This is a genomic window from Mesorhizobium sp. M6A.T.Ce.TU.002.03.1.1 (assembly GCF_003997275.1).
In the GTDB taxonomy this organism is placed as follows: Bacteria; Pseudomonadota; Alphaproteobacteria; order Rhizobiales; family Rhizobiaceae; genus Mesorhizobium; species Mesorhizobium mediterraneum.
Genome location: NZ_RZTI01000005.1, coordinates 1 through 55,743 on the forward strand (window position 1 = coordinate 1; position 55,743 = coordinate 55,743).

Annotated in this window: 58 protein-coding genes, 1 tRNA gene and 2 pseudogenes (1 of these 61 only partly in view); 39 read left to right on the forward strand and 22 right to left on the reverse strand. The window is 62.0% G+C overall.

Annotated features, from left to right (window positions below; all coding sequences use genetic code 11):
• The 5 genes and pseudogenes from EOC93_RS02750 to EOC93_RS02770 form a co-directional block, all read left to right on the forward strand.
• Window positions 1-161 (forward strand): annotated as a pseudogene (locus EOC93_RS02750) (3-hydroxyacyl-CoA dehydrogenase); the annotation flags it as partial.
• Window positions 162-167: 6 nt separating this feature from the next.
• Complete coding sequence (locus EOC93_RS02755) at window positions 168-1,340, forward strand: CaiB/BaiF CoA-transferase family protein (RefSeq protein WP_127203785.1); 1,173 nt, start codon at window positions 168-170, stop codon at window positions 1,338-1,340.
• 39 nt (window positions 1,341-1,379) lie between these two features.
• Window positions 1,380-2,159 carry a HugZ family protein gene (locus tag EOC93_RS02760; RefSeq protein WP_127203786.1) on the forward strand — a complete coding sequence of 260 codons (780 nt, stop codon included), beginning with the start codon at window positions 1,380-1,382 and terminating at the stop codon, window positions 2,157-2,159.
• 155 nt (window positions 2,160-2,314) lie between these two features.
• Window positions 2,315-2,653 (forward strand): metalloregulator ArsR/SmtB family transcription factor, encoded by a 339-nt coding sequence (locus tag EOC93_RS02765; RefSeq protein WP_123149342.1) that lies wholly within the window; start codon window positions 2,315-2,317, stop codon window positions 2,651-2,653.
• Window positions 2,654-2,710: 57 nt separating this feature from the next.
• Entirely contained in the window at window positions 2,711-3,514 is an 804-nt protein-coding gene (locus tag EOC93_RS02770) for an RNA methyltransferase (RefSeq protein ID WP_127203787.1), read from the forward strand.
• Window positions 3,515-3,543: 29 nt separating this feature from the next.
• Here EOC93_RS02770 and EOC93_RS02775 read toward each other — a convergent pair whose 3' ends face one another.
• Together EOC93_RS02775 and EOC93_RS02780 are read right to left on the reverse strand one after the other, a co-directional pair.
• Window positions 3,544-4,713, reverse strand: coding sequence for a hypothetical protein (locus EOC93_RS02775; RefSeq protein WP_127203788.1), 1,170 nt, complete (start codon window positions 4,711-4,713; stop codon window positions 3,544-3,546).
• A 148-nt stretch (window positions 4,714-4,861) separates the two neighbouring features.
• Window positions 4,862-5,443 (reverse strand): EipA family protein, encoded by a 582-nt coding sequence (locus EOC93_RS02780; RefSeq protein ID WP_095484161.1) that lies wholly within the window; start codon window positions 5,441-5,443, stop codon window positions 4,862-4,864.
• A gap of 356 nt (window positions 5,444-5,799) precedes the next feature.
• Between EOC93_RS02780 and EOC93_RS02785 the strand changes: the two genes are divergently transcribed.
• Together EOC93_RS02785 and EOC93_RS02790 are read left to right on the forward strand one after the other, a co-directional pair.
• On the forward strand, window positions 5,800-6,429 hold the full coding sequence (locus EOC93_RS02785) for a histidine phosphotransferase family protein (protein ID WP_095484160.1): 630 nt from the start codon (window positions 5,800-5,802) through the stop codon (window positions 6,427-6,429).
• A 246-nt stretch (window positions 6,430-6,675) separates the two neighbouring features.
• A complete protein-coding gene (locus EOC93_RS02790; protein ID WP_095484254.1) occupies window positions 6,676-7,044 on the forward strand; it encodes a response regulator in 369 nt (122 codons plus the stop codon).
• Between the two features lie 120 nt (window positions 7,045-7,164).
• Here the strand turns inward: EOC93_RS02790 and ctrA are convergent, their stop codons facing one another.
• Window positions 7,165-7,860, reverse strand: a complete 696-nt coding sequence (ctrA, locus tag EOC93_RS02795) for a cell cycle two-component system response regulator CtrA (protein WP_006203583.1) — start codon at window positions 7,858-7,860, stop codon at window positions 7,165-7,167.
• A gap of 451 nt (window positions 7,861-8,311) precedes the next feature.
• Between ctrA and EOC93_RS02800 the strand changes: the two genes are divergently transcribed.
• On the forward strand, window positions 8,312-8,689 hold the full coding sequence (locus tag EOC93_RS02800) for a flagellar export protein FliJ (protein ID WP_029349790.1): 378 nt from the start codon (window positions 8,312-8,314) through the stop codon (window positions 8,687-8,689).
• Between the two features lie 88 nt (window positions 8,690-8,777).
• Here EOC93_RS02800 and EOC93_RS02805 read toward each other — a convergent pair whose 3' ends face one another.
• Window positions 8,778-9,176: a helix-turn-helix domain-containing protein gene (locus EOC93_RS02805; RefSeq protein WP_095484159.1), complete on the reverse strand. Its 399-nt coding sequence runs from the start codon at window positions 9,174-9,176 to the stop codon at window positions 8,778-8,780.
• 92 nt (window positions 9,177-9,268) lie between these two features.
• Between EOC93_RS02805 and EOC93_RS02810 the strand changes: the two genes are divergently transcribed.
• The gene (locus tag EOC93_RS02810; protein ID WP_127203789.1) at window positions 9,269-10,195 is read left to right on the forward strand and encodes an NADP-dependent oxidoreductase; all 927 of its coding nucleotides are present in this window, start codon (window positions 9,269-9,271) and stop codon (window positions 10,193-10,195) included.
• A gap of 71 nt (window positions 10,196-10,266) precedes the next feature.
• On the opposite strand, the gene EOC93_RS02815 is transcribed toward EOC93_RS02810, so the two are convergent.
• Both EOC93_RS02815 and EOC93_RS33965 read right to left on the reverse strand, forming a co-directional pair.
• Entirely contained in the window at window positions 10,267-10,542 is a 276-nt protein-coding gene (locus EOC93_RS02815) for a DUF1153 domain-containing protein (RefSeq protein WP_006203587.1), read from the reverse strand.
• An 85-nt stretch (window positions 10,543-10,627) separates the two neighbouring features.
• Window positions 10,628-10,777, reverse strand: coding sequence for a hypothetical protein (locus tag EOC93_RS33965; RefSeq protein ID WP_158302530.1), 150 nt, complete (start codon window positions 10,775-10,777; stop codon window positions 10,628-10,630).
• Between the two features lie 36 nt (window positions 10,778-10,813).
• On the opposite strand from EOC93_RS33965, the gene mnmA reads away from it, so the two are divergent.
• A complete protein-coding gene (mnmA, locus tag EOC93_RS02820; RefSeq protein ID WP_127203790.1) occupies window positions 10,814-12,004 on the forward strand; it encodes a tRNA 2-thiouridine(34) synthase MnmA in 1,191 nt (396 codons plus the stop codon).
• Between the two features lie 15 nt (window positions 12,005-12,019).
• Here the strand turns inward: mnmA and EOC93_RS02825 are convergent, their stop codons facing one another.
• A complete protein-coding gene (locus tag EOC93_RS02825; RefSeq protein WP_127203791.1) occupies window positions 12,020-13,027 on the reverse strand; it encodes a Gfo/Idh/MocA family oxidoreductase in 1,008 nt (335 codons plus the stop codon).
• A 342-nt stretch (window positions 13,028-13,369) separates the two neighbouring features.
• On the opposite strand from EOC93_RS02825, the gene EOC93_RS02830 reads away from it, so the two are divergent.
• A tRNA-Met gene (locus EOC93_RS02830) sits at window positions 13,370-13,446 on the forward strand.
• 333 nt (window positions 13,447-13,779) lie between these two features.
• Here EOC93_RS02830 and EOC93_RS02835 read toward each other — a convergent pair.
• The 4 genes from EOC93_RS02835 to EOC93_RS02850 form a co-directional block, all read right to left on the reverse strand.
• Window positions 13,780-14,565, reverse strand: coding sequence for an SDR family oxidoreductase (locus EOC93_RS02835; protein ID WP_095484155.1), 786 nt, complete (start codon window positions 14,563-14,565; stop codon window positions 13,780-13,782).
• Between the two features lie 63 nt (window positions 14,566-14,628).
• A complete protein-coding gene (locus EOC93_RS02840; RefSeq protein WP_095484154.1) occupies window positions 14,629-14,964 on the reverse strand; it encodes a hypothetical protein in 336 nt (111 codons plus the stop codon).
• Entirely contained in the window at window positions 14,964-15,830 is an 867-nt protein-coding gene (locus EOC93_RS02845) for a DUF6772 family protein (protein ID WP_095484252.1), read from the reverse strand. The genes EOC93_RS02840 and EOC93_RS02845 overlap by 1 nt, the downstream gene beginning before the upstream one ends.
• A 58-nt stretch (window positions 15,831-15,888) precedes the next feature.
• On the reverse strand, window positions 15,889-17,043 hold the full coding sequence (locus EOC93_RS02850; RefSeq protein WP_095484251.1) for a mandelate racemase/muconate lactonizing enzyme family protein: 1,155 nt from the start codon (window positions 17,041-17,043) through the stop codon (window positions 15,889-15,891).
• A 112-nt stretch (window positions 17,044-17,155) separates the two neighbouring features.
• Here EOC93_RS02850 and EOC93_RS02855 point away from each other — a divergent pair, with 112 nt between their 5' ends.
• The 6 genes from EOC93_RS02855 to EOC93_RS02880 all read left to right on the forward strand — a co-directional run bounded on the left by EOC93_RS02855 (window position 17,156) and on the right by EOC93_RS02880 (window position 22,846).
• Entirely contained in the window at window positions 17,156-17,914 is a 759-nt protein-coding gene (locus EOC93_RS02855) for an FCD domain-containing protein (protein WP_095484153.1), read from the forward strand.
• Window positions 17,911-18,702, forward strand: coding sequence for an SDR family oxidoreductase (locus EOC93_RS02860; protein WP_127203792.1), 792 nt, complete (start codon window positions 17,911-17,913; stop codon window positions 18,700-18,702). The genes EOC93_RS02855 and EOC93_RS02860 overlap by 4 nt, the downstream gene beginning before the upstream one ends.
• Window positions 18,703-18,780: 78 nt before the next feature.
• On the forward strand, window positions 18,781-20,025 hold the full coding sequence (locus EOC93_RS02865) for a sugar ABC transporter substrate-binding protein (RefSeq protein WP_095484250.1): 1,245 nt from the start codon (window positions 18,781-18,783) through the stop codon (window positions 20,023-20,025).
• A gap of 41 nt (window positions 20,026-20,066) precedes the next feature.
• Window positions 20,067-20,969 (forward strand): sugar ABC transporter permease, encoded by a 903-nt coding sequence (locus EOC93_RS02870; protein ID WP_095484249.1) that lies wholly within the window; start codon window positions 20,067-20,069, stop codon window positions 20,967-20,969.
• Window positions 20,966-21,808: a carbohydrate ABC transporter permease gene (locus EOC93_RS02875; protein WP_095484151.1), complete on the forward strand. Its 843-nt coding sequence runs from the start codon at window positions 20,966-20,968 to the stop codon at window positions 21,806-21,808. Before EOC93_RS02870 ends, EOC93_RS02875 begins: the two co-directional genes overlap by 4 nt.
• Before the next feature lie 12 nt (window positions 21,809-21,820).
• On the forward strand, window positions 21,821-22,846 hold the full coding sequence (locus tag EOC93_RS02880; protein WP_127203793.1) for an ABC transporter ATP-binding protein: 1,026 nt from the start codon (window positions 21,821-21,823) through the stop codon (window positions 22,844-22,846).
• Between the two features lie 205 nt (window positions 22,847-23,051).
• Here EOC93_RS02880 and EOC93_RS02885 read toward each other — a convergent pair whose 3' ends face one another.
• Both EOC93_RS02885 and EOC93_RS02890 read right to left on the reverse strand, forming a co-directional pair.
• Window positions 23,052-23,282: a hypothetical protein gene (locus tag EOC93_RS02885; protein WP_206072930.1), complete on the reverse strand. Its 231-nt coding sequence runs from the start codon at window positions 23,280-23,282 to the stop codon at window positions 23,052-23,054.
• A gap of 11 nt (window positions 23,283-23,293) precedes the next feature.
• Entirely contained in the window at window positions 23,294-23,944 is a 651-nt protein-coding gene (locus tag EOC93_RS02890; protein WP_095484149.1) for a hydrolase, read from the reverse strand.
• Between the two features lie 154 nt (window positions 23,945-24,098).
• On the opposite strand from EOC93_RS02890, the gene EOC93_RS02900 reads away from it, so the two are divergent.
• From EOC93_RS02900 to EOC93_RS02915, 4 genes and pseudogenes are all read left to right on the forward strand, one after another.
• Complete coding sequence (locus EOC93_RS02900; RefSeq protein WP_095484148.1) at window positions 24,099-24,992, forward strand: LysR family transcriptional regulator; 894 nt, start codon at window positions 24,099-24,101, stop codon at window positions 24,990-24,992.
• Window positions 24,993-25,264: 272 nt separating this feature from the next.
• On the forward strand, window positions 25,265-26,200 hold the full coding sequence (locus EOC93_RS02905; RefSeq protein WP_095484147.1) for a pirin family protein: 936 nt from the start codon (window positions 25,265-25,267) through the stop codon (window positions 26,198-26,200).
• A 101-nt stretch (window positions 26,201-26,301) separates the two neighbouring features.
• Window positions 26,302-26,464: pseudogene (locus EOC93_RS34580) on the forward strand (DUF5996 family protein); the annotation flags it as partial.
• A 122-nt stretch (window positions 26,465-26,586) separates the two neighbouring features.
• Window positions 26,587-26,937, forward strand: coding sequence for an ethanolamine utilization protein (locus tag EOC93_RS02915; RefSeq protein ID WP_095484146.1), 351 nt, complete (start codon window positions 26,587-26,589; stop codon window positions 26,935-26,937).
• 308 nt (window positions 26,938-27,245) lie between these two features.
• Here the strand turns inward: EOC93_RS02915 and EOC93_RS34585 are convergent, their stop codons facing one another.
• A complete protein-coding gene (locus EOC93_RS34585; RefSeq protein WP_245329794.1) occupies window positions 27,246-27,476 on the reverse strand; it encodes a hypothetical protein in 231 nt (76 codons plus the stop codon).
• Between the two features lie 217 nt (window positions 27,477-27,693).
• Between EOC93_RS34585 and EOC93_RS02925 the strand changes: the two genes are divergently transcribed.
• From EOC93_RS02925 to EOC93_RS02950, 6 genes are all read left to right on the forward strand, one after another.
• The gene (locus EOC93_RS02925; RefSeq protein ID WP_095484145.1) at window positions 27,694-28,914 is read left to right on the forward strand and encodes a sedoheptulose 7-phosphate cyclase; all 1,221 of its coding nucleotides are present in this window, start codon (window positions 27,694-27,696) and stop codon (window positions 28,912-28,914) included.
• Between the two features lie 157 nt (window positions 28,915-29,071).
• On the forward strand, window positions 29,072-30,301 hold the full coding sequence (locus tag EOC93_RS02930; RefSeq protein ID WP_095484144.1) for a 6-phospho-beta-glucosidase: 1,230 nt from the start codon (window positions 29,072-29,074) through the stop codon (window positions 30,299-30,301).
• Complete coding sequence (locus EOC93_RS02935) at window positions 30,298-31,374, forward strand: ROK family protein (RefSeq protein ID WP_095484143.1); 1,077 nt, start codon at window positions 30,298-30,300, stop codon at window positions 31,372-31,374. The genes EOC93_RS02930 and EOC93_RS02935 overlap by 4 nt, the downstream gene beginning before the upstream one ends.
• Entirely contained in the window at window positions 31,316-32,425 is a 1,110-nt protein-coding gene (locus tag EOC93_RS02940) for an alcohol dehydrogenase catalytic domain-containing protein (RefSeq protein WP_245329793.1), read from the forward strand. The genes EOC93_RS02935 and EOC93_RS02940 overlap by 59 nt, the downstream gene beginning before the upstream one ends.
• A 12-nt stretch (window positions 32,426-32,437) precedes the next feature.
• Window positions 32,438-33,334 carry a TIM barrel protein gene (locus EOC93_RS02945; protein ID WP_095484141.1) on the forward strand — a complete coding sequence of 299 codons (897 nt, stop codon included), beginning with the start codon at window positions 32,438-32,440 and terminating at the stop codon, window positions 33,332-33,334.
• A gap of 15 nt (window positions 33,335-33,349) precedes the next feature.
• Complete coding sequence (locus EOC93_RS02950; protein ID WP_245329792.1) at window positions 33,350-34,258, forward strand: hypothetical protein; 909 nt, start codon at window positions 33,350-33,352, stop codon at window positions 34,256-34,258.
• A gap of 29 nt (window positions 34,259-34,287) precedes the next feature.
• On the opposite strand, the gene EOC93_RS02955 is transcribed toward EOC93_RS02950, so the two are convergent.
• The 5 genes from EOC93_RS02955 to EOC93_RS02975 are packed head-to-tail and all read right to left on the reverse strand — an operon-like array spanning window position 34,288 to window position 39,128.
• Window positions 34,288-35,286: an NAD(P)-dependent oxidoreductase gene (locus EOC93_RS02955; RefSeq protein ID WP_095484139.1), complete on the reverse strand. Its 999-nt coding sequence runs from the start codon at window positions 35,284-35,286 to the stop codon at window positions 34,288-34,290.
• Complete coding sequence (locus tag EOC93_RS02960) at window positions 35,283-36,161, reverse strand: NAD-dependent epimerase/dehydratase family protein (RefSeq protein WP_127203795.1); 879 nt, start codon at window positions 36,159-36,161, stop codon at window positions 35,283-35,285. The genes EOC93_RS02955 and EOC93_RS02960 overlap by 4 nt, the downstream gene beginning before the upstream one ends.
• Window positions 36,158-37,075, reverse strand: a complete 918-nt coding sequence (locus EOC93_RS02965) for a sugar phosphate nucleotidyltransferase (protein WP_095484137.1) — start codon at window positions 37,073-37,075, stop codon at window positions 36,158-36,160. Before EOC93_RS02965 ends, EOC93_RS02960 begins: the two co-directional genes overlap by 4 nt.
• A complete protein-coding gene (locus EOC93_RS02970) occupies window positions 37,072-38,265 on the reverse strand; it encodes a glycosyltransferase (protein ID WP_095484136.1) in 1,194 nt (397 codons plus the stop codon). The genes EOC93_RS02965 and EOC93_RS02970 overlap by 4 nt, the downstream gene beginning before the upstream one ends.
• Window positions 38,265-39,128 (reverse strand): class I SAM-dependent methyltransferase, encoded by an 864-nt coding sequence (locus tag EOC93_RS02975; RefSeq protein ID WP_245329791.1) that lies wholly within the window; start codon window positions 39,126-39,128, stop codon window positions 38,265-38,267. Before EOC93_RS02975 ends, EOC93_RS02970 begins: the two co-directional genes overlap by 1 nt.
• Window positions 39,129-39,732: 604 nt before the next feature.
• On the opposite strand from EOC93_RS02975, the gene EOC93_RS02980 reads away from it, so the two are divergent.
• Window positions 39,733-40,692, forward strand: coding sequence for a DMT family transporter (locus EOC93_RS02980; RefSeq protein WP_127203796.1), 960 nt, complete (start codon window positions 39,733-39,735; stop codon window positions 40,690-40,692).
• 115 nt (window positions 40,693-40,807) lie between these two features.
• On the opposite strand, the gene EOC93_RS02985 is transcribed toward EOC93_RS02980, so the two are convergent.
• Window positions 40,808-42,046: an ROK family transcriptional regulator gene (locus EOC93_RS02985; protein ID WP_127203797.1), complete on the reverse strand. Its 1,239-nt coding sequence runs from the start codon at window positions 42,044-42,046 to the stop codon at window positions 40,808-40,810.
• A 100-nt stretch (window positions 42,047-42,146) separates the two neighbouring features.
• Between EOC93_RS02985 and EOC93_RS02990 the strand changes: the two genes are divergently transcribed.
• The 11 genes from EOC93_RS02990 to EOC93_RS03040 all read left to right on the forward strand — a co-directional run bounded on the left by EOC93_RS02990 (window position 42,147) and on the right by EOC93_RS03040 (window position 54,996).
• Window positions 42,147-43,412: an ABC transporter substrate-binding protein gene (locus EOC93_RS02990; RefSeq protein WP_127203798.1), complete on the forward strand. Its 1,266-nt coding sequence runs from the start codon at window positions 42,147-42,149 to the stop codon at window positions 43,410-43,412.
• A gap of 61 nt (window positions 43,413-43,473) precedes the next feature.
• The gene (locus tag EOC93_RS02995) at window positions 43,474-44,409 is read left to right on the forward strand and encodes a sugar ABC transporter permease (RefSeq protein WP_127203799.1); all 936 of its coding nucleotides are present in this window, start codon (window positions 43,474-43,476) and stop codon (window positions 44,407-44,409) included.
• Window positions 44,402-45,304, forward strand: a complete 903-nt coding sequence (locus EOC93_RS03000) for a carbohydrate ABC transporter permease (RefSeq protein ID WP_127203800.1) — start codon at window positions 44,402-44,404, stop codon at window positions 45,302-45,304. The genes EOC93_RS02995 and EOC93_RS03000 overlap by 8 nt, the downstream gene beginning before the upstream one ends.
• A 10-nt stretch (window positions 45,305-45,314) precedes the next feature.
• Window positions 45,315-46,412: a sn-glycerol-3-phosphate ABC transporter ATP-binding protein UgpC gene (gene ugpC / locus EOC93_RS03005; RefSeq protein WP_127203801.1), complete on the forward strand. Its 1,098-nt coding sequence runs from the start codon at window positions 45,315-45,317 to the stop codon at window positions 46,410-46,412.
• Between the two features lie 10 nt (window positions 46,413-46,422).
• Entirely contained in the window at window positions 46,423-47,190 is a 768-nt protein-coding gene (locus EOC93_RS03010) for an SDR family oxidoreductase (protein WP_127203802.1), read from the forward strand.
• 40 nt (window positions 47,191-47,230) lie between these two features.
• Complete coding sequence (locus tag EOC93_RS03015; protein ID WP_095484247.1) at window positions 47,231-48,232, forward strand: sugar phosphate isomerase/epimerase family protein; 1,002 nt, start codon at window positions 47,231-47,233, stop codon at window positions 48,230-48,232.
• Complete coding sequence (locus tag EOC93_RS03020; protein ID WP_095484126.1) at window positions 48,229-49,041, forward strand: SDR family oxidoreductase; 813 nt, start codon at window positions 48,229-48,231, stop codon at window positions 49,039-49,041. Before EOC93_RS03015 ends, EOC93_RS03020 begins: the two co-directional genes overlap by 4 nt.
• Before the next feature lie 338 nt (window positions 49,042-49,379).
• The gene (locus tag EOC93_RS03025; protein WP_127203803.1) at window positions 49,380-50,567 is read left to right on the forward strand and encodes a magnesium transporter; all 1,188 of its coding nucleotides are present in this window, start codon (window positions 49,380-49,382) and stop codon (window positions 50,565-50,567) included.
• Window positions 50,568-50,995: 428 nt separating this feature from the next.
• Window positions 50,996-52,252, forward strand: coding sequence for a tetratricopeptide repeat protein (locus EOC93_RS03030; RefSeq protein WP_127203804.1), 1,257 nt, complete (start codon window positions 50,996-50,998; stop codon window positions 52,250-52,252).
• A gap of 95 nt (window positions 52,253-52,347) precedes the next feature.
• A complete protein-coding gene (locus tag EOC93_RS03035) occupies window positions 52,348-53,058 on the forward strand; it encodes a FecR domain-containing protein (RefSeq protein WP_164547127.1) in 711 nt (236 codons plus the stop codon).
• A gap of 15 nt (window positions 53,059-53,073) precedes the next feature.
• Window positions 53,074-54,996, forward strand: coding sequence for an adenylate/guanylate cyclase domain-containing protein (locus EOC93_RS03040; protein ID WP_127203805.1), 1,923 nt, complete (start codon window positions 53,074-53,076; stop codon window positions 54,994-54,996).
• A gap of 165 nt (window positions 54,997-55,161) precedes the next feature.
• Here EOC93_RS03040 and EOC93_RS03050 read toward each other — a convergent pair whose 3' ends face one another.
• Window positions 55,162-55,359 (reverse strand): hypothetical protein, encoded by a 198-nt coding sequence (locus EOC93_RS03050; protein ID WP_245461347.1) that lies wholly within the window; start codon window positions 55,357-55,359, stop codon window positions 55,162-55,164.
• Window positions 55,360-55,556: 197 nt separating this feature from the next.
• A protein-coding gene (locus EOC93_RS03055; RefSeq protein WP_127203806.1) for a superoxide dismutase family protein crosses the window boundary here: on the reverse strand, window positions 55,557-55,743 show its final stretch. 323 nt of this gene lie beyond the right edge of the window; 187 of the gene's 510 nt are visible here — the last part of the coding sequence; its start codon lies beyond the right edge, outside the window; it ends in the stop codon at window positions 55,557-55,559.

Here is a 55,743-nt window from a genome sequence, read left to right on the forward strand (position 1 = left end):
CGCAAGAGGTGCAGGATTCGCTGGGCGCCGCGGTGCCCTTCCCGTCCCGTCTCGGCGAGCCTTCCGAATATGCAGCCCTTGTGCTGCACATCATCGAAAACCAGATGCTCAACGGCGAGACCATCCGCCTCGATGGCGCCATCCGCATGGCGCCGAAGTAGCCGACCATGAGTGCCGAAGTCTCCCCGCTGGCGAAGACCGGCCCGCTCGCCGGTCTGACGGTGATCGAGATGGCCGGGATTGGACCGGTGCCGCTGGCCGGCCTGATGCTGTCGGAGATGGGAGCCGAGGTGCTGCGCATCGAGCGGGCTGGATCAACCCAGCCGTTTCTGTCGCTACCGGACGAATATGACATCGACCGTCACGGCCGCTCTATGCTGCGGATTGACCTGAAGCGCCAGGAGGGTGTCGAACTGGTGCTGCGCCTCGCCGAAAAGGCCGACATGCTGATCGAAGGGTTTCGTCCTGATGTCATGGAGCGGCTTGGTCTCGGGCCCGATGCCGCAGTGGCGCGCAACCCGGCGCTGATCTACGGCCGCATGACGGGGTTCGGCCAGAACGGACCGCTATCTGGTCGTGCCGGTCACGACATCACCTGTCTCGCCTATTCGGGTGTGCTGCACGCTATCGGCCAGGAAGGAAGCCGGCCAGTCCCACCGCTCAACCTCGTCGCCGACTATGGCGGCGGCGCCATGATGCTGATTGCCGGCGCGCTGGCTGCGCTGTTTGAGCGTTCGCGCTCCGGCAAGGGCCAGGTGATCGACGCCGCGATGACCGAGGGCGCTTCGATGCTGACGACACCTATGCACGCCTTGATGGCGGCGGGCCTGTGGAGTGACAGGCGCGGCGCGAACCTGCTCGATTCCGGCGCGCCCTTTTACGACACCTATGAGACGGCGGACGCACGGCACGTCGCCGTCGGCTGCCTTGAACCCCGGTTCTTCGCCGAATTCGCAAGACTGCTGCCGCTCGACGAGCGTTTTGTAGGCGGCCAATACGACAGAACTTTGTGGCCAGAGATGCGTGCCGCGATTGTCGATCGGGTCCGGCAGAAGACACGGGACGACTGGGACCGGCTCTTTGCTGCGACCGATGCTTGCGTTGCGCCGGTTCTGTCGCTGAGGGAAGCCAGGGATCATCCGCACAATCGCGCTCGCAACGCCTTTGTGACGTCGGGTGCGCTTGAGCGCCCCGCCCCAGCGCCGCGCTTTTCGCGCTCCCGGCCGACGCTTGCCGCCATGCCGGCCGATCACGATCGTCAGGCGGCGACCGTGCTGGCACGCTTCGGCCTTTCGGCAAGCGAGACTGAGGCCCTTGTCAAATCCGGTGTGATAGGTTGATAACTGGAGAGCAAAAATCAGCTTAAGACGGTGAGCATTTTGGGCGACCGAAAAAAGGACGTGATTCGCGAGACCGACGCCGAAGCGATCAGGCTGGCGAAGACGCTGATCCGCAGTGCCCGTTTCGGCGCGCTGGCGGTGATCGAGCCTGGGACCGGTTCGCCGCTGGCCAGCAGGGTCGGTGTCGCCACCGATATCGACGGCACGCCGCTGATCCTTGTATCGATGCTGTCCGCCCACACCGGCGCGATCCTTGCAGACCCGCGCTGTTCCCTGCTTGTCGGCGAGCCCGGCAAGGGCGACCCGCTGGCGCACCCGCGGTTGACGCTCGTCTGTCGGGCAGCACGACTTGAGCGCGGATCCGACGAGCACGCCCGCGCCGAACGGCGTTATCTCAACCGTAACCCCAAGGCGAAGCTCTATGCCGGACTTGGCGACTTCTCGGTCTTCCGCCTCGAGCCGGAGCGCGCCAGTCTCAATGGCGGCTTTGGCAAGGCCTACTTGCTAGAGCGCACCGATCTGGTCATGACCGCGCCGATCGTCGAAGAGCTTGCCGCTGGCGAACAATCCGCCCTCGACCACATGAATGCCGACCATGGCGATGCAATTGCCGTCTACGCCCGCCATTTCGCCGAGGCCGCAGGCGACGGCTGGATCATCACCGGCTTCGACGCCGACGGCATGGACCTGGCGTTGGGCGACGATGTCTGCCGGGTCTTTTTCTCCGAGCCACTGAGGACGGCGCGTGAGCTCAGGCATGTTCTGGTCGACATGGCAAAGACCGGCCGAGTGGCAGACGAAACACAGTCCGACAGTTAATCGCGTCGGGTCGAAAGCAAGTCTTGAGGTTTGAGTGAAATGTTCTACCCTTTCCCGGTAGCGTTGAATCGTCAGCGCACATTCGCGAGTGAGTCTATGGAATCAGACGCTATTGCCCCCATAGCGCCGGATGAGCAGGAAGGTATGGGGGATCAATGGTCTCGAAAAAGCTAATCGCCAACGCCGAATCAGCGGCTGCGTTTCTGACGCTGATGGGCAACGAGAAACGACTGTTGATCATGAACTATCTGGCCGATGGTGAAATGTCGGTCGGCGCTATCGCCGAGAAGGTTCTGCTCAGCCAATCCGCCCTGTCACAGCATCTGGCCAAACTGCGGGCGCTCGATCTCGTCGAGACCCGGCGCGACCGGCAGATGATCTACTATTCCTGTAAATCCGATGCCGTGCGCGAACTTCTCAACACGCTGGACGGGATTTTCGGCGAGGGTGAGCTGTCGCAGATGGCGTACCGCCTGCGTCGCTCCGGGACTTGACCGGCCGGCCCAAGTTCGCCTTCCCTCGCTGACCCTATTTCGTCTGCCGAGGAACGCATGCGTCCCATTCATATCGACGACCCGCAAGACCCGCGCGTCTCCGCCTATCTCGATATCCGCGAGCGCGATCTTGCCGGCCGGCAAGGCCGCTTCATTGCCGAAGGCAAGGTGGTGCTCGAAATGCTATTCGCCGTCGAACGCTTCACGGCCGAATCGGTGCTCATACTCGAAAACCGGCTGGCCGGCCTCGATGCAACCCTGCGCCGGGCGCCCGCGGACCTTCCGATCTATGTGGCGACCAGCGAGGTCATGGACAGGATTGCCGGTTTTCACATGCATCGCGGCATATTGGCGATCGGCCGCAAGGGTGCGGCGCAGCCTGCCGAGGCCTTGCTGGACACCCTGCCCGCCCGTGCGTTGATCGTCGTGCTGGTCGGCATCGCCAACCATGACAATATGGGCTCGATCTTTCGCAATGCCGCTGCTTTCGGCGCCGATGCGGTGTTTCTGGACACGACCTGCTGCGATCCGCTGTACCGCAAGGCGATCCGCGTCTCGGTCGGCGCCGCGCTGAAAGTTCCCTTCGCCTCCTTCACTGAGACCGGCGGCTTCACCGCAGCGCTCGACCGGCTGGGCTTCGGCCAGTTCGCTTTGTCGCCACGCGGGCGAACCGAGATCCGTAATGCGAAAAGGACCGAACGGCTGGCGCTCTATCTCGGCACCGAAGGCGAAGGCCTGCCTGAGAGCCTGCTCGCCCGCCTGCGGACGGTGCGGATCGATATGGCAGAAGGCTTCGACAGCCTGAATGTCGCCGCCGCGTCAGCCATCGCCTTGCATCATTTTTCGGCAGGCAGGACCTGAGCCGCAGAGGTCAGCATCACTGCCTGGGTTCAATGCGCCGACTCGGCCTTCTGCAGCGCCCGCACGCGATCGGCAAGGCTGCGTTCACCGCTTCCCGATTGCTTGGGTGCCGCAAGAACCTTTGCGATCGGCGAATCCGGCCCGTCGAGCTTCGCCGTCAGGGCGACGACCTGCGCCGCCAGGTCGCTCATCTGCTCGCGCAACGCAGCGCTGGCGCGGCGCGCATCGCTGCCGCCTTCCGATTTGGACGCCTCGAAGGCGGCAATATCCGTTTTCAGTTTCTTGTTCTCGCGGGCCAGTTCCGTCAGCCTCGCCTCCAACCGCTCCCGGTCGCTGTCGAGCTTGGCGATGGCTTTTTCGATGTCTTGGTCGCCCTTGACGGCCGCATCGACCTGACTGCCTTGCACTCCGACGAGACGCACCGCCGACGCGTTTTCCACGCTTTCGCCTTTCGACTTTTCGCGAAGCCGCGCGATTTCCTTTTCGCGGCGGTCAAGCTTGTCCTCGCGATCGGCAAGCGTGGCGAGCAGGCGCTCGACCTTCTTGACCAGTTCGCCGGTCCTTTTCTTTTCGGCCTTCAACGCGTCTCGCACGGCCTTGCTCTCGGCCGCGATCTCCTGTTGGCGCCTGTCGGCTTCCTTGCGTTGGCCGCGCAGCACCGAAATGTCGTCGGCCAGCTTTTGCAGCTCGGATTCGCGTGCCACAAGTTCGATCTGGCGGCTGCTGGAAGAAAAGCTGGCGTCGTCATACATGTGCTCCAGCTTTTTCAGCTCGAGCACACGCCTTTCCAGGGCATGCTCGGCTTGAGCGAGCCGATCCGACAAAAGCTGCAACTGGTCTTGGCGCTGCCGAAATTCTTTGCCCTTGGCCTCGAGTTCGGAAAGGGCCTGTTCCTTGTCCTTCCGCTCGACCGCCAGTTCCTTCAGTGCCTCGCGGCCGCGGCCGATCTCTACAAGCTGTTCGGCCGATTTCTCGCGCAGCGATTTGACGGTCATCTCAAGCCGGCGCGTCGACATGGCGAACTCGGCGCGGATGCGATCCTTCTCCGCTTGGATCTCGGCCAGTGTCAGCGGCATCGAGCCCTCGACGCGTTTGCGCGTCAGCATCACGGCCCGCCGCCAGATGGCCGGGGCAATCATCAGCGCCAGAAAGCCGGCGCAGAGAAAGCCGAGGACAAAGAACAGGACCGACTGAACCAAGGTGACTATCCGTTATGGACGGCAAACAACCGTTATGGACTGTGCCACGTTCGCATGACGGAATTCCAGTGCTGCGGCAAGGGTCTGCCGCAGCAATGTCCAGATCGTCAACCCTGGAACCAATCGAGATCGCGAGGCAACCGCTTGCTCAGAACGGATTCCAGGTGGCGCGCTGGGTAAGCTTGAGATAGCCGAGATTGACACCAAGCCGGGCGCCGACGCCGGTACGGATCGGCACCAGCAGCACATTGTTGTTTTTCATCACGTTGAAGCCGACGCCAGCCACGATATAGGCCGAGCCGGCAACGCCGCCGAAACGATTGTAGAGGCTGTTCACATCATCGAGATTATAGACCAGCATCATCACCCGCGAGCCTTCGCCGCCAAAATCCCAGCCAAGCGACGGGCCCTGCCAGAACACTTTGTGATCACCGGCATTCTTGGTGTAGAGCGTGCCTTCGCCATAGGTCAGGCCACCGATCAGCGCGCCCGAGCCCTCTTCGCCAAGCAAATAGCCATTGGGCAGGCCGTAGGAGGCGAAAATCTTCTCGACGACGGTAGCGAGCCCGCCCGACGTCGCGCCGAAGAATTTATGACCGGAATCGACGATCTCCTGAGAGGTATATTCCTGGGCCCGCGAAGCCGAGGTTGAAAAGACGACAAGGCCCACGAGAGCGATCGCCATTGAGATGACACGGAAAAGGCTCCGGTCGTAGTATCGGGAATACATGCTTCCAATCTCCGTCAGGGAGCACCTTCGCCGACGCCTCGCATCCGTGCGGCTCTTTGGCGGCCGTTAAGGATGGCTGTTATGGGCAAACTATGCCGTAATCCTTTTTCAACCATTAAGCTTTCACATGAAGATGGCGGTTAGAAGGCTGGTTCGAGCCGGTTTCGCGTCGCCCGCGCAGTATCCGCACCCTGCGTGAACACACCATTTTCGATAACGACAATTCCGGATTTGTTGCTGCACGCTCAGGCGCTGTGTATTCAGTAGGCCTTGGGAGAGAGCGTGATTCGTGTGGGCAGGCGTGATCATCGATCGCCCGGCCATTTTTTAGTGAAATTTTGCAGGGACTTTCGCCGATGGCCGAGCTTTTCACCCTTTCCGCACCCGATCTCGCAGCGCTTTTGTGCAGCCGGGTCTGCCACGACATCATTTCGCCAGTCGGCGCCATAAACAACGGGCTCGAGCTGCTCGATGAAGGCGGCGCCGACGAAGACGCCATGAAGTTGATTCGCCAGAGCGCCAGAAACGCTTCGGCCCGCCTGCAATTCGCCCGCATCGCCTTCGGCGCGGCCGGCTCTGCCGGCATGATGATCGACACGGGAGACGCCGAGGCCGTAGCGATCGCCTTCCTGAAGAACGAGAAGCCGGAACTGGTCTGGAACGGAACCCGCGCACTGCTGCCCAAGAACAAGGTCAAGCTGCTGCTTAATCTCATTCTCGTCGCCAACGCCGCCATCCCGCGTGGTGGCAAGCTTACGGTCACGCTTGAAAACCTCGACACCGAACCACGCTTTGCGCTTGCCGCGAGCGGTCCGATGCTGCGCGTGCCGCCCAAATTCCTGGAACTTCATTCCGGCAACAAGCCTGAGGAGCCGATCGACGCGCATTCGGTGCAGCCCTATTACACACTGCTTCTGGCGCGCGAGGCCAATATGACGATATCGATCCACGCGACCGCGGAAGAAATCGTGCTTTCGGTTGCCTGAGGCAGCCAAGCTGGCCGAAAAGGACAGATAAGTATTTTTCTAGACAATATTTACTACTCCACCACAGTCGAACGAAATGAGTCTTCCCACCTAGATCGGATGAAGCATCGACCAAGTAGTTTCTGTATAAGCCGTTCTTGCAAAAATTTTACCTAATGGCTTTTCGGCTTCTTTACCGGATTGACCTACAGTGCCCTTCAGTACCGCGACGCTGCCGGATTGCCGCATGGCAAAGAGGGCCCGGAAATGAAACGCTGCATGTTCATCGACGATTCGAGCGTCATCAGGAAGGTTGCAAAGCGCATCCTGGGTGGGTCCGACATGCTGGTCATCGAAGCCGCCAGCGGATTTGATGCGGTCGAGATGTGCACTGCCGACATGCCGGACATCATCGTCATCGACGGCGCGTTGCCGGACATGCAGGCGGTGGACGTCATCCGCCGCGTGCGCGCCATGGAAAGCCCGGTTCAGCCCCAGATCCTGATTTCGCTGGTTGAGGTCGACGTCGCTTCGATCATGCGGGCAAAGCGCGCCGGCGCTCAAGGCTATCTGCTGAAGCCGTTCAATCGGCCGCAACTTCTCGAGCGCTTCCGCACCTTGACCGTTGCAGCCTGATTCGCCGAACCCCTCGCGCATGATCCGGGAAATCGGCGCTCTAATATCTGCGACATGAACGCAAAATCCGGCCGAAGCCGGATTTTTGTCGGAAAAATCGATCGGATCGGCGTTGTCGGCTCAGGCGCTGACGCGGATATCTTCCGGCTCGCGCAGCACATAGCCGCGACCCCAAACCGTCTCGATGTAATTCTGGCCGCCGGAAGCAGCGTCGAGCTTCTTGCGCAGCTTGCAGATGAAGACGTCGATGATCTTCAGCTCCGGTTCGTCCATGCCGCCGTAAAGGTGGTTGAGGAACATTTCCTTGGTAAGCGTGGTGCCCTTGCGCAGCGAGAGCAGCTCCAGCATCTGATATTCCTTGCCGGTCAGATGCACGCGCTGGCCACCGACCTCAACGGTCTTGGCATCGAGATTGACCACCAGGTCGCCAGTGGTGATCACCGACTGGGCATGGCCCTTGGAGCGCCGCACGATAGCGTGGATGCGGGCGACCAGTTCGTCCTTGTGGAACGGCTTGGTCATGTAGTCGTCTGCGCCGAAGCCGAGGCCGCGTACCTTGTCCTCGATGCCGGCCATGCCGGAGAGGATAAGGATAGGCGTCTTCACTTTCGAAAGGCGAAGTGTTCTCAAGACCTCATATCCCGACATATCGGGGAGATTGAGGTCGAGAAGGATGATGTCGTAGTCGTAGAGCTTGCCTAGATCGACCCCTTCTTCGCCAAGATCGGTCGTATAGACATTGAAACTTTCCGATTTCAGCATCAACTCGATGCTTTGTGCGGTCGCACTGTCATCTTCTATCAGCAGAACACGCATTTCATTCCCCTTTTCTGCTGCCGGACCATTTCACGACCCGTCCAGGACCGGAGCAGTGATTGCCTGAGCAGAGGCTGCCATCGAATGGTTAACAAAACCTAATTCCGTGCCGTTGACGGTACCAGATTTTTTAACCCCTTTCTACACCTTGTTGAATTTAATAATGAATCACAGAACCAAACCGCTAATGCAGAACATTAAAAAGCCAGACTAAGTGACTCCAGGGACTCGTCGGCCGCGTTTCCGTATCGAGAGCCGGAATTTTTACCCCGCCTTAAGTCCTGAGCCGTATGATTAACAATGCCCGTAAACGAATGGTTACCGCCGGAAAAAAACTTTAGGAATTTGTTTCCCATAGTTCCGGTAAAGTCGGTGGAAACGGGTGAAGCCTGAGGTTTGCCAGGTGGATTGGGCGATATGTGCAGGTGTGCGTTTCCAGGAGTACCGAATCATGAAGTCACGTGAAAACCTCGTTCGGCTGAAGCAGTTTCAGGTGAACGAGAAGAGGCGGCAATTGCTGCAACTCGACATGATGATCGCTGAATTCGAGCGCATGGCTGTCGAACTGGAGCTTCAGATCACTGCCGAAGAAAAGAAAGCCGGCATCACCGACATCAACCATTTTGCCTATCCGACCTTCGCCAAGGCAGCGCGCCTGCGCCGCGACAACCTCAGAAATTCGCAAAGCGACCTCGCCCAGCAACGAAGCGTCGCCGAATCACTGCTCGGCGAAGCCGAAGCGGAGCTTTCCAAAGCGGAAATGCTCGAATCGCGCGACACCAAGATCCGCGACGCCGAGACCGGCGGCCGCAGCGCCATGATCGGCTGAAAACAAGGCTTTAAGGGCCAATCAAAGCCCAGCGATCCGGGCGTTGCTCATCTGGAACGTCGCCGCTCATACCGGGCCGTCAGCAGGCTTACGCCACCAAATCCCCTTCATGTTCCGCGACCGCCCGCGCCCGGGCATCCTTGATGTCGGGAGCATGCTGCTCTGACCAGGACCTGATCTGATTGAGCAGCCCCGCCAGGTTCTGGCCGAGCTCGGTCAATTCATATTCGACCCGCGGTGGGATAACCGGAAAGATCTCGCGCCGCACCAGGCCATCGCGCTCAAGCACGCGCAGCGTGTGCGTCAGCATTTTCGGAGAAATGCCTTCGAGCTTGCGCGCCAATTCGCCGTTGCGCAGCCGGCCCCGGCGCAACGCGCAGATCACCAGATAGACCCATTTGCTGGCGAGCATTTCAAGCACGGTGTGCGAGGGGCACGTCCGCCGGAATGCGTCGTAGCCAAATGGGGATTTATCTTCGCTATCCATAAGGTGCCTATATATCGAAAAGGTACATACTAGACAAGCGGATATTACTATCCAAATGATAGTGGCACACCAACAAGCAGGAGAGCCTCCCAATGCGTGCCGTTATCCAGAATTCCGTCGGCGGACCCGAAGTCCTCGTCATTGCCGACCGTCCCGCACCGTCGCCCAACGCCGGCGAGGTGCTTATCCGCGTCGGCGCCTCCGGCATCAATCCAGTCGATGGCGCGGTTCGCGCCGGCCGCTATCCGCTGCTCGGCGAGCCGCCCTTCATCCTCGGCTGGGACGTTTCGGGAACCGTTGAGGCGCTGGGGTCTGGCGTAATCGGCCTCAAGGTCGGCGACGCCGTATTCGGAATGCCGCGCTTTCCCAAGCAGGCGGCCGCCTATGCCGAATTGACCGCCGTCCCGGCGGACGAGATCGCGCCGAAGCCGAAAGGCATCGATCACCTCCATGCCGCGGCACTGCCGCTGGCCGGCCTGACGGCCTGGCAAGGTCTGGTTCGCCATGGCGGGCTCGAACAAGGCCAGCGCGTATTGATCCACGCGGCGGCCGGTGGCGTCGGGCATTTGGCGGTGCAGATCGCCAAGGCGCGCGGCGCTTATGTCGTCGCCACCGCGAGCCCTGAAAAGCTCGACTTCGCACGCTCGCTGGGAGCCGACGAAGTGATCGATTACACAAAGGATGATTTCGTCGACAAGGCCCATGACATCGACCTCGTCCTGGAGATGTTTGGCGGCGATCATGCGCAGCGCTCGCTGAAGGTTCTCAAGGCCGGCGGCGTGCTGGTGTCATTGCTCGATGTCAGCGACACCACAAAGGCAGAAGCCAAGGCGCAAGATATCCGCGTCGAGCGGATGTCCGTCGTGCCCGACCGCGCAGGCCTTGTAGAACTTGGCAAGCTTATCGAAGCGAAAAAGCTTGCCGCCCATGTGGCAAGGGCCTTTCCGCTCGAAGAAGCAGGCGCTGCCCATGCCTTTCTCGCCACCAGGCCGATCGGCAAGGTGGTGCTGACGGCCTGAAGCAGAGAAAACCGTTCCGGCAAAACAAAAGGGCGCGGATTATCGCGCCTTTTGACGTCCTCGAACCAGCCTTAATGCCGATATTGCTGGATGCGCGTCGTGCGCAGCCCGGCAAGGCCATATTCGTCGATCGACGCCTGCCAGGACAGGAATTCCTCGGTGGTCAGCTTGTAGCGCTGGCACGCCTCTTCGAGGCTCAAAAGCCCGCCGCGCACAGCCGCCACCACTTCCGCCTTGCGTCGGATAACCCAGCGGCGTGTGTTCGTCGGCGGCAGATCGGCAATCGTAAGAGGGCTGCCGTCAGGCCCGATAACATATTTGACTCGCGGTCTAACAAGATCGGTCATCGTACTCTCTACTAAAAACTCAAAGACCCAATCCCCACCACATTACCGCCACAGCTTTAAAAATTGCCTAAGCAGACCCTAATAGCTAGGTAAGGATCATGAACGCCGCGTTAGTCTTTTCGTCGGCATTTGAGATATCTGCCGGCAAGCGCCGCATCCGTTCAAAAAAATCGGCCAGTTCGCGAAGCTGGCGTACCTGGAAAGCTTGACCTATATTCCGGCCATTGGCATTCAAGCGCCGTCGTCCAGGCGCATGCAGAACGAAAGAACCATGAACAGCCTCGACCTTCCCCGACGTCCCGAAGATACCCGCATCGTTGTCGCCATGTCGGGCGGAGTCGATTCGTCGGTCGTTGCCGGCCTTTTGAAGCGCGAAGGCTATGATGTCGTCGGCGTAACGCTACAGCTCTACGACCATGGCGCGGCAACGCACCGGGCCGGCTCGTGCTGCGCCGGCCAGGACATCGACGATGCCCGTCGCGTCTCCGAGACGCTCGGCATTCCGCATTATGTGCTCAATTACGAGGAGCGCTTCCGCAAGGCGGTGATCGACCCCTTCGCCGAGAGCTATGTGGCCGGCGAAACGCCGATCCCTTGCGTTTCCTGCAACCAGACGGTGAAGTTCGCCGACCTTCTGACGACCGCCAAGGAGCTTGGCGCCGACGCGCTGGCCACCGGCCATTACATTCGCTCCGGCGCCAATGGCGCCCATCGCGCACTGTACCGGCCGGTCGACGCGGACCGCGACCAGAGCTATTTCCTGTTCGCCACCACCCAGGCGCAGATCGATTATCTGCGCTTTCCGCTCGGCGGCCTGTCGAAGCCGCAGGTTCGTGCTATCGCCGAGGAAATGGGACTGACGGTCGCCGCCAAGCACGACAGCCAGGACATCTGCTTCGTGCCGCAGGGCAAATATTCAGACATCATCGCCAAGCTGAAGCCGACTGCTGCCAATCCGGGCGATATCGTCCATATCGACGGCCGCGTGCTCGGCCGCCATGAAGGCATTTTGCGCTACACGATCGGTCAGCGCCGCGGCATCGGCATCGCCTCGGGCGAGCCGCTCTACGTCGTCCATCTCGACGCCGACCGGGCCCGCGTCGTTGTTGGCCCGCGCGAGGCGCTGGAGACGCACAAGATCTATTTGCGCGACATGAACTGGCTGGGCGACGCTGCGCTGTCCGACATCCCGGCGGCCGGGCTGGAGCTTTTCGCCAAGGTCCGCTCGACACGCCCGCCGCGCCCGGCGGTGCTGCATCACAGCGCCGGCGTCACTACGGTGGAGCTGGTCGACGGTGAGTCCGGCATCGCGCCCGGCCAGGCCTGCGTGCTCTATTCCGACGACGGCAACGAGGCTCGCGTGTTCGGCGGCGGCTTCATCGAGCGTTCCGAGCGAGGCGCCGAGGCTGAGGCTATGCTGACGCGGCTGGCGGCCCGGCCGGCGCAGGTTCCTGCCGAATAGACGGTGATCCCGATTCTATCGGGATGGATCAGGCTCTAATACAGCGGCGCTTTTCTCTCGGGAAGACGATCCGGTGTGGGTAATCGTGCCAGCGGTCAGGATGCGCAGCACCCTGATGGCTTCCTCGCCGCCGGTGCGCGGTTCTGCCCGCGTCTCGATGCACTGGATGAAATGCTCGAGCTCTCGCGTCAGCGGCATGCCCTCGCCCACCGCCACGTAGGACGGCTCGTTGGTGGTGAAGGCCCATTGGCCGCTGTCTTGCCACACCGCGTGGCGGTAGACGGCGAGCTTGCGCTCCCACGGCTCGACATCGTCGAACACCGCCATCGCCTTGGTGCCGACCACGGTCAGCCGCCGTTCGCGGTAAGGATTGAGCCGCGACGCGAAGAGATGGCTGCGCAGGCCGTTGGGAAAGCGCATATGCAGATGCGCGAAATCACTGAGATTGTCGAGGAGCGCTGCCCCTTCGCCGCGCACCTCGATCGGCTCCGTGCCCGTGATGGCCAGGATCATCGACAGATCGTGCGGCGCCAGATCCCACAGCGCGTCGTTCTCGGTGTGGAACTTGCCGAGCCCGAGCCGGTGCGAATGTATATAGCGGACCTCGCCGAGCTCGCCATTGTCGATCAGCGCCTTCAACGTCTCGAAGGCTGGATGAAAGCGCAGCACATGGCCGACCATGAAGACGCGGCCATTGTCGGCCGCCGCCTTTACCGAACGCTCGGCATCCGTCACCGTCAGCGCGATTGGCTTTTCCACCAGCACGTCCTTGCCGCCCTGGACGGCGCGCACCGCCATATCGGCGTGGAACTGCGGCGGCAGCGCCATGACGATGGCGTCGATGTCTTTTCGAGCAAACAGCGCCTCCGGCTCGATCGCCAGGCAATCCTGTTCACTGGCGAAGCCTTCAGCGCGGGCTGGGTTGACGTCCGAGACCGCGTGAAGCGCGCCGAGCGCCTTGAGGGTGCGGATGTGGTTGCTGCCCCAGTATCCGCAACCGAGGACTGCAATGCGCGGTTTCATCAATTCCAACTCTAGAATTTCGTGGCCGAGACATAGCGGCGCACTCCGCCGAACTCAACCCCGGCATTTCAGCTCAAATTCCTGCCCGGTAGAGCTTTTCGCCCATTGGAGCGACGCACGTCCGCTTGGACGCACAAAGTTCTCACCTCATGACTTTGACCCTTCGCACCGTGCTTTCCGAAATCGATTCCGATATCCGGCCCGAAGCGATAGAATATGCCAATATGCCGGCTGCATCGATGCTTGACAGGCTTGGCCTCCCAACCTTATATCCGCCCGACCTTGGCGAACGCTTCGACATGCCTTCTGATTTAAGGCGGATTTCGGGCCTTTCGCCGCCCTGGCGGGGTAGCTCAGTTGGTTAGAGCACGGGAATCATAATCCTGGGGTCGGGGGTTCAAGTCCCTCTCCCGCTACCAAAATCTGGTTAACTCACTGAAATCTATAATAAATCTCCCCCTCGATGGTAGCGCCATCGGACGGAATTTCATAATGAGATCAAAGGAGCACTCGACTCGGAAGTAGCCTTAAGGGCAGCCGTCGCAACACGCATCGAGTGGTGGCGGAGCCGGAGAACTGCTCTTGCCGCGTGAACACGCCCAACTTAAGCGACCGGCCGGAACGCTCCGGGATGCCTGACCTCAAGGTCCGTATCGATCTTGGCGGCAGCTTGCGTCTCGTTGGGCGGACTTCTGGCCAAAGCGACTGAGAGCCGCGTAGGGCGTCTGAAGGCCTTGGCCGTTGCACGCTGCTCAGCGGAACATCGAGCCACCATCCACGTCGAGCGCCGCGCCGTAGATAAAACTTGCGGCATCGGAACAGAGGAACAGGATCGCGGCAGCCATGTCATCGGGCTGGCCCATGCGGCGAATCGGCAGGTTGGCTGCGATGCGATCCTTGAGGGCCTGATCGACATGCGAGTGCATCGGCGAATCGGTCGGCCCTGGATTGAGGGCGTTGATGCGCACTTTCTTTCCCGCCAGCTCGCGCGCAACGGACTTCACCAGCGACAGCGTGCCGGCCTTTGAAGCTGCATAGGCCGTGTCGGCGATGAGGCCACCGCCACCGTGCACGCCAGCGTCAGAAGCCACGCAGACAATGTTTCCACCGTTGGGACTGCCTTGCATGCGCTGCACGGCCCCCTGAACGGTGAAGAAGGTGCCCAGCAGATTGACGCCGAGCACACGCTGCCAGTGCGCCCAATCCTGTTCCGGGATTCTCTTGGCGGTAATGATCGCGGCGCAGGTGACGACATTGTCGAGCCGCGCCAGATTGGCGTCGCAATAGTCGAACATACGCCTAATGCTGTTGGGATCGCCCATGTCGGCCACCACCTCATGCGACGATGCGCCTATTCCTTTCAGTTCGTCGTGACGCTTGCTGAGGCCCTCCGCATCGCGGTCGCAGAGCACGACCTCGGCCCCCTTGGAAAGGAATGCACGGGCGGTCTCGAAACCCATGCCGCTCGCGGCGCCGGTCACCAGCACGGTTCTGCCGGCAAAGCTGTCTTGGGCGAATGTGGCGTATGCGTCAGTCATGGTTTCTCCGAGAACAAGCGGGATTAGCCGGCCACAGGCAGAGCCTCTGGCGAGGCGCTGGATTCAGGCCTTCAGATGCAGCGTCACCAGCACTGTACATTCCGCACCATCATCGAAATGCGCCGCGACACGCAGCCAGTTGCCGAAATGGGCGAGCCGCGCCATTGCCACGCCGTCGCGTTTGTCCGGCATTGGAAATTCGGTGCCTTCGCGCAGCCAACGCATTCCGTCCGGCGAAACCTCAATCCACGCCGTCGTAGTGGGTCCGACAGGTTCTTTAAGCGCGCGCACGAAGAAAATCGCCTCGCGCGCCCACCCTGCCTCATAGGGCTCGCTGGCGGCTTCACCACGCCAGCATTCATTGCGCGAGACGACCGCGGTGAAGTTCTCGGGCAGCATCAGAAGTCTCCTGAAATGCAAATGGAGTCGACGTAGAGGAAGGCGCGTTTGGCAACGTCGGTTTCCGCGAACAGGGCGAAGTTGAGCATGCACCAAAGGTTCTTCATCGCCGGAATGCGGATCGAATCGAACCCCGAGAGATCGAAGCTGCGATCGTTGCAGCGCAGCCCGAGCGCCGTCATCGATTCCAGGTCGAAGTCGAAGCACAGATAGGTCCAGTTCACCTTGGTGGGGACCTCGTTGTAGCAGAGGCGCTGCGATCCACCGGGAAGATCGAGCCAGTTCTCCGACGCCAGATGGTAGTGGCTGATCGTCTTGTTGTCGGTGCCGATCGGGATGATTCTCTCGGTCTCACGCTTGTATTGCCATTTTTGCAGATGTTGGCCGTCGAGCGCATTCAGGAAGCGCAGATGCGGCATGACGCGGTCGTCATGGCTGTCTTTGTCTCCACCCTGCAGGTCGAACAGGAAGCCGACGGAGCGCACATCGGTCTCGGACAGTTTCAGCTCGCTGGCCTCAGGCTTGAAGGTAAAATACATTTCGAAACGGATCGGCCCGCGTTTCCTGAACGTGTGGCGTTTGATGGCGACGTTGCGTGCGCCAGGCACCGGACGTGTTGCGACCTTCAAGGCGTAGGAAGAGCCCATTCCCCCGTGCGAGCCGGCATCCCAGTGTCCGAGCGTCGACAGCATTGCGCTTGTATGCTGCGCGTAACCGGGCAGCATGGTGTCAAGATCGTCCTCGTAGTTGCCGACAAGCTGCGACCAACCGCAGTGGCCACGCGAGAAATCGTCGAACGACAGAATCCGCGGCAGCGGGTCGAAGCGGCTGAGCGCCGGATCGGCGCGCAGCAGCGCCAGCCGCATCGCCTCTGTCAAGGTATCGGGTGGGTTCGGAGCCTGGATTTTCATCTGGTCGTCGGCCTCATTCGGCTTTTAGTTTCTTGACGGCATCCCAGTCGATTTCGATGCCGAGTCCCGGCCGATCCGGGACGTCGAGCGTTCCGCTCTTCTGCCGGCGGCACCCGGGAGCGAGATCGGCCAAACTCGTCTTGAACGGACTGGCGTCACATTCGCATTCCATGACGGCGAAGTTCGGCATCGCTGCAGCCAGATGGACGCTCGCGGTCTCGCAGACGATGCCCGACATGCCGATGTGCGGCGCATAGCGGATGTCATGGGCGGCGGCGTAATCCGCCATGCGACGTGTCTCCGTGATGCCGCCCGCGCGCGCTACGTCTGGTTGCAGCACGGACAGCGTCCGATTGGCGATCAGGCGTTGCGCCTGGTCGAGGGTGAAATTGCTTTCGCCTGCAGCCAGCGGCACGTCACAGCGCCGGCGCAGTTCTTCGTAACCCTGCTCGTTCTCCGGCTGCAGCGGCTCCTCGAACCAGAAATAGCCGTATGCCGAAAGCGCACTGCCGACCTCGACAGCCTCATCCAGATTGTAGGCCCAGTTTGCGTCGACACAGAGCCCGATCACGTCGCCGGCCCGCTTGCGGATGCGCTCGATACGTTTGCAGGCGTCACGCACAGGCCGCGCTATCTTCACCTTGATGCGCGTAAAGCCCTCGTCAACATAGCGATCGAGTTCAGCGTCGGCGGCCTTGTCGTCGACCCAATTGACAGCGGCGGCGTAAACGTCAATGCGATCGCGTCCAACGCCCCCAAGAAGCTTCGCGACCGGCTGCCCGGCCGCCTTGCCAAGGATATCCCAAAGCGCAATGTCCACGCCGGCGATGGCCTCAATCAGCATGCCCCCCGCCCTGCCCGACAGCGCGCGGCGCATTGACTGCCACAGAGCGCCGATGTTGCGCGCGTCCTGGCCGAGAAGGCGCGGCGTCAGCGAGCCTTCGATCAATTCGACATAGGCCTTGGGTGAGAACCGCGCCAGGGTTTCGCCGACGCCGACGATACCCTCGGTCGTACGCACCTCAACAAGAACCAGCGAAACCTTTTCATAAACGCCCCAGGACGTGACCGTAGGCTTGGGCAGCGTCTGGCTGAGGGGATGAGCAATCACCTCGGCAATCTTCAACGACTCCGCCACGATTGGATCGCTCCCGCGCATCGACTCCAGACTTCCTCCTTCGGACGATTTCTCATAGCGCCAACGTCGCAACATAGCAACTGGCAAACTTAGTTGCTATGTTGGCTGCAATTGTGCTAGGCAGCCGTTGAGAGGATGCCGAATGCCCGCAGACGCCGAACGCAAGTCGATTTTCGCCGCAAAACTCGCGAGCCCTTCCCGCCTGGCGGACGGCGTCTCGGATGCCATCGCCGCGGCCCTGTTCGACGGACGCATTGCCCCGGGCGAGGCGCTGCCGCCGGAGGGCGAGATCGCCAGGGAATTCGGCGTCTCCAAGCCGATCGCGCGTGAGGCGCTGCGCCAGTTAACCAGCGCAGGTCTGGTATCGACGCAGCAGGGGAAGGTCGCCCGCGCCAAGGCGCTCAGCGGCGAACCGATGGACCGTATCTACGCCTATGCGGTCCGCTCCAGCCTGACGCGGCTTCAGGAAGCCAACGAAATGCGCCGCGTCATCGAGGTGGGCATCGCCCGGCTCGCCGCCGAGCGCCGCGATCCGAGAGGATTGGAAGTAATGCGCCAGGCCGTGCTCGACATGCACGCCGGCATTGGTAAGCCCGGCGATTTCACCGAAGCCGACATACAGTTCCACCTCGGCCTTGCCATGGCCACGGGCAACGCCATGATCCGCATCCAGATGGAAGGTATGCGGTCGGTCCAGCGGGAGGTTTCGGAGCTGTTCTCGCGGCGCTCCAATCGCACAAACGCGGATTGGCTGGCCACCGTCGAACGGCACCAGGCAATCTACGATGCGATCGCAGCGGGCGACACCAACCTCGCCGACCGGCGCATTCACGAGCACTTTGACGCTGCCGACATTGCCTCGCTCGAGGTGGCCGGCAAACTCGGAGGGCAGTCGGCTTGAGTCACGACCGTTTCTCCCTCGCTGGCCGGCGGGCGCTGGTGACCGGCGCCAGTTCCGGTATCGGTCGGGCGGTTGCGATTGCCCTCGCCCAGCATGGAGCGTCAGTCGCGCTGCATCATTTCGGCGACGCCGCTGGCGCGCGCGACACGGCGGCCGCCATCGGCGATGGCACCGCCATCTTTGAGGTCGATTTTACAGACGGCAAAGCGATGTCGGCTTTTGCGGACGAAGTCGCCTCCAGTGCCGACCCCATCAACATCTTGATCTCGAATGGTGCTATCGAACGACGCCGTGCATGGGGCGAGGTCGACGAGGCACATATACAGGTGCATGTCGCGGCAAACTTCACAGCGCTGCTCACCTTGGCTGCGCGGCTTGTTCCAGCCATGGCGAAGCGCGGATGGGGACGCGTGGTTGCTACCGGCAGCGTCATGGCCACGCGCCCACGCGCCGAAACAGTCGTCTACGCGTCACTGAAGGCGGCGCAACTGACGGCAGTGCGCGCCATCGCACGGGATGTAGCGCAGCATGGCGTCACAATGAATGTGGTATCGCCTGGCGCCATCGAGACGGAGGCTATGGCCGAGCGCTACCGGGACGCCGCTTTCCGCAAGGCGGTTGCGGCAAAAATTCCCGCCGGCCGCCACGGCCAGGCCGACGACCTCGTCGGAGCTTTCGTTTTCTTGTGCAGCGATGCTGCCCGCTACATCACTGGAGCCGACATCCCCGTCGATGGCGGCTGGACGATTGGCGACGCACCCGGCGTCTCGCCCGGAGTGACGGCATGACAAGACGCCGCTGCTTGCCAGGCCACTCAGATCGCATTCGCAGTTGTTGATTGGACCATCAGCGTTTTGGAGGAGACCATGAAGACCGCAATGAAGCTCGCAGTTTCGACCCTGGCCCTGTGCGCCATGTCGACCCTGGCGCTGGCTCAGGAACTCCGGGTAACCGTATGGACCGGCAGCGAGGCCCATCTCAAGATGTTAAACGGCATCGCCGCGGGCTTCATCGCCAAGCATCCGGGCGTCACGGTGAAGTTCGAGACGGTTCCGGTCGCGGACTATACCCAGAAGCTTACCTTCCAGGTCGCCGGCGGCAACGCCCCGGACGTCGCCTGGATGATGGAAGATGCGGCACCGGCATTCGAGAACGCTGGGCTGCTGATGGACATCGGCCCGACGCTCAAGGCGACCGAGGGATACAATTTCGACGATTTCTCCCAGCCGGCGATGGCGCTTTGGCAGAAGGACGGCACGGTCTACGGCGTGCCGTTCTCGACCTCGCCGTTCCTGATCTACTACAACAAGGACATGTTCGACAAAGCGGGTCTCGAAGATCCCAATCAGCTCGCTGCAAAGGGCGAGTGGAACATGCAGAAATTTCAGGAGGTCGCCAAGAAGATCACCGAGGCCAATCCCGGAAAATGGGGCTTTGAGTTCAAGGACGGCGAAGGCTACGCATCGCGGATGACGCACGCCCTGCTGCCGCCCGTGCGCGCCTATGGCGGAGAGCTGTGGGCGAACGGCCAGTGCGGCCTGGACAAACCGGAAGCGGTGGCTGCGGTCAAGCAACTTCATGACATGGTGTTCAAGGACAAGTCGATTGTGCCGCCTGGAGAACAGGGCGATTACTTCTCAGGCAATTCCGCGATGACCATAAACCAGATCTCGCGAGCGTCGAAGATGCCGGAGGCGGGCTTCAAATGGGGCATCGCGCCCCTGCCCTCGGGACCGGCCGGTGAGGCTCCGGTCATCGGCCAGGCCGCCCTAACGGTCTTTGAATCGGGCAAGAACAAGGACCTCGCCGCTCAACTGGTTGCCGAAATGACCAGCAAGGACAACGTGGCGATCATGGCCCAGTTCTTCCCGCCGGCCCGCAAAAGCGTTCTGGAGAGCGACGCCTTCGTCAATTCCAACAAACTGATCCCGCCCGAGCAGATGAAAAGTGTCGCCGCCGCAATCGTTAACGGCCGCGTTCATCCGTCGCATGAGCGGGTGCCGCAAATATTCGCTGCTATGTCGCCGCGGGTCGACGCGCTGTGGCGGGCCGACGCCAATGTCGAAGAAGCCGTGAAAGGCGTCTGCGCCGCCATTCAGCCTTTGCTCTGACCGGGCTCTGTTCGGTGGCCGACTCGGCATCGCGGGACAATATGGCGCGCTCGGTAAGCGCGCCGCGGTTGACCTTGAAAACCAGGGAAATGCTGGAAGCGTGGCTGTTCGTCAGCCCCACTTTCATCGGGTTCCTGATTTTCTTCCTTGGGCCGCTGGTCGCCATCTTCTACTATTCGACGACCGAGTGGAACCTGCTCAGCCAGCAGGCGACATTCGTTGGGCTTCACAATTTCCAGAATGCCCTGCTGGAGAACCCCGACTTCTGGCATGTCGTCCGAAATTCCGTGATCTTTGCGCTGGGGCTTGTTCCCCTGAACATGGCGCTGGCCCTATCGCTTGCACTGGCGCTTTCGCGGCCGTTCTTCGGCGTCGTGTTCTTTCGGACGATTTTCTTCGCACCTGTGATCACTTCCGCGATTGCCTGGGCGATCGTCTGGAAATTCATGCTGCAGGGTGAAGGTGGCGCAGTGAACCAGATGCTCGCCTGGGTCGGCATCGATGGTCCGAATTGGCTGCGCGAGCCCAACTGGGCGATGGCGGCAGTCATCGTCACCCGCGTCATCAAGATGGTCGGGCTCAACATGATCCTCTACATCGCCGCGCTTCAGTCGATACCGCGCGACTACGAGGAAGCGGCGAAATTGGAGGGCGCTTCGCGCCTGCAGATCTTCCGCATGATCACCTGGCCGCTGCTTGCGCCAACGACGCTCGTCATCATGGTTCTGACGACGATCGGTTCGTTCAAGGTGTTCGACCATATTTACCAGATGACTGGCGGCGGCCCTGAAAACGGGACCCTGGTGCTGGCGTTCTACATCTACCAACAGGGCTTCAAGTTCTTCAACGTCGGCTATGCAGCGGCGCTGGCTCTGATCATGTTCGCCATCGTAATGGCGCTCACCCTTGTGCAGGTGATGTTGCGGCGGAGGGAGATGGAGTGACCCCACGTCAGACCGAGATCCTCTATCGCATCTGCTGGACCATAGCCCTGCTGCTGCTGGCGGTGCCTTTCGTGTTTCCCTTCCTGTGGATGATCTCCGGCGGCTTCAAGAGCACCACCGAAATCTTCGGCGCGCCGACCTTGATCCCCCGAGTCTGGCGTATCGAGAACTTCGCCGAAGTGTTCACCTACCAGCCCTTCGCGCGGCAGTATTTCAATTCGCTTTACATCGCCGTGACGGTAACGGTACTGACCTTGTTCATTGCATCGCTCACCGGGTATGCGCTGGCGCGCATCCGCTTTGCCGGCGCTGGCCTTTTGATGCTGTTTCTGGTGATAGCACTGATGGTGCCTGAAGAGGTCACCATCATCCCGAACTTCTTCCTGATCCGAGCGATGGGACTGATCGACACACATTGGCCGCTCATCCTTCTGCCTGTCTTCGGCCCGCAGGGCGTGATGGCGACGTTCTTGATGCGCCAGTTCTTCCTGGCGTTGCCCCGAGAACTCGAAGAGGCCGGCAAGATGGATGGGTTGTCGAGGTTCGGCATCTGGTGGGCAATCGCCCTACCCATGTCGCGGCCGGCACTTGCCGCGGTTGCGGTGATCACGTTTCTGCATTCGTGGAACCTGTTCCTCGAGCCATTGATCTTCCTCAGCTCGATTGAGAAATTCACGCTGCCGCTGGCGCTGTCCAACTTCAACGACAGCTACGGCCTGCCTTTGTGGAACCTGCAATTGGCGGCGACAAGCCTGGCCGTGGTTCCCATCCTCATCATCTATCTGATCGCCCAGCGCCAGATCGTCGAGAGCTTCGCCCTCTCCGGCGTCAAGGGATAAGGGAAGCCCGCCATGACAAAAGTTCTTCTCAAGGACATCCGCAAGCGGTTCGGGACGGTCGAAGTCATCCGTGGTGTCGATCTTCAGATCGAGGATGGCGAGTTCGTGGTCTTCGTCGGTCCGTCGGGATGCGGGAAGTCCACGCTGCTGCGGCTGATTTCCGGCTTGGAGCACATCAGCGACGGCGAACTCCACATCGGCGACCGCCTGGTCAACGAGGTTCCGGCGGCCAAGCGCGGCGTGGCAATGGTGTTCCAGTCCTACGCGCTCTATCCCCACCTCACGGTACGCGACAACATGGGCTTTGGCCTCAAGGTTCGCAAAGTGCCGGCCAAGGAGCGCGCCCGACGCGTCTCGGAAGCCGCCGCAACGCTGAAGCTCGAGCCATTGCTTGACCGCTTCCCGCGTCAGTTGTCGGGCGGACAGCGCCAGCGCGTGGCCATCGGCCGCGCCATCGTCGGCAATCCCGAAGTTTTTCTCTTCGACGAGCCGCTTTCGAACCTCGATGCCGAACTGCGTGTCCACATGCGCTCGGAGATCGCGGCGCTGCACCAGCGCCTGTCAACAACGATGATTTATGTGACGCACGACCAGATCGAGGCCATGACCCTCGCCGACAAGATCGTCGTATTGCGCGAAGGGAAGATTGAGCAGGTCGGTTCGCCCCACGAACTCTACAACGAGCCCGGAACCATCTTCGTCGCCCAGTTCATCGGCAGTCCGAAAATGAACATCTTGCCGTTATTCGGCGGCCAGCCAATCACCCACAACTCATCCGTGCCTGCCACGGCTGCATCGGTCGGCGTTCGACCTGAGCACCTGTCGCTTGTCGCGCCCTCAAACACCGCGCTACGTGGTAAGGTAAGGCTGGCTGAATACACTGGCGCTGTCACGCTCATTCACGTCGAACTGGACGGAGGCCAGACTTGCCTCGCCATCCATAACCAAGGGATAGCGCCCGAAATTGGCGCCGAGGTCGGACTGAAGACTGCACCCGAGCACCTGCATTTCTTCGACAACGAAGGACGCACAGTCTGACACGTCATGCTGGCCACTGTGTCGGGTAAACGCATACGTCAGCCAGTCGCAAACCGTCGCAAATTGAGGCTGTTCCAATGCTCTAATCTCTGTCACCAAAATTGAAAATTTCGACTAAGCTGCGTGCCGCCGATAGTAGAAGAACGCCTCTTCGACAGTGGGTCTCGCGATGTAGCGGTCTCCCGCTACCACTTGATCAATAAGATCAATCGGTTATGCAGACAGCCGCTACCATCGACCACTTGCCGGCCGTCAGTATCCGTCCGCGCCTCGCAAGCTCTGGTGGCTTGCGGAGCAGTCGGACGACGTGCCAGGCTCCGAGCGCATAGCCGCCGAGAACCACGAGCTTCACGACCACGAAGGGTGAAGCCAGAAGGGCGAGGATGGCGAGGCCGGCAAACGGATCGATTCCGACCCTCGCCGAAATGCTCGCCATCCCGGCCCGGATCAGCCTTTGCTCGGCACCGGCGTGTTGAGAAGCTGCTGCTCCCAAAGATACGCGATGCCGCTGCCGCCGAAGTGCTGGATGAGAATCTCGGTCAGCTCCTCGACATGCTCGGTGCGCGCCCAATCGCGTTGCCATTCGCCAGCGAGCGCCATCACGGTCATCACGTTCGCGCCGGCCGCGATCATTCGCTGGATGGCAACTTCGTGAGACTCCTTCGAAATCCCGCCCGACGCGTCGGTGATCACGGTCACGTCCCAGCCTTCGCCGGCGGCCTGGATCACAGGCATTGCGACGCAGACCTCGGTCCACAGGCCGGCGATGATCAGCTGCTTGCGGCCGGTCGCCTTGACGACGTTCACCACATTCTCGTCCTGCCAGGTGTTCACCCAGGTGCGATCGATGACTTCCTGGTCCGGGAATACGTCGGTGATCTGCTTAAAGAGAAGTCCACCGCGCGCCGCGATCACGCTGGTGAGAATGGTCGGAACATTGAAGGCTTTTGCTAGCTTCGCCAGCGCGGTCGTGTTGTTGACCACCATGTGCGGATCGTGGCTGTTTAGGTTTGCGAGCTGATAAGGTTGGTGATCGATCAGAACGAGCACCGAATCTTCAGGACGAAGAAGCGAATCAAGGCCGTTACGAGGGGTCATCAAGACTTCCTTTCTCTGCCGCTATGGACGGCGATGGGTTTACGGGAGACATGCGCCAGCGGGCGACGTTGCCTGGACGCAATTTGCTGTTCCTTTTGGTGATGCGGTAGTGCCATAGTCAGGCAAGCTGTGTCGCGAAACGAGGAACGCCGAATTGGACATCGAAGATCTACAGACGTTCGTCGCAGTGGCCGATGCAGGGGGCGTATCGGCCGCCGCGCGCCGGCTCGGCGTCTCCAAGTCAATCGTCAGTCGGCGGCTCTTTCGGGTTGAAGCGGAGCTTGGCGTCCAGCTTCTTGCACGAACGACCCGCGGCGCCGCGCTCACGGAAGCGGGAATCACGTTCAGAGACCATGCGGCCCGAGCCAGCGCCGAGATCGATACGGCCAGGGAAACGATCCTCCCCAGCGGTGAGCTGCGCGGCCGCCTGAGGGTTGCCATGCCGCTTTCTTTTGGACCGACCCACTTCGCCCCCGTGCTTGCGGAAATGGCGCAATACCACCCGCAGCTCCACATCCATACCTCCTACAGCGATCGCTTCGTCGATCTGATCGCCGAAGGTTTCGATTGCGCGATCCGGGTTGGTTACCTTCAGGACTCCAACCTGATCGCCAGACGTGTCGGGCCGATCTATGGAAAGCTTGTCGCAAGCCCGGATTACATCAAAGCGCACGGTTCACCTGAGACGGTAGAGCAGCTCGTCAACCACCAGGCCCTCATGCAAGGAACGGAAGCCTGGCAGTTCATGGACGGCGACAAGATCGTCACGGTTCAGCCGCAGGGCAGGTTCAAAGCCGACAACGCCACGGCGCTCGCCGCCGCCGCGGCGGCAGGGCTCGGCATCGCTTGGCTCCCTGATTGCATCACGTATGACCATGTGACCTCCGGAGCGCTCGTTCCGATTATGACACGCTATCCCCCACCTTCGGCAGGCGCGTATGTCGTCCGACCGCCGGGTAAGCACCCCACACGGAAAGTCCGGGTCCTCACCGAGATGCTGATCGAGTACTTCGCACGAAATTCGGACGTTTGGGGTCTCGACCGTTAAAACACGAACGGGGCGAAGCCTTATTAAAGAATCGCGTTCGACGGTCGCTCTACTGCGAGCCGCTGAGCTCGACGACATTGCCCGCACGTTCCACTTACTGCGACACAGCTTGACGTATCACAGGACTAGTTGGGCAGACGATCGCTCGCCAGTTTAGGCATTCGTCGGGCCGAAAGCGCTGTTCCCGCTCGCGCGGTCCGGATTAATCGAAATCGGGCATTCGCATCGGCAAGGGCGAGGCCCCCCGGAAACCCCAAGAGAGGATGAGGCGCATGAGTTGGAACCCGGCAATCGAACCGGGCTGTCCCGATGAGGTTGGCCTCGACGCGATCGAAACGCTCATCGTCCCGCGCGCTCGAGACCTGGGCGGCTTCGAGGTTCGGCGCGCCCTGCCCGCACCCAAGCGGCAGATGGTCGGACCGTTCATCTTCTTCGATCAGGCCGGCCCGGCCGAGCTGCTGACCGGGCAAGGCGTAGATGTCCGACCGCACCCGCATACCGGTCTCGGCACCGTTACGTACCTCTTTCGCGGCGACTTCCATCACCGGGACAGCACCGGGGCAGACCAGATCATCCGTCCCGGCGAATTGAACTGGATGGTCGCCGGGCGCGGCGTGACCCATTCGGAGCGCACTTCCTCGGCCGCCCGGAGCGGTCCGAACAGCCTGTTCGGAATACAGACCTGGGTTGCGCTGCCCGACCGCCACGAGGACATGGCGCCCATGTTCGAGCATTATGGCCAGGAGGCGCTCCCGGTGATCGAGGATCGCGGCGTCTCGGTCCGGCTGATCCTCGGGGAGGCCTATGGTGAGAAGGCCCCCGCGACAATGTACTCGGAGACGTTCTATGCCGACGTGGCGCTCGAAGCAGGAAGCCGATTGCCGATGCCGCACGATCACGAGGACCGGGGCATCTATATCGTCGAAGGCTCGATCTCCATCGCCGGGCAGGAATACGAGGCATCTCAGATGATGGTCTTCCGCCCCGGCGACAGGATCACGGTCGCGGCCGGCGACAGAGGCGCGCGGCTGATGATCCTCGGCGGCTCGACCCTTTCGGGTCCCCGCTACATCTGGTGGAATTTCGTCGCCTCATCCAGGGAGCGCATCGAAGAGGCCAAGGCCGAATGGCGCGCTGAGGACTGGGGCAAGGGACGTTTCGATCTTCCCGCCAATGACCGGGATGAGCACACTCCACTTCCGGACTGACCGGTGTGCGGACAAGTCGATCGCCCATATGCGACCGGGGCGATCGCAGAAGACACGAACGACGTCGCGTGCCGGCTGAATGCTGGATGGAGACAGGGAAAATGAGCAACAAGTGGCCCCTCCTCGACTGCCTCAGTTGGCGCGAGACGTGTTCTGCCTGCATCTATACTTGCAGATCGCCGGCAAGTATCGGCTGACTCATACCCGTGGCTCAACTATTCCTGGAATGCGACCTTCTATGTCACGCCTAGTGGCCTGACATCACGGGTCACAGTCGATCCTGATGGATGGCGGCGTGACAATCCCAAGGCCGCGCTGAGGACGTCGCGTTGACACGCAGGAGTTCAAGTTAGCCACTCAACCACACCGCTAGAGGAGCAATTCCCATGAAGGTTCGCAAGTTCACCATCACCGACGCAGTGCTGGAGCGTTCCCCGGGACAGGACGGAGACGTGTTTGTGGGCAATCTGGTCGACCAGCGCCATGCCTCCCCGATCACCATCGGGTACGGGCGCTATGGACCGGACCAGACACTTGAGGAGACAATGGCCGTCGATGATGTGATGGTCGTCCTCGAGGGGCGGCTTTCGGTGTCCGGAAAGTCAGGCAGCGTCACCGCAGGGCCGGGCGAGATCGTCCATATGCCCAAAGGGCAGAAGGTGACGATCCGCTCGCACGAGCAAGGCGCGCTCACCGCCTATGTCACCTATCCCCACTGGCGGGAGGCACGCCAGTAAGTCCTCCCCGCAACGCCGCAGGCTCGACGTCCACGCGGATCATGCTCAACCGAGTAGGCGTTGAGGTCTTGCCTGTGCAGATCTGGCGCGTGGCCTCTCCACTTTGTCCCAGCGACGCCTCGCGCCCGCAGGCTCAAAGCTGTGCAAATCCGCCGTTCACGAACACCTCGCGCCCGTCTGGAAGCTGCTGTCGTTGCTCGCGATTTGCAGCCCACATGCCATGCCGACACAGCCGGCAGCCCAGTCCCAAGCATCCCGATAGCGCCCGATCGTTTGCAAGCCTTGAAGAATTTCGATCGCGGCGGCGGTCAGATGAGGAGCACGGTCAGCTTTGCCCGGTGATTCGGCCAAGCAAAATATCCGATGCTCGCCAGCACGGCAAACGCAGCGGCGTGATTGAGTTTGTCATAACCAAGGGTGATGGCGATGCCAAACATCTGCAAAAACCACCCAGGCGAAAGGGTGAGCAGGAGAATGCCAGCCAGCGTGACCAGAAAAGCAGTCCTTGCTGTGACGATATGTAGTCTTACACGCGACAAAGGTTTTATCGGTCTTTCATTAAAAAGCGCAGGCTCTCAGGCTCACGGCTGTGCTTGCTAGGTGTAAGTTCACTTCCCAACGACCTGACGCATCAGTCGAACGGATGAAGCCTAATAAATTCTTACACAGTATACGGGTGGAGGATGCGGAACGACTTTTGCCGGGTTGCTCTTAAGCATGCCGGTGAGCTGTTCTGCCCGAACATCGGGCTCGATCATGTGGACACCCAGCCAAGAGCAGCTTTCCCTCCGGTCTTCCAGTGACCACACCTTCAATGTCACTCTGTTTGAGGGTCTCCACTCGTCGGATTTTTGCGGGTGGATCGAGGCCCATGCCCGCAATCGGACTGTGCTGGCGGTCACCACTCCTACTGTCGAAAGGCTCTATGGAAACGCAATCCGTGCAGCCTTCGCAAGCGTCGGTTTGAAGCCGTCCTGGCTCGTGTTGAACTGCACCGAGCGGACGAAGACCATGAAATCCGTGTTGACCGTTTGTCGCGCAGCCTCAGACGCCGAGATCGATCGCCGGGGTGCGTTGGTGGCGATCGGGGGTGGCGTCTGCTCAGATATCGTTACGCTGGCGGCTTCGATGCTACGCCGGAGTTTGTCTCACCTTCGCATCCCCACCACCTTGATTGGGCAGGTGGATGCCGGAATCGGACTGAAGGGTGGCGTCAATTTCGGAGAAGGCAAGAACTACCTTGGTTGTTTCCACCCACCGGAAGCTGTCGCGGTGATCCCGTCATTACTCAAGACCCTGGGCGTCGATACGGTCAGGCAGGGGGTGGCCGAGATGATCAAGGTCGCCTGCACCTCCGACACAGATCTCTTCCGGATGATCGAAGAGATTCGCGGAGGTGGGCTGCAGTCCTGGGTCCGAAACGGCGACTCGTTGGCTCACGAGCCCATCCAGCGCGCCATCGCCGCCATGCTGGGAGAGCTTTCGAAGAACCCCTTCGAGATTACATCCTACGAGAGGGCGGTAGATCTGGGTCACACGATCGCCCATCCGCTTGAAGCTTCGACCCATTACGAGCTCCACCACGGCTTTGCCGTCGCGATCGACCTCGCTTTTTCCAGTGTTCTCGGTTGGCACCTCGGTTGGCTCAGGGAGCAAACGGCCCTGCGCATAGTGGATCTGTTGGTGGCAGTTGGCTTGCCGATCTGGCACGAGCATCTGAACGAAGACTTGGTTTCGAGGTCGTTCCGGGCCGCCGCCAAGCATCGAGGTGGCAATATAAATATGGTGGTGCCGACCGACCTTGGCCGCTATCGCTTCCTCAAGCGGGAAGATCAGTGTCCGCCGGGATTGATACCCGAGGTTCTCAGCTATTTGCGCGCTCGGAGCTGGCAGGAAGCTGTTTCCAATAGCGGTTCGGCTCAATATGGGGTGGAACTTCCTGTTGGGGGAAATCCTGCCAGGATTGGCCTGCAATGAGCGTAGGGCCTTTCCTTTCAAGGCCAAGTCCGGACCGAATTTCAGTTCATGCTGAGGCGCTTGCCGGCGAACTGCTGGCGCTGCCGATTCGGCCGTGCATGCCCGACGGGGAGATCGCCTACGTTACCGCGATCGTCGGCTCGTCCCGGACGTACTGATGACGCGGGTCTGCGTCCTTGGCGGGAGCTCGCCCTTCACGGTAGCGCTCGTCGATGCGATTGAGGGAAGCAAGGCGTTAAGCCACCGGCTGGGCGAGTGGGTATTAGTCCTCCAAGGGCGCAACGTGCAAAACGTTGATGCGGTTGCACATTATGCCCGGCACCGGCTGGGAGCATTCGGAACCTCGGTCATATCCACGACGGACCTCGATGCGGCCCTGGCCGATGCGGAGATCGTCGTTGTCCAGACGCGCTTCGGCGGGCTTGAGGCGAGGGCCGATGACGAACTCTTCGCAAGCGAGCTGGGATGCATAGCTGACGAAACGTTGGGACCCTGCGGCCTGCTCTCTGCCTTCCGTCAAATACGGCCGGTAGACGATCTCGCGATCCGCATGAAGGCAATATGTCCCGGTGCCTTCGTCGTGAACATGATCAACCCGCTGAGCCTGACGACGGCCATGATGCTCCGCCGCGGCTTGGCTGCGGTCGGCATCTGCGAGCTTCCCCTTGCCACGCTCCAGGCTTTCGCGCGGGCGCTGCGCATCGATCCGACCGAACTTTGCTGGAGTTACGAGGGCCTCAATCACAGAGGCTTTATCCCCATCGCCAGGACCCGTGACGGGGAGGATCTCCTGCAGCGCGTCCTCCGGTTGGCCCCAGATAGCGCAACGCAGAAGTACCGGGACGATATTCTTCGCCTTGGCGCAATATCCACGAAATACTTCGCTCTTTTCGACGGCGGGGCTTCGCACAACAAGGGTCGGGCGGTCGCGCTGATATCTCTGCGAGATGCGATTGCCAAGGATCTTATCGCAGATCCTACACAGTGCCCGGCGCAAATAGCAAAGCGTGATATGCCTTGGTATGCGCAAGCTGTCGTGCCGCTCGTCGCCGCACGCGTCGGAGCGCAGGGCTACGATGCCACCATAAACGTCGCAGTGGATGGACCTCTCGTTCACGAGCGACGAGTCCGCGTCCTCGGTGATCGCATCGATATTCTTGAATCCGAACCAGCCAACGGTCCATTCCGCGACTGGCTCGCGGCGTTCGAACATCACGAACGATTGAGCCTGGCGGCGCTCGCCGATCCTACGCCGTATACGATCGGCGCAGCGCTTGAGGCCGATCGGATCACGCCTTCCGACAAAGTTCAGACTGCAGCTGCGCGAATTTTCCGGACCTGGCGCGATGCTGCCAGCAATCCGCCAACCGTGCGAGGCCAGCAATGACCAATAAGGACATTGCTGTCTTTGATATCGGCGGCACGCATTTTCGTTCGGCGCTGTGGACAAATGGAAGGCTGGGTCCAGTAAAGCGACGACCTGCGATCAACTACCTTAACACGGCCCACCACAGCCCCGTCGAACTCCAGGAAGCGTTGGCCGACTATCTGGTGGCCGAGACTGAGCGTCTGCAACTGGAGAGCGGAACCGCGATAGATCATGCCGGCATCTCACTTGGAGCACCCTTGAATGCTCGCAGCGGTCGTGTGCTGCAATCTGGCCCACTCTGGGGCCCGAGATCAGGACCCTTCGAGCTCCAGGCGGCGTTGACACGCCGTCGGCTGGACACCCGCTGGACGATCGCGAATGACGTGACCGCTGGACTGGCATCCTACATACAGACCTGCGATCCGGGGAGCCATTCGCGTATCTTGTTCGTCACGGTGAGCACCGGGATCGGGGCGAGGCTCTACGATTTCGCGCGAGGCGGCGTGCCGGTCGATCCCGTGCACGGGATACAGGGCGAAATTGGCCATATCAAAGTAGAGGCTTTCTTCCGCGGCACGCGTCTTAAGTTTACCTGCGATTGCGGTGGATGCGACCATCTGAACGCCTATTCGTCCGGACGCGGCGTGTTGAAACTGCTGCGCGAGTTGTCAGCTTGTTCCCCCGACGCGCTGGCAGCCTCGACGATGGCCGCGGCACGCGACGAGGACGATGATGCCATGCTCGCGGAGTTCTCGCGTGGGGTGGCGGCCGCTGATGCCCTCGCCTTAGACGTCCTCGCTACGATCACGCGACCGCTGGCAACTATTTTCTCGGCGCTCCTGACGCACGATCCGCTACTCGATTCAATTGTTCTCACCGGGGGTGTCGTGGATGCACTCGAACCGGCCTATTCGGCCAGCCTTGATCGGCAATTCCGCGACCATGGATTGTTCCAGATCACTGAATGCGATTCGTCCTATTTCGCCCGCCGGCTCCGTGTCGTCGCGCCGGGGGACCTGTCTGGACTTATCGGTGCTGGCCATCTCGCCGAAATGGCGGATGAGGGGCGAAGCATCCATGTTTTCCGGTGATCGGATCAGCTTGACCGGATCGAAGTCGCACCTCGCTCTTGTGCGGCCGTCGGGCATGGGTGCCCCAAGACTGGAGCAGGTCCGGACACCCGTGGCGCTACCGGGCGATTTTGTCTGCCGGACCCTCATTGCCGGCGTCTGCGGGACCGACCTCCAGATTCTACGCGGCGTGCGCGACGATCCAGCCCGGATCCTTGGCCATGAGGGCGTAGCGGTTGTCGAGGAAGTGGCCGCGAAAGCGGATCAACGCTGGCTAGGTGCGACGATTGCGGTGAATCCAACGCCTGACTGGGGCACTGCTGAACTTGGCCATACTCTCGACGGGATGATGCAGCAGCGCTTCCTCGTGCCTGCTCGGTTGCGGTCCTTGGTCGTTTCGTCGCCCGCGGAACTGGCTGCCGATCTCGCTATTCTCGCTGAGCCGCTCGCATCCGTCCTAACTTGCGGAGGCATTCTCAAGCGGGTCGCGGAGCCGATCCGTGTATTGGTGGTGGGACGAGGTACGATCGGCCAACTGCTTCGTATTGCGCTCAAAACTGCCTGCGCGTCGGTTCGGGACGTAGTCGTCATAGGGACGAAAGAGACGGCCGGTGTTGAGAACGGAGCATTCGACACTGTGATCCTATGTTCCTCGCGCCAGGATGTAGCGGCCGCCCTCAGTATCGGGCTAGACTCCTTGTGCGACGGCGGCATCCTCCATCTCTTCGGAGGTCTCCCCTCTGAGGGTCGGGACCCGCGTCTGCCCGGGGTCAATCTCAGCGAGATCCGCGCGCGAAATACCGGCGGACGTGTCGGTTGGCCGCTTGCCGAGCAATGCCAGACAACTATCGGCCACAAGCGGGTGGCGATCACGGGGCACCGCGGTTCTTCCAACGCGATGCTGACACGGGCAATGCTCGAACTCAGCGCCCGCCCCAATACCTATCGGCCGCTTCTTACGATCGTGACAAACCCGGAGGAAGCTATCCATACATTACGCGACGCTGTCGGCTATCCGCCGGTTAGATCCTGGACCAAGCTTGGGATCGACTTTCGGAGGTGGCGAACTTGAGGGGAACGTCCGTTGACGAGTAACGCGCCTTTGACTGTCTCACAGAGTAGCTATCGACCACAGATCGGGGTTGCGCTGTGGAAGGTGGGCGATCGGGGCCTGACCGGCTTTGAAACCGCCGCCGCTGCGCATCTCGATCACGTTCACGTCGACTTGGGTGGCCCGAACCGCGGTCCCGATCTCACAGATATCGGAATACTGGCGGCGTTCGACACAACGTCACGCCGTTTCGCGCTTCCGATCACCGCCCTTGCAGTCAATCGGCTCAACGATCTCGGCCTGACCGCGCCAAAGGGCAGCCAGGAAGCATTGGAAGTCCGGCGAAGTATCTTGCATGCAATTAGAGTGGCGGACCGTCTGCGGGTGCCCAGGATCATCATTCCGGGTTTTCGCCAGAGCCTCGTTCGGACGTCGCGGGACATGGCTAGAACGGCTGAAGTGCTGCGTTTCGCGCTTGGTCCCGCCCAAGCCGCAGGGATTACTTTGGCATACGAAAGCGGGCTTGACTCCGAAAGAACCCTCCAGATTCTTCAAGCTGTTGGCCAGCCGGGCATCTGCGTACAGTTCGACACGGGAAATCCCGCTATCTACGGGCATTCTGCGGCCTCCAATTGGGCGCGACTTGCTGACGTCGCCTCGCCGGACGTCCACCTTAAGGATGCTTTGTCGGTCGAGGGGGATGTGCCGCTGGGCGACGGTGTAGCCGAACTAGAGCTTACGTTCATTGCATTCGCGCACCAGCCGACGCCTACATCCTTCACACTCGAAGGCGACTACAGCGACGATCCTGGACCTCGCATCAGTCGCGACCTCGCTCGCCTGAAGACACTCATCAGAAGGTCGATGTTGTCGAACTGCCTGGACTGCCCAGATGAGCGACGGCACGTCTCTGCTTCAATGTATCGATAGATGGGTGGCTGTATAATGAAACCTGCCATTGCGAACGCCTACAGGCTGATTTTTTTCGGCGGCTCGATGATTGCTCGCATGGGCATCCTGTGCGTCTCAGCCCTGCTCATTCTATTGATTTATGGCCAAGCCAAACTGTCAGCAGAGGAGAATGGCATAACCCTGCATTACACCTCTGGCGGTTCGGCTGCTGCAATCGCGGCCGCGGGCTTCAACCTCGCTGACGTGCAATATGTCGAGCAACTCAATGCGCTTCCTCCCGGGATGAAGGGGCTGATCTGGCTTGACGAGAGCAGCGGCGTCACGCCGCGTTTCATCGCCAAGGTCAAGCCGTTCATCGGCAACCCGAAGCTGTTCGGCTTTCGCCTCTGTGACGAGCCTGACATCACCGGCAAGTACCACTCCCCGGCAGTCAGCCCGGCAGCCCTCAAAGCCGAGGCTGACTGGATCAAGGCCAATGTGCCCGGGGCCGTGACGTTCGTCACGCTGATGGACATGGGGTCTTTTGAAGCCCCCCACTTCATGAACACCTTCAATCCCGCCAACACCGGGATCGATTTCTTCGGCCTCGATCCGTATCCGGTACGCGGCAAGGTTTTCGATTTGGACTTCATCGACAGGACGGTCGAGGCAGCCGTCGCCGCGGGCATCCCGCTCAACAAGATCGTGCCTGTGTTCCAAGCCTTTGGCGGCGGCAATTGGAGGACCTATACCGGCGGGGTCAGAGACGTTTATAAGCTGCCGACACCGGACCAGGCGAACCAGATATTCGCGCGCTGGGCAACCTACGCTCCCAATCCCGCGTTTGACTTTGCGTACGCGTGGGGATCGCAGAACGGGGACACCAAGCTGGGCAGTACCAGCCCAGAGGCACTAAGCCTTCGCGTGGCGTTCAAGGCACACAACACGGCGCATTCGCGGTAGGCCCGATATCCGTGGACCCGTGTCCACGGTCACGCTTTGGTCTCCAGTTCGAGATAATAATGCATCACGTCGCCGAGGCTCTGCGGAAGATCGACACGGGGCTGCCAGCCGAGCGCGCGCAACCGGCTGACATCGACCACCTGCCGCCCGATATCCACCGCCCGTCCCGGCAACTGCGCCAGCGCCGGATCGGCAATCCCAGCCGCGGTGACGAGCAGATCGTAGACTGTGGCGATCTGCGTCTCGCATCCTGAGGCGACGTTATAGAAAATATCGCCGGCGCCGGCGAAGCCGATCGCGACCAGCGCACTGGCCACGTCGCGCACGTCTATGAAGTCGCGCCACGCGGTCAGCGGACCGAGGGCGATGCCATCACGTCGCCCCACCCTTAGCTCAGTGAGTTGGCTGGCGATGCGGCCGGCGACATGGCGCTCCTCCTGGCCCGGCCCGACGACGTTGAAGATGCGCGCCACGCGGCCGTCGATCCTTCCCGCGCGCGTTGCGATCCGCACGATGTCCTCGCTGGTGCGCTTGGTCGCGGCGTATAGGTCAATCGGCTCTGTCGCGCCGGTTTCGACCAGCGGCAAACCCCCACCGCCGAGTTCGCCATAGATCGAGCCCGAGGATCCCAGCACCAGCACCGCGCCCCGCCCGGCCAGCGCATCGCAGAGATGGCGCGTGACGACGATGTTGTTGGTCACCAGCCGATCGAATGGTTCGTCGCGCAACGATCCGGCAAGATGGAAGACGATATCAGGCGCGGTTTCCGCGATCAGCCGCGCCGCTGCCGCCGCGTGCGACAGGTCGGTAGCGACATAGGCATAATTCGGCCCGTCGGGCACCAGAGCATTTGGCAGCGGCGCAGCGTGCTCGGCACCGCCGGGATGGATGTGGTGCGTGAAGCGTGTCGCATTGCCCGGCGAACGGCCGGCGCCGATTACCCGGCAATCGCCGCGATCGCACAAAGCGCGCACCAGATAGCGGCCGATGAACCCTTGTGCGCCGGTGACCAGTATCGTCCGCGTCACGTCATATCACCCAGGCAATCGCGCACGCCGTCGGCCAGCGCGATCTCCGCCCGCCAGCCTAGCGTCTCGCGCGCCAGCGAGACGTCGGCGACGAGATGCTCGATGTCGAATACGCGCGATCGGTCGCCCTGCCCCTCGACGATCAGCGCGTCCGGACCGCCGCCGATCCTCGCGAAGGTTGCGGCGAGCGCGGCGACGTCGGTCCCGGCGCCGGAGGCCATATTGAGCGTCAAGAGGCCCGGTTTGTCGCGCGCGGCGGCCATCAGCAATCCCCGCGCCAGATCGTCGACATGCAGGTAATCGCGCGTCGTATCGGCCGAGAAGACGCGCATCGGCTGTCGCAGGCGCGCCTGTGCCGCCAGACGGCCGACCAGCCCGTTCGCCCGCATCCCCGGGCCGTAGACCGAGAAGGGCCGAACAATGATTGCCGACCCCAGCGTCCCTCGCCGCACCGCACCCGAGACGAGTTGCTCCGCCGCCGCCTTTGCCGCGCCATAAGGCGAGAGTGGCAGGAGCGGCGCGCTCTCCGATACGCACGCGGTGTCCGGGCGACCATAGATCTCGGCCGACGACACATGGACGAAGCGGCGCACGCCAATCCGCTCGGCGGCGGCGAGCAACGTCGCCGTGCCCAGCACATGTGCGCGGGCGAATGCCGCCGGCGCGTCGAACGAAGCCGCAACGGAACTAGGCCCGGCAAGATGAACGATGGTGTCGATCCCGGCGAACAATGCCTCTAGCGCCGGCTGGTCGCAAATGTCGATCGCTCCCGCTTCCCCGTCGATCGGGCCGACATGCGCCACGCATGCATCCTCGCCGATCCGGCGCAGCACCGCCCGGCCGATAAAGCCGTTCGCACCGGTGATGCCGATCACGCCCCGTACCCCCGTGCGGCGAGGCGACGGCGCACCGGCTCCGGCAGCTCGTCGCTACTGAGCGTACTCGCGGCGCCGACATGGACCCGCAGCACGCCGGCTTCCGTCATCGCGTCGCAGACATAGTCTACATTGCCGCCCGCGACCCGGATCTCGCGCGCGACCTCCCCCGGCCACCATGCTTCGAAGACGGCATCGCCCAAGAGCAAGGCTTCGGCGGCAGCCAGCTTGGCGGCGTCATTGACGTCGATCCATGAAGCCTGGTGGCGATAAAGTCGCACCACCGCGCCACCAGCTATCAACAGATTGGCGGCATCGACCAGGCCGAGCGGCGTGCCCTGCGGCAGGCTGCTCAATGCGGCAGCGGTCACCACCGCCAGCCCGCTGCCGACCAGGATCGGATAGACCGGCTTCTCGCGATAGGCGGTGAGCAGATCAGGATCACCCGCGTCCACTTCGAGCGCGCCGTAGGGCATGCGGAATGGCTCGTCATGCGCCGCCAGCGTCATCGCCGCGCCGGACGCACGATGCGCAGCGGCCAGCGCCGCCAGATCGAGCGTGGTGAGATTGTCGGCATACACCACCAGCACGTCGCCGGGATCGCCCGACAACATTGTCGCCGCGCCGAAATTGCCCTGCGGTACTTCCTCGATCAAGGGAGCTAATGCCACGCCGATGCCGGCGGCGCGTGCGGCGAAATCGGCGATCCTGTCCGCCTCACGCGCTGCATCGGCACGGGTCAGCGCGATGAAGATGCGCCGGCATCCGCCACGCGCCATCATCCAGATGTTGCGCTCGAGCAGGCTGACCCCGCCGACCTCGACCAGCGGCTTGCGCCCGACTACGCCGGAGCGCGCCATGCGCTCGCCCTGCCCGCCGGCCATGATCAGACCGGTCCATGCGCCACTGCTCATCGCGGCGTCTCGATGCCGGTGCCGCGCATCGCTGCCAGCGTCGTCTCCACCATGTGCTGCCGGGTGAAGCCGGACAGGAATCGGGCATAAGCTGCGGTCCGCAGCCGCTCGGCGAGGCCGGGTTCGCGGATCATCCGCTCCAGCGCATCGGCCAGCCGCGCCGGCGCGTGCGGCGGCACGACCAGTCCGTCGATTTCGGGCCGCAGGAAATCGCGCACCCCGACATTGTCGCACGCGACAATCGGGCACCCCGAGGACGCGGATTCGAGCAAGGCGGTCTGCAATCCCTCGCGATACCACGACGGGATGCAGGCGATGTCCGCCCCGGCGTACAGCGCGGTGATGCTCGGCTGGTACCCGATGAACGCAACATCGGGATAGGAGCGTGCCCGCGCCAATTCCGCTTCCGTCAGCGCGTCGGCGCGGCCGCTCATCGGGTTCGAGGTGAACACCATGCGATGCGCCACGCCGCGTTCGGACAGGATGCCCGATGCGGCAGCCGCGTCCAGCACGCCCTTGTCGCGCAACAGTCGCCCGGGAACGAGTATCGTCGGCCGCGCGCCGACCGTGCGCGCTTGCTTGTAGGGGAAGTCCTCCGGCATGACGCCGCAGCCGCCGGTGACGATCACGCGGTCCGCTGCGACGCCGGTGCGCCTGATCAGTTCGGCCTTGTCCTCGTGATTGTGGACGATGACGATCGCCCGCCGGCTAGCGAAGGCGAAGCGATAGACAATGCAGATCAGCCGGGTCGTTAGGCTGCCGCGCTGCGACTCCGAGAAGGACGCGCCGAGTCCAGTGACCAGATAGATCGCATGCCGGTTGCTGAGCCTGACCCACGGTCCGGCCAGCAGGATCGACAGCGCCGACCACAGGATGAACACACTGCCCGGGCTGAACAGCGCCGCTCGCGCCGCCATCAAGCTGGCGCGCGCCAGCCGCAATGGGCTCGGCCGCCCGCGATTGCGCGAGAACGGCATCGTCCGCGTCGCGATGTCCGGCGCCAGCGCATCGCGCGCGGCATCGATCGCCGGCCTGGAATCCCAGCCAGCGGTGGCGAGCCCGTTGTCGTCCGGCGACCACACTTCCACGGCGTGGCCCGCCTCGGCCAACGCGGTGCTGACATGGTTGAAATCGGAAATCCAGCGCGGCAACGCGGTGACGACGACGATGATGCGGCGTCCCTTGCGCATCACGCGCTGTCGGTCTTGTGCCGTGCGGCGACGAACGCGGTCTGCGGGCCGCCCATCGGGAGCCACCGGCCTATCCCGTAGCGCAGGAACATGTGCAGCCGGTAATAAGGCGCGGCCGCCCAGCCCTGCGCGAGAGGGGCGTGGCTGTCCGGTGCCGCTGCGACGCGCCGGCTGCCCAGCACCGTGCTGAGCGCGGTCGACAGCCCGACCGGATAGCGCCGCATCGCGATCATCTTGAGCCCGGCTGCGTCCAGCAACCGTTCGATCGCCAGCGCATCGAAGAACCACATATGCGTCGGCATATTCGGCCGCCCGACAAGCCGTTGCCAGAAAGGCGACAGGTTGGAAAACAGCCCGACCTCGAAGCAGATCGTGCCGCTAGGCGCCACCTTCGCCGCGATCGCCCTTAGCGCCGCCACCGGATCGGGGAAGTGACTCAGCAGATCGACATGGAAGCTGGTGTCGTAGCGCCCTTCGGGCAGACGGCTGTCCTCGATCAGAGCGCGTTCCACCGTGATGCCCAGCGTGCGTTCGACGCGCGTGGCGCGTTCGTCGGACGGCTCGACCGCCTCGACCGTGAAACCGGCCCGGATCGCCGCCGCGGTGAACTCGCCGTCACCGCAGCCGATCTCGAGCAGCCGTCCACGCTGCGTGAATGCCTTCACCCAGCCGACCCGCGCGCGCGCCGGCGCGGAATAATAGACGCGGTGGTGATGATCGATCGGCGCGTCCACCGGATGGGCCGGCAACGGATCGATATAGATGACCCCGCACACACACTGCCGGCCGCTATACTCCCCTTCGCGCAACGCCACCGGACCGGCATTGGTCCGGCAGATTGGACAGGCGCCCGATCGTTGCAAGTTGCTTCCCTCCATACTGCCATCATCATACAGGCAGCGGGACGCTTCTCTGACATCTATCTGGATGATGCCGTCGCCTATAAAGGCGTCTTTATCGGCGGCGTTCAGACGAGCCCGATCCGCGCTGGATCAGAGTCATCGGCAGGCGTCGCATGCCAGCCCTGGTCCCGTCCGGTCCAGTGGATGCCGACGACGGCAACGTGAAGCTGGCCAGGTGCTTCATCATGCGCAGCGGAGCATCAACGGCCGCAGCCTGTGAATTGAAAAAGCCCGCGCCTCCGGGAGAGGTCGCGGGCAAAGGTCTGTTGGGATCAGAGGGACTGATCCAGCTGTAATGTGGGTACCTTCCATGATCAGCGCATCGGTCAAGTGGATGAAAGCCCGCGCCCCGAGGGAGAAGGACGCGGGCTCTGATCGGCGGGAGGATCCGATCTCGCAGCATTTGCCTACGGGAAGAATGCTGCAGAAGCCGAACTTTCGTCGCCGGCCTGTGTTCCACACGGAAAACAAAAAAAACGTCGCACAAGGATTGGTGAAATAGGTGGCGTTGCTGCTCGGCAAGACGCAGCAATCTTGCTAAAGTCGGCGGTGGGAGGAAACGGACATGCAATCGCTGCCGATAGTACATCCAGGCGTAGCGAAGGCGACAGCCGGCGCATCGCTTCCGCTCGCCTATTCCACCGCGACGCTCTGCTGGCTTTTGTCCGCCGGCGTCTACATCGCAGCCAAATGGGTTGCCCCCGAGATGCCGCCCTGGGCGCTCTGCTTCTGGCGGCTGGCACTCGCCTGCGCGATCCTGCTGCCTATCGTCCATCGCCATCATGGGGCGATGCTCGCGCTGATCCAATCCCGGGCGATCGAGGTGCTGGCCATCGGCGCCATCGGGCTGACCCTCTGTCAGGGCATGATCTACACGGGCCTCAGTTACACCGACGCGACGACCGCCGGCATTATCATGGCCCTGTCGCCGATCATGACTATGGTGCTTGCCCGCTTCGTGCTCGGCGAGCCCCTCGGCGTCTGGAAGGCGCTTGGCGCGCTGCTCGCTCTGGTCGGGATGGTGGTGATCGTGGCGCGCGGCGACCTTGCCGCGCTGATGCGGCTCCAGTTCAATCCCGGCGAATTGTGGATCGTCGGCAGCGCGTTTTGCTGGGGCCTCTACACCGTGCTGCTGCGTCGCTCCAAATTCGCCATCGAGCTTCTGCCGATGGTGGTGCTGCTGCTAGCAGCCGGCGCGCTGGCCGCACTGCCCCTCTATCTCTGGGAGCTGTTTTCCGGGGAGCGTTCGGCGCTGCATGCGAACGGCCTTCTGGCGCTCGCCTATGTCGCTGGCCCGGGCGGCGCTCTGATGTATTACCTCTACAACCGCAGTGTCGAGACGCTCGGCGCCGGGCGCGCCAGCATGCTGCTCTATCTGCAGACTGTCTTCGTCGCCGTGCTCGCTTACCTTTTCCTCGGGGAAAGCTTGCACGACTACGATCTCGCAGGCGCTGCCTTCATCGTCGCCGGCCTGCTGCTCGCCACCGCGATCAAGCCCAGGCAGCGCACGGTGCATGTCGCGTAGGGACTTGCTGACCGCGTGTCCTCAGCTACACCAGCACGATCAGTCGATTTCCTCGCGATAATGCTTGCACTGTCGCCTCCCCCGCTACTCCAGATAAATCGGGAGCAAGGGCAGATCATTGTAGTCGGCTGTTGTGTCGCAGCACGAGGCCGACCGCGCCGAGCAATGCGTCGTTCTCTGTGTGCTTGCCAACAATTATCCGCGTCCGCAGGGCGGGCGCGATATCGCGGGACTTGATGAGCGTGTGGCGTTCATATGACGCGATCAGCGGCGCCAGGAGAATGTCGCCTGCCAAAGCCATGCGGCCACCGATGATGATGAGCGGCGGATTGATCACCGAGCCGATCAAGCCAAGACCACGGCCGGCGAACTCGGCGGTGTCCTCGATCATCCGCAACGCCCCGACGTCGCCCTGTTCTGCCATCATGATCACGTCGTCCATCGTGACCGGCCGCCGCACGATGCGCGAAATCTGCTCGAGCGGCCGGGCAAAACTCGCATAGAGCTCCAGGCATCCGCGATTGCCGCACCGGCAAAGATCGCCGCCGGGATCGATGCTGATATGCCCGAATTCGCCGGCGCCGCCAGCGATGCCCGTCACTAGCCGGCCGTGCTGGACAATGGCCCCGCCGACGCCCAGATCGATCTTGAACAGGACGAAATCGTCTTGGCCGACGGCCGCGCCCCACATCAACTCCGCAATGGCCGAGCAGTTGCTCTCATTGTCGGCGAAAATCGGCTGTTCGAGGACCGGCCCGAACACATCGCGGATGTTGACCCCGGCCCAGGTCGGAACAATACTCGCACGCAGCACCACTCCTTCGCGGCTGACAGGGCCAGAGACGGAAACCCCAACCCCCAGGAGCCCCGCCATCGGCAGACCGTTCTCGTCGTAACATTGGGCAATTGCTGACTTGGCGAGCTGGGCCGCCTGTTGCGGCTGGTAGTCCAGCCCCATAGGAATAGTTTGTTCGACAATGACAGAATGCGACACGTCCGCGACGACGCATCGTATCTCGTCGAGGCCCAGGTGGATTCCGACGCAGGTGCCCGCAGCGGGATTGAGCGTCAATGTCGCGGCAGGCCTGCCGATACCCCTGATCCCGTCATGATGGGCCGAGGATTCGATCACCATTCCGGATTTTCTCAAGCCATTGAGCGCGGTTGAGACCGTCGACCGCGCCAAGCCGGTGATATGCGCGATTTGCGACGCGGAAAGCACGCCACGCTCACGCAGGCATCGCACGATCAGGCTCTCCGGTGATGCGGAGGGCTGGTCGATCAGCCAATTTCTAAGCGAAGGTTTGTTCATGGTGAGCACAAAGGACGTTGACTGATAGCCCAAATATGTCATCTTGGAAAGAACAGAGATACCTGCATCTCACCGGCGGCGGCTTCAAATCGCGGTCACAAGCGGTCGATACGAACCGTACAGCACATATGGGAGTGAAACGATGGAATATCTGAGGACGGTCCTTGCGGCCGCTACGGCGTACACTCTTGTTGCGGGAGCCGCATTCGCAGAGCCCAAGACCAATCTATTGCATCAATGGGCGACCGGATCGGACGCCCAGGCTATTGCCAAGCTCGGCGAGATGTTCACCGCGAAGGGTGGCACCTGGCAGCAGACTTCCATCGCAGGCCACACGGCCAACACGCTGGCGAAACTGCGCGCCGACGTGATCGCCGGCAACGCACCGCCCGCGGTGCAGCTCAAGGGGCCCGAGATCGCCGAATGGAACGAGACCGGCATGACAGCCAATCTCGACGAACTGGCAAAGGCGGAAAATTGGGAGAAAGTAGTCGCTCCCGAATTGCTGCCGGTGATGAAGCCAACCGGAAGCTGGGTAGCGGCGCCGATGAACATCCACCGCATCAATTGGCTGTGGGCATCGCCGAAGGTCATGAAGGACGCGGGCGTCGCCGAGGTGCCGAAGACATGGGCGGAATTCAACGCCGCCTGCGACAAGGTCGTGGCGTCAGGCAAAATCTGCATCTCGCACTCGACCGCCGACTGGACCGATTCGACGGTCTTCGAGGTCGTGGTCTACGGAATGGATCTCGATCTCTTCAAGAAAGCCTTCGTCGAGGGTGACGTCGAGGCAATGCGCAGCGACGGCATGGTCAAGGCTTTCGAGCAATTCCGCACCATGACGACGAAGTACATGGACCCCGGCATGAACGGGCGCGACTGGGATACCATGTCGCATCTGGTCGGCCGCGGCGAGGCCGCCTTCCACATCATGGGCGACTGGACGCTCGGCCTGCTCACAGCCGGCGGCTTTAAGGAGGGCACCGACTATGTCTGCGCCCAGGCGCCGACTGACTGGGGCAAGCCGGGCTTCATCCTGAATTCCGACTCGGTCGTGTTCTTCCAGCAGAAGGACCCGGACTACGCCGAGGGACAGAAACTGCTCGCCAGCACGATCCTGTCGCCCGAGTTCCAGACGATTTTCAATCAGACCAAGGGCTCAATCCCGGCCCGTCTCGACGTCGATCTTTCGAATGGCTTCAATCCCTGCCAGCAGCTCTCCCAGAAGGATCTGCAGGCGTCGATCGAGGCCGGCACGCTTGTCCGTTCGATGGCGCATAACATGACGATCCCGCAGAAGGTGCGCGGCGCGATCATGGATACCGTCACCGAATTCGTAGCGACGCCGGACATGACCGCGCAGGACGCAGCTAGTGCCATGGCTGATGCGGCCGAAGCGCAGATGTGAAGAAGCTGCCGATGATGGCCTGGCGCGCGTCGCCCCGGCCTGACCTTCGCTGGAGCAGCCGATGTCCACGCATGACCTGACTGTACCGGTTGCAGCTCCCGCAACCCCGTGGCGGGAGCGCCTGGGCACGATGGTGCCCATTCTGGTGCTGGCACCGTCACTTGCGGCGAGTTTCATCTACGTTTTCGTCTTCACACTCTGGACGCTGTATCTCTCGCTTTCCAATTCGTCGCTGATGCCGACCTATGGGTTCGTCGGTCTGGACAATTATGCTTCGCTCTGGGCGAACCGGCGCTGGAACATCGCCTATACCAACCTCTTCCTGTTCAGCGGCTTCTATATCGTCGGCTCGATGGCCATCGGACTGCTTCTCGCGATCCTGATCGACCAGCGCGTTCGCGGCGAGGCGGTTTGGCGCACGATCTTCCTCTACCCGCTGGCAGTGTCCTTCATCGTCACCGGCACGGTGTGGAGCTGGCTCTATAATCCCGTCGACGGCATCCAAGCCTTCGTGCGGGGGCTCGGTTGGACCGACTTCAGCTTCGCCCTGACAGCCAACCGCAACACTGCGATCTATGCGGTGATCATAACCGGTATCTGGCAGTCATCCGGCTTCGCAATGGCGCTTTTCCTGGCTGGCCTGCGGTCCGTCGATCCGGATCTCGTCAAAGCGGCGCAGATCGACGGAGCGTCGGTTTCCCGGATCTATCGGAGGGTCATCCTGCCGACGATCGCTCCGATTTTTCTGGCAGTGGCGGTCATTCAGATCCAGTTCGCCATCAAGACGTTCGACCTGGTGGCAGCGTTGACGCGGGGTGGGCCAGGTGTGTCCACCACCTTCCCGGCGATCTACGTCTACGACCTCATGTTCCAGCGCGGGCAGATCGGCGAGGGCGCCGCTGCGGCGATGATGATGCTCGCGGCCCTTGCGGTTGTGCTGGTGCCCTATTCCTTATGGATCGTTTGGCGCAGGCGGGCGGGGGGCCGCAATGGCTGAAATTGCCCTCACCGCCCGGCATGATCCCGAAGCGGCCGCGGCTACGCGGCGATATTTCTGGAACCGCTTTCTTATCTATGCGGTGCTGACGCTTTTTGCTGTCATCTACCTTGCCCCACTGCTGGTCGTGGTCTTCAACTCGTTGCGGGAGCAGTCCGAGATTGCCCGCAACGGCCTCATCTCCCTGCCGCGCAGCTTCCGCCTCGATGCATGGGCGGAGGCTTGGGGCACTTATTGCGTCAGCGGCACCTGCGAAGGCATGAAGCGCAATTTCTTCAACTCGCTCTGGATGGCGATCCCCGCGACGGTCATCTCCACGCTCCTCGGCGCCATGAACGGCTACGTGCTGTCGAAATGGCGCTTCAAGGGCTCGGAAGTCCTGTTCAATCTGATGCTGCTCGGCGTCTTCATGCCCGGCCAGATCTCGCTAATGCCGTGGGCGTTCCTGCTCGGCAAGCTCGGCCTAACCAATTCGACCTACGGGCTGGTCTTGATTCATGTCGTCCAGGGCATCTCGTTCACGACCCTGTTCTGCCGCAACTTCTACGTCAGCATACCGGACGATCTTATCAAGGCGGCACGCATCGACGGCGCCGGCTTCTGGCGGATTTTCCGCAAGATCATCCTGCCGCTGTCGCCGCCGATTTTGATTGTCACCGTCATCTGGCAATTCACCGGTATCTGGAACGAGTATCTGTTCGGCGTTGTCTTCACCTCCGGCCAGCAGCAGCCGATCACGGCGGCATTGGTCGCGCTCACTGCCGGCGGCACGACCGCCCGCGCTTACGACGTGATGAGCGCAGCCGTGCTGATCGGCGCGCTGCCACCGTTGCTGATCTACCTGTTCGGTGGAAAATACTTCGTGCGCGGCCTGACACAGGGCGCCATCAAATGAGGCGTCGCCCGTGTCCACACTGACCATCCGCAACCTTCACAAGAGCTATGGCGGGCTCGAGATTCTGGCCGGCATCAATCTCGAGGCGCAGACCGGAGAATTCGTCGCCCTCGTCGGCCCCTCCGGCTGCGGCAAGTCAACCTTGCTCGCCATGATCGCCGGCTTGGAAACCGTCACGTCGGGCGAGATCTGGATCGGCGACCGGCTGGTGAACTCCGTGCAGCCCAAGGACCGCGACATAGCGATGGTGTTCCAGTCATACGCCCTCTATCCCACGATGACGGTGCGCGAGAACATCACCTTCGGCATGGAAAGCCGGGGCGTGCCCAAAGCGGCGCAAGAGGAAGCGGTAAAGCGGGTTGCCGCACTCCTGCAGATCGAGCAGTTGCTCAAACGCAAGCCCGGCCAGCTTTCAGGCGGCCAGCGGCAGCGCGTTGCGATGGGGCGCGCCCTCGTACGCGACCCGAAGCTGTTTCTGTTCGATGAGCCCCTGTCCAATCTCGACGCCAAGCTGCGCGTCGACATGCGCACCGAAATCAAGAAGCTTCACCACCGCGTCGGCAAGACCACGGTCTACGTCACCCACGATCAGGTCGAGGCGATGACGCTCGCGTCCCGCATCGCGGTGATGAACCAAGGCTCGGTGCAGCAGTTCGACACGCCGAAGCAGATCTATGACCGGCCGACCAACATATTCGTGGCCGGTTTCATGGGATCGCCGGCGATGAATTTCATCCCCGCCAGGCTTACGGGCTCAACCAGCATCGCGGTGCGCGCCGCCGACGGCAGCGACGCTACTCTCACGCTTGCCGCTCCGCTGCCCGCCGGCGCGCCAGAAGACGTAGTGCTCGGTGTTCGGCCAGAACACATCTACCGTTTCACGACGGACCTGAAGTCGCGGAAACCTGCTGTGGAGTCCATGCAGGCGCCGGTCGAAGTGGTCGAGCCGACCGGGGCCGAGACGCTTGCCGTCCTCAGGCTGGGTGATCTGGAGATCACTGGCCGTTTCGAGCCGGATGAGGCTCCCGTCATGGGCGAGACGATAACGCTTGGCATCGACATGTCGCGCGCCTGTCTGTTCGATCCAACAACCAAGGCGCTTCTGTGATCTGATGTCCATGCAATTCGCGACTTACCCGAGCTTGACCGATCGCGTCGTGCTGATCTCCGGCGGCGCCTCCGGGATCGGGGCCGATATGGTCCGCGCCTTCGTCTCGAATGGCGCGCGTGTGGGCTTTCTCGATGTGCAGGATGGACCCGCGGAGGCGTTGGTGCGTGAGCTTGGTGGTACCGCCAGGCAGGCCCCGTTGTACCTTCATTGCGATGTGACCGACGTCACTGCGCTGCAGGCGTCGGTTGAAAGCGTGCGCGCGCGGCTTGGTCCGGTCGCCGTCCTGGTGAACAATGCTGCCGATGATCAGCGCCATCCCGTTGATGCGGTGACGTCAGAATATTGGGACCGCAGCTTCGACGTCAATCTCCGGCATCACTTCTTCGCCGCACAAGCGGTGCATCCGCATATGAAGGAACTCGGCTTCGGCTCGATCATAAACTTCTCTTCCATCGCCTGGCGTTTCGGCGCGGACCAGATGGTGGCCTATGCCACCGCCAAGGGCGCTGTGGTGGCCCTGACCCGCGCACTGGCGCGGTCGTTCGGACCTGACAACATCCGCGTCAACGCAGTCGAACCGGGCGCTGTCATCACCGAGCGGCAGCGTGAGCTGTGGTTCAAGACGCAGGACGCAATCGACCAGACCGTGCAGCGACAATTGATCCGCCGCGTCCTCCTGGGCGAGGAGATTGCACGGACCGTGCTCTTCCTTGCGGCGGATGACAGCCGCATGATCACCAAGCAGTCCATCGCCGTCGATGCGGGTCTGCGCTGATGCGATCGCTTCCACATCTTTCAACGGGACTGTCACGCTGATGCTTCGTCTCGGCCTCAATCCTTACGGACTGACCTACTATCTCGGCCTACAGGGTCGCGGCACGCCGCGGCACAATCCGGATGGGGCGGGGCTGGAAGGCTTCATGGCGCTCGCGCAGGAACTGGGCGCACGCACGCTCGAGATCTATGAACCGTGGTTGACCGACTTGCCGGACGCCGAGGTCGTCGATCTGCGCAGGCGTCTGGCCGCGCGTGACATCGTCCCGGTGGTGAGCGGCGGTCTTATCGTGGCCGGTCCCCTGGATAATGCGTTTCGGGCGGCGCGCCTGCTCGAGGCGACAACGATCCGTATCGCGCTGACCCCCGTCCTGTGTGGCGACCGCAACGCATGCGGCCAGAAGTGGAGCGAGTTCAATGCGACGATCCGCGCTGCCTTGACGGAATGGGGGCCGCGTGCGGCGGCTGAGGGCCGGGTGCTCGGCATCGAGAACCATCAGGACTTCGGCAGCGATGAACTGGTCGCGTTCTGCGAGCTCGGCGGGCCCGGTGTCGGCATCACCTACGATACAGGCAACACGTTCCCAGTCGGCGAGGCACCGCTTGCCTTCACGCGGCGGATCGCGCCGCATGTCCGCCATGTCCACCTCAAGGACTATCGCGTGCAGTTCACGGATGAGGGCTACCGTCTGGTCCGCTGCGCGATCGGCGACGGCGCCGTGCCATTCGCCGAACTGGCAGCCATCCTCGCCGAGCACCACGACACGCTGACGGCCGTGCTCGAGCCGGGCGCGCTGGAGGCCCGCCACGTTCGCTGTCTTACCGACGACTGGTGGAACGGATATCCGCCGAAGACTGCGCGCGAGTTCGCGGCCTGCCTGAGTGCTGCGCACGTGAACCGCCTTGCGGACGATGCCGACTACCGGACGCCATGGGAGCGCGGCGATGACGGCGCGCTCGTTTCGTATGAGCTCGACATGATCCGGCGCAGCGCCGCCAACATGAAGAAGCTCGATTTCATTGCAATGGAGAAATCAGCATGACTGCCCGAGAACTCAGCGGCCTGACTGCCTTCGTGACCGGCTCAGGACGCGGCCTCGGCCGCGTGATGGCCGAACGCCTGGCCGAGCTTGGCGCAAACGTCGCGATCCACGATCTCGATTGGACCCGGCCATCCCAATATGGCGAATTCGCAGACCTCGGCGAATCCGCAAGGGGTTTGGAAAAGCATGGGACACGGGTGACCGCGGTCACGGGCAACATCGGCGACAAGCAAGCCGTCGCCGAAATGAAGCGGAAGATCGAGGCGGACCTCGGCGATGTGCACGTTCTGGTCAACTGCGCCGGCGGCGACATCGGCGCCAAGGGAGTAAAGCCCAGTCCCAACAACGCGCTCGACATCGACTATGACGACATCAAGGTGCTGACCGAGAACAATCTCATCGGCACGATGCTGGTCTGCCAGGCATTCATTCCGCCTATGGTCAAGCGCGGCTCAGGCTCGGTGATCAACATAGCCTCGGCGGCAGCGCATATCGGATGCTCGCCGGAGGTGGTCTACTCCACGCTTAAGGCGGCCGTCGTCCATTATACGCGTTGCCTCGCCAAGGAATTGATTGACGATGGCGTGCGCATCAATGCGGTGAGCCCCGGCGCCACCAAGACGGCACGATTCCAAGCAAGTCGCGTGGTCGATCCGGAGCGCATGGATTCGAGTAAGAAATCGCTAAACCGGTATGCGGAGCCCGAAGAGATCGCCGAAGCGGTGGCCTTCCTCGCCGGTCCGCGCGCGCGCTTCATCAACGGGCAGGTCATCCGCGTCGATGGCGGTTTCACAATCTTCCCAGGTTGAATCACGGCCGTTCACACGGCGAATTGTCGGGCTGAGCGCACCCCAATGAGCAGGGCCACCACGGCCCATTGCCGACCTTACTTCGTTGATGCTCGCAGAGCCCACGAAGCGACGGGCGAGTTCGGCAACCGAAAATTCTCTTGGCGACACGCTGACGTTACAGCCCGCTTGTATGCACCCACGCAATGGCTCAGATTGTTTGGGTCCGGTCTACTCTGCGCCCTGAGAAGGCGAAGATTTCCGGATCGAGGCGCTGGGGCACTGCGCGCCACGGCAGAGCGGGCGAACCGCTCCCGTCTACACGTTCAGAGGCGGAACATTAGAGGTTGGGGGCACAGATGAGGCAAGAGAACGACGTTGAGAAGTGGGTGCGCACGCTGCGTGCTCGAGCACCTGACGACGCGGCCGAATTGCTTGCCCGAGAGTCTCCCGAGTTCATCCGGGACCTATTGAAGTTGTTGCCGGATAGGCACGCCCGGAAGGTGGCGGAGCATTTGCCATCGCATATGAGGCCTGTCACGCCTTATGGCGACGGCAAGGATATCGCGTTCCCCGGGTCTGTCATCGAGCTGATGGACCCGATCCCCGCCAGCGTTCCTGTCGGAACGACGGTAGCCGCCGCGGTCGAGGCCGTCAGGCGCGCGCAGGTGCCGACCGAGTTGACTTACCTCTACATCACGGACGCGGGCGACAAACTCGTTGGCCTGGTGGTCCTGCGCGATCTGATGCTGAGCGAACCGGCCGCCACGGTCGATCAGATCATGCTGCCGAAACCGTTCGCCCTTCACGTCGATATGCCTTTGGGTGAAGCCTGCACGGCGGCGGTACGCCGTCACTACCCCGTCTATCCCGTGGTGAACGTGGAGAACCGGCTGCTCGGGCAGGTTCGCGGCTGGCGGCTGTTCGAGCAGCAAATCATCGAGATTTCTGCCCAGCCTGGCCAGATGGTGGGTGTCCAGAAGGAGGAGCGTTCTTTCACGCCCCTGGTTTCAGCCTTCTTGAAACGTCATCCGTGGCTGCAGCTCAACCTGCTGACGGCCTTCATAGCCGCTTTCGTGGTCGGGTCGTTCACAGGCACGATCGAGAAGATCGTCGCTTTGGCGGCGTTCCTCCCGGTGCTGGCCGGGCAAAGCGGAAACACCGGCTGCCAGGCACTGGCCATAACGTTGCGTGGTCTCGCCTTAGGGGATGTGGACAAACGACCAAAGCTGCACCTGGTGCTGAGGGAGGGGGTGCTCGGGATCGCCAACGGCGTGCTCGTCGGTCTCGTGGCGGCCGCGGCCATGTGGTTCTACGCGTCGCGGCAACCGGAGTCGGCAGCCCAGGCGCCCATGCTGGCGCTTGTGATCCTGCTCGCAATGTCCGGATCGTGCCTCATGTCCGGGATCTCCGGCGTGCTGATCCCGTTGGGCCTGCGGCGGGTCGGCGCCGATCCGGCCGTGGCTTCCGCGATCTTCCTTACCACGGTTACCGATATTGTAGGCATGGGCCTGATGCTGGGGCTTGCCACTACGCTCGTGCTGTAGTGGCGCACATTTACGCAGGCCGTCCTGAGAAGCATCGCCCGCCAGCTCTCCGAGCGCTTGCGCAACGCGGCGGAAGACCTTCGGATGAGCTGCATGCGACCCTGATGCGTCAAGCGGCGACCAGATACGTGCAGAATCGCGCAAACAATATTGATCTTGTCGGCTGCGCAATCCACGGCTCATTATGATTTGGCTTAGTTGCCGTTTGTAGCGAATACTTAATCAAAGTCCAGCAACGCTGAGAAGATGTTTGACCAACCAGCGTAGGCGAAATGCGAATGAACCCGATAGTTTGTTGCGCAGCTGCAACAGCTACTGAAGACTCGGAGATCTCGTGACAGTTCCGTCGCTTTTTTTCGTGCAGGCGTGCTAGATCCGCTGCACTAGTCGGGTTGGGTGGGGTTCTCGGCATGCATTCCTCGTTTTCAATGATCTTCGGCTTCGCCGCGGCGCTGCTCTGTGCCGGCATATTGCCGGCCGGCGCACAAGGTCTCTATCCGGCCTACGACGATGCGTTTTCGGCCCGCGTTGCCAATCCGACCGACAACGGGACGCTAGCTCAATTCGTCACAGTTGCCGTCAACGCAGGGCAGTACGATCAGGCGATCTCGTCGATCGAGCAGTATCTGATCAAATATCCTCGCGATGCGCGCGCGCGCCTCGCGGCCAGCCGATTGTACTATTATGTCGGATCCTATGAATTGGCCCGGCGGCAGGTGCAGTACGGCCTCGAGGTCGGGGACCTGCCCGCGGATGAGCAGCTGGACGCCGTTCGCCTGCTCGCCCGCATCGAGCGCGCGTTACTTGGCGTCACCTGGGAACTCGCTCTGACTGGCGGCATGTTCAGCGCATCCACCGATTTTGAGCCGGGCGGGGCCGAAGACGACCGCACCTTGGTCTCGCCCTATGGGCGGGCGGACGGCTTTGTCCGGTGGGATCTCGGCACGCCAAGTGCTGATGCACTTGTCCTCTCGGGCTCGTTGACGGCGACACAGCGCTTTTTCACAGAAGACCTGTCGGTTCCCGGTGCCGAGGAGACTTTTATCCACGGTAACGCCGCCATTACCCTGGACAAGGGGCTGCCCAACAGCGGGATCGATTCCCTGCGGCTGCTACTTTCCGCGTTTACCGTTACAGATCGCTTCGACAACGATGTCCACGAGACCGGCGTCGGCCTCAGTGGACGCTTTCTCGTTCGCCCCACAGTCGAGACGACGCTTTTCGCAGGTGCTGGCTACATCGATCTAAGCGGCTCGAAAGGCATCTTCGCCGATAGCAGGGTCTTCTATGAGGCAGGCGGCAGCTACCGCTTCCGCAATGGCCAGGCGCTCGGACTGCGCCTGGTCGGCTCGAATGACTTCGCCTCCGGATCTGGCGAAATCGGCCGCAGCTATATGGGAGAGGTCCGCTACGGCGGCGTACTGATGGAAGTACCGGACCTGTTCGTATGGTCTCACCAGGTCGCCGTCTCGGCCGGCCACAGCGACACTCCCGACTTGTCCGTCGGCATCGGCACGAACATAGAAAGTGACTTCTGGCGCATTGCCTCGGAAAGCGATTTTCAGCTCACTGATTGGCAGAAGGTCAGTGTCGACCTCGCCTATCGCGAAACCGACTTCGATATCGCTAGCGGCGACCGGAATTCATTCGAATTGCTCGTGAGCTACACGTTGACGCTCAACTGAAAGAGGCCGCGATGAGGACCCTGTATCGTCAGATAGCCACTTGTATCGCCTGCCTTGCCTTTGCGGCACCATCTGTCGCTGAAACGGTCGGGTCCATGACGGCCTACCAGACCAACATCATCCGTAATGACGGCGAGGCGATGAACGTCGGCGCTGGCGTCGAACTCGGCGACCACCTGCGTAGCAATGTCACCGGTCTCGGAATGCTCGTGTTCCGGGACGAGTCGAGCGCCAAGATTGGTCCGAACACCAGCCTGACGATCGATGAATTCGTCTACAATCCGGGGTCCCGATCAGGAAAGATCGACATCAGGATGAACAGCGGCCTGGCCCGTTTCTACGGCGGTCAGGTTTCGAAGGGCGGCGACATGCGAGTTGCGACGCCACACATGGTGCTCGGAGCCAGAGGCGGCATCATTGAAGTGCTTGTGATAGCTGGTCAGACCGTAGGCATACTGCGCGCCGGCCGCATGACCTGCATGATGAATGGCCGCAAGCTCGTGGTCACAAACCCGGGCCACGCCTGCACGTCGGACAATGACAAACTGCTGACCGGCTACGGCGGTATCGACGCCTTCCCGATATTGGACAGCATCGAGCGGATAGCCGGCACCGGCCTCCCAGGCAAACCGGGTCCGGGGCTGGACGTAAACGCGATTTGTGCGTCAGCACTCGGCAACTCGCTCAAGGCCTGCAAGTCCACCGACGGCGCATTGCCCGGCGTGGCCATGGAGTTCCCTGACAGCCCAGCGCCCCCTGTAGGCAGCGGGGTGGATGAGGATGACTGCTATCCCGACTGCCGGTAGGCCCGGCCGGCCGGCATGAGCCCCTTGGCTGATTGGCGGCGGGCTGCCCGGCGCAAGCTTCCGGGTCTTGCGGTCGTACTCTTGCTGCTCGCTTGCCATTTTGCTTTCGACGGGCCGCTATCGCGCCTGCGCGAGCGTACGTATGACTTCTACCAGTTCCTCGCCCCGCGCGAGGCGACGAGCAATCCTGTTGTCATAGTCTCGATAGACGACGCGAGCCTTAAGGCATATGGGCGATGGCCCTGGAACCGTGGCCTTTTGGCCGATCTGGTCGACGGTGTCGCCGAGTCCGGTGCCGCGGTGATCGGGCTTGCGCTGGTGCTGCCCGAGGCTGACATCTCTCCTGATGGTATCGCCGGAGACAAGCGCCTCGCGAGCGCACTGGCGAAACATCGAACGGCGCTCGCCGTCAGTCTGGGCAATGAGGCGACGGTTTCAGAAACAGAGCCCAAAGCCGGCTGGTCGATCGTCGGGCAAGTACCCGAGACGCTTCCTGGCTTCACCGGTCTGACAGGCTCGCTTGCGGATTTCTCGAGCGCCGCTGCAGGCCTCGGCGTAATTCGCACTTTGCCCGATCCCGACGGCGCATTACGCCATGTGCCGCTGCTCTGGCTCCGAAATACGGCTCAAGGCGTGCAGCTCTGGCCGTCCTTCGCGCTCGAACTCCTGCGCCTCTACGCCGGAGAGAACGGCTACGTGGCTCGGATGAATGCCGCCGGGTTTGACGCACTCAGGATAGGCGGCACCATTGTGCCACTCGAGCCGCAGGGCAGCATCCGCCTCTGGGAAAGCGACACCAATACGCCGCGCATATCTGCCAGTGATATTCTTTCGGGCCGCGGCGATCCGCTGCTGCGGAACGCCATCGCTATTGTTGATCTGTCGGCCGTGGGACTGACCCAGTATCTGCCCACCCCGACGCGTCCGGCGCGACCAGGCGTGGACATCCACGCTGATGCAATCGGCCAGATGCTTGCCGGGCGCTATCTTGTAGAGCCAACGCAAGCGCGTACGCTGGAGCGGCTGTGGTTGGTGCTCAGTGGCATCGTTTTCATCGGACTTTCGGGAGTTCTCGCCCAGCGTGTCTTGCTTGGCGCCCTCGCTCTGGCGCTCCTGGCTGCCACGCCCTTCGCGTTCGGCGCTCTCGAATACAGCCTGCAGGGTGCGCTCTATGACCCACTGCAGCCGGCGCTTGCGACGATGCTTGTAGCTGGCTTCGAAGGCTATGTCCTCTACAGGCGCAGCGAGCAGCGTCGGTCCACCCTGGCACGGCAGTTCTCCCAATATCTGTCGCCCTCCGTGGTGCAGCGCCTCGCAAATTCGGATACCGAAGCGATCCTGTCCGGAGAGAAGCGCGAGATCACAATCCTGCTGAGTGACATACGCGGCTTCACGACGATGAGCGAACAACTCGGTGCCCAAGAAATCGGAAAGGTGGTCAATCACTTTCTCGGCCTTGCGACCGATGAGATACTCAAGCGCGACGGGACCATCGATAAGTTCATGGGCGATGCCGTGCTAGCTTTCTGGAACGCGCCGCTTGATCAGCCAGATCATCGCGAGCGCGCGCTCGAGGCGGGGCTTGCCCTGATCGAACGGGTGGAGCGCGAAAACGCCACGTTCACCGCGCGCGGGCACCCCCCTATCGAAATCGGCGTCGCCATCGAGACTGGCGTCTGCTCCGTAGGGAATTTCGGCTCCGAACGGCGCTTCGACTACACCGCGATCGGCTCGCCGGTGAACCGCGCGGCACGGCTCGAGTCAACGACCAAAAAGCTGAGGATTCCTCTGGTGCTTGGTCCCGGATTTGCGCAGGGAGCATCAATGCCGGTTGTGCAGGCGGGTGCGTTCGAACTCCAAGGCTTCAAGGGCGAGGTGCCGGTTTTCACCGTTCCGGAGATACACCCCTCGTCGCAATCTGCCGAGGAGGTCGCGTGATGTTTGGCACCAGTTCAACTCGCTATCTCATTGGCAGCCGGCGAGCGAAAGCCAAGGGCGGCGGAAATCCGATGGGCGGCCCGCGCCACCATGTCGCCCAGTTCGCCTATGCGCTCTTCCGGCACCCGGTTTTCCGGGGCAGCGATGTTCAGCGCCGCGATTATCTTACCCGGTGCCACGAAAACCGGTGCGGTGATCGGCGCCGTTCGGGCCCAGGATGGCGAAAATCATGCCGCGCGGCACATCCAGATCGACACCATCGACGGCGCGCAGCTTGCCGAACGTTTTGACAAGGCCGCGGGCGGAAATGGCTGACTGGGCAAGACCCGTGGAGGACAAGCCCATAGGAGAGGTTTCGTTCATGCAATCATCCAGCAGTCGCGAAAATAAAGGCCAATTTCGGCGCGATGGCTGTCGTCAATTCCTCGGCAGGCGCACGAGCTTATCGTCTGGTTTGTCCTCATGCCAGAGGCTCCGACCATGTACCACTACTTGGCCGCCGAGGCTGAAGGGCCGGTCAGATCATATGTCGGACGGATCTCTACTCATCGCTGGGTTTCTCATTCGATCACGGCGCAGGCCTGACGATTTCCGGCATCACCGGCAGGCTGGCTTTTATAGTCGTCCTGTCCGCCGTGGATCATCAATGCCTTGCCTCGTATTGCCGTTTCTCCACCGTCCAGTTTGACCATGCTGTTGAAAGCCTGGGCACGCAAAACGCCGTCGGCGCCGACCCGCTGATTTGGC

Excerpts from the sequence above, each read along its gene's own strand:
- EOC93_RS02950 (WP_245329792.1), top strand. The coding sequence starts at position 33,350 with ATGAAACCTGCCATTGCGAACGCCTACAGGCTGATTTTTTTCGGCGGC.
- EOC93_RS02765 (WP_123149342.1), top strand. The coding sequence starts at position 2,315 with ATGGTCTCGAAAAAGCTAATCGCCAACGCCGAATCAGCGGCTGCGTTT.
- EOC93_RS02800 (WP_029349790.1), top strand. The coding sequence starts at position 8,312 with ATGAAGTCACGTGAAAACCTCGTTCGGCTGAAGCAGTTTCAGGTGAAC.
- EOC93_RS03000 (WP_127203800.1), top strand. The coding sequence starts at position 44,402 with ATGGCTGAAATTGCCCTCACCGCCCGGCATGATCCCGAAGCGGCCGCG.
- EOC93_RS02925 (WP_095484145.1), top strand. The coding sequence starts at position 27,694 with ATGTGGACACCCAGCCAAGAGCAGCTTTCCCTCCGGTCTTCCAGTGAC.
- EOC93_RS03050 (WP_245461347.1), bottom strand. The coding sequence starts at position 55,359 with ATGAACGAAACCTCTCCTATGGGCTTGTCCTCCACGGGTCTTGCCCAG.
- EOC93_RS02845 (WP_095484252.1), bottom strand. The coding sequence starts at position 15,830 with ATGCGGCTGGCGCTGCTGCGCGCCGATCCGGCGCTCAGCCGCTTCGAC.
- EOC93_RS02980 (WP_127203796.1), top strand. The coding sequence starts at position 39,733 with ATGCAATCGCTGCCGATAGTACATCCAGGCGTAGCGAAGGCGACAGCC.
- EOC93_RS02905 (WP_095484147.1), top strand. The coding sequence starts at position 25,265 with ATGAGTTGGAACCCGGCAATCGAACCGGGCTGTCCCGATGAGGTTGGC.
- EOC93_RS02930 (WP_095484144.1), top strand. The coding sequence starts at position 29,072 with ATGACGCGGGTCTGCGTCCTTGGCGGGAGCTCGCCCTTCACGGTAGCG.
- EOC93_RS02935 (WP_095484143.1), top strand. The coding sequence starts at position 30,298 with ATGACCAATAAGGACATTGCTGTCTTTGATATCGGCGGCACGCATTTT.
- EOC93_RS03030 (WP_127203804.1), top strand. The coding sequence starts at position 50,996 with ATGATCTTCGGCTTCGCCGCGGCGCTGCTCTGTGCCGGCATATTGCCG.
- EOC93_RS02915 (WP_095484146.1), top strand. The coding sequence starts at position 26,587 with ATGAAGGTTCGCAAGTTCACCATCACCGACGCAGTGCTGGAGCGTTCC.
- EOC93_RS03035 (WP_164547127.1), top strand. The coding sequence starts at position 52,348 with ATGACGGCCTACCAGACCAACATCATCCGTAATGACGGCGAGGCGATG.
- EOC93_RS02865 (WP_095484250.1), top strand. The coding sequence starts at position 18,781 with ATGAAGACCGCAATGAAGCTCGCAGTTTCGACCCTGGCCCTGTGCGCC.
- EOC93_RS02810 (WP_127203789.1), top strand. The coding sequence starts at position 9,269 with ATGCGTGCCGTTATCCAGAATTCCGTCGGCGGACCCGAAGTCCTCGTC.
- EOC93_RS02785 (WP_095484160.1), top strand. The coding sequence starts at position 5,800 with ATGGCCGAGCTTTTCACCCTTTCCGCACCCGATCTCGCAGCGCTTTTG.
- EOC93_RS02880 (WP_127203793.1), top strand. The coding sequence starts at position 21,821 with ATGACAAAAGTTCTTCTCAAGGACATCCGCAAGCGGTTCGGGACGGTC.
- EOC93_RS02985 (WP_127203797.1), bottom strand. The coding sequence starts at position 42,046 with ATGACATATTTGGGCTATCAGTCAACGTCCTTTGTGCTCACCATGAAC.
- EOC93_RS02995 (WP_127203799.1), top strand. The coding sequence starts at position 43,474 with ATGTCCACGCATGACCTGACTGTACCGGTTGCAGCTCCCGCAACCCCG.
- EOC93_RS03040 (WP_127203805.1), top strand. The coding sequence starts at position 53,074 with ATGAGCCCCTTGGCTGATTGGCGGCGGGCTGCCCGGCGCAAGCTTCCG.
- EOC93_RS03015 (WP_095484247.1), top strand. The coding sequence starts at position 47,231 with ATGCTTCGTCTCGGCCTCAATCCTTACGGACTGACCTACTATCTCGGC.
- EOC93_RS03025 (WP_127203803.1), top strand. The coding sequence starts at position 49,380 with ATGAGGCAAGAGAACGACGTTGAGAAGTGGGTGCGCACGCTGCGTGCT.
- EOC93_RS02825 (WP_127203791.1), bottom strand. The coding sequence starts at position 13,027 with ATGAAACCGCGCATTGCAGTCCTCGGTTGCGGATACTGGGGCAGCAAC.
- EOC93_RS02835 (WP_095484155.1), bottom strand. The coding sequence starts at position 14,565 with ATGACTGACGCATACGCCACATTCGCCCAAGACAGCTTTGCCGGCAGA.
- EOC93_RS02815 (WP_006203587.1), bottom strand. The coding sequence starts at position 10,542 with ATGACCGATCTTGTTAGACCGCGAGTCAAATATGTTATCGGGCCTGAC.
- EOC93_RS02970 (WP_095484136.1), bottom strand. The coding sequence starts at position 38,265 with ATGCGCAAGGGACGCCGCATCATCGTCGTCGTCACCGCGTTGCCGCGC.
- EOC93_RS02885 (WP_206072930.1), bottom strand. The coding sequence starts at position 23,282 with ATGGCGAGCATTTCGGCGAGGGTCGGAATCGATCCGTTTGCCGGCCTC.
- EOC93_RS02890 (WP_095484149.1), bottom strand. The coding sequence starts at position 23,944 with ATGACCCCTCGTAACGGCCTTGATTCGCTTCTTCGTCCTGAAGATTCG.
- EOC93_RS02755 (WP_127203785.1), top strand. The coding sequence starts at position 168 with ATGAGTGCCGAAGTCTCCCCGCTGGCGAAGACCGGCCCGCTCGCCGGT.
- mnmA (WP_127203790.1), top strand. The coding sequence starts at position 10,814 with ATGAACAGCCTCGACCTTCCCCGACGTCCCGAAGATACCCGCATCGTT.
- EOC93_RS02770 (WP_127203787.1), top strand. The coding sequence starts at position 2,711 with ATGCGTCCCATTCATATCGACGACCCGCAAGACCCGCGCGTCTCCGCC.
- EOC93_RS02855 (WP_095484153.1), top strand. The coding sequence starts at position 17,156 with ATGCCCGCAGACGCCGAACGCAAGTCGATTTTCGCCGCAAAACTCGCG.
- EOC93_RS02990 (WP_127203798.1), top strand. The coding sequence starts at position 42,147 with ATGGAATATCTGAGGACGGTCCTTGCGGCCGCTACGGCGTACACTCTT.
- EOC93_RS02840 (WP_095484154.1), bottom strand. The coding sequence starts at position 14,964 with ATGCTGCCCGAGAACTTCACCGCGGTCGTCTCGCGCAATGAATGCTGG.
- ctrA (WP_006203583.1), bottom strand. The coding sequence starts at position 7,860 with ATGCGTGTTCTGCTGATAGAAGATGACAGTGCGACCGCACAAAGCATC.
- EOC93_RS02805 (WP_095484159.1), bottom strand. The coding sequence starts at position 9,176 with ATGGATAGCGAAGATAAATCCCCATTTGGCTACGACGCATTCCGGCGG.
- EOC93_RS02870 (WP_095484249.1), top strand. The coding sequence starts at position 20,067 with ATGGCGCGCTCGGTAAGCGCGCCGCGGTTGACCTTGAAAACCAGGGAA.
- EOC93_RS02965 (WP_095484137.1), bottom strand. The coding sequence starts at position 37,075 with ATGAGCAGTGGCGCATGGACCGGTCTGATCATGGCCGGCGGGCAGGGC.
- EOC93_RS02780 (WP_095484161.1), bottom strand. The coding sequence starts at position 5,443 with ATGTATTCCCGATACTACGACCGGAGCCTTTTCCGTGTCATCTCAATG.
- EOC93_RS03010 (WP_127203802.1), top strand. The coding sequence starts at position 46,423 with ATGCAATTCGCGACTTACCCGAGCTTGACCGATCGCGTCGTGCTGATC.
- EOC93_RS03020 (WP_095484126.1), top strand. The coding sequence starts at position 48,229 with ATGACTGCCCGAGAACTCAGCGGCCTGACTGCCTTCGTGACCGGCTCA.
- EOC93_RS02790 (WP_095484254.1), top strand. The coding sequence starts at position 6,676 with ATGAAACGCTGCATGTTCATCGACGATTCGAGCGTCATCAGGAAGGTT.